This is a genomic window from Psychrobacter vallis, from assembly GCF_904846715.1.
Taxonomy (GTDB): Bacteria; Pseudomonadota; Gammaproteobacteria; order Pseudomonadales; family Moraxellaceae; genus Psychrobacter; species Psychrobacter vallis.
Window position 1 is genome coordinate 1 of sequence record NZ_CAJHBU010000022.1, and the last position, 57671, is coordinate 57671.

Below are 57671 nucleotides of genomic sequence, written 5' to 3' on the forward strand. Positions count from 1 at the left end.
CGCTAGTTGGTCAGTTTGAATAAAGTAGTAAACTACTTATCCAACCCGCCTTCCCTTCCGACTGGGACGCATTATACTCGGTTTTAAAGAGGGGTCAAGGAATGATTTTGCAGATTTATCAGTTTATTTCGGTTAATGAAAAATACTAACTACCTTTCAATGAGTTAGCTATTTTTTATGTTTGGATTTATTTTTAAACGTAGTGATTTATTGCGTATTTGGGTTTATTAACGTCGATTTTCTCTTCTATATAGTCGACTCTAAATAAAATAGAACTATTATATTCCAACGCTAAACTGGAATATAATTTTCTGGCTTGCTGTGCCTACGCCGACAGAGGCGGCAAAAAATTTATTCCAGTCCCTGTTACTCGTTTTTATACTGAACTCACTATAACTTACCTATTTTTTTAAAGAATTCCTTATAGGCTGCGACTTTTTTGTCTAACGCTAACGGATAAGCGCGTGAGGTAGACGGCAATCTATATAAGGTTAAATCGTTTACATCAGTGGTTTGATGACTGTCTGCATTTTGCCATTGATAAGGATATGCCATACTTTGATTGGTCTTAGGGTATTTAGATTTGGCTGGTGGTGTAACGAGCAAACTCATTAACACTTCTGTTGCTTTGCCGCCCGTGGTAAACAATGTCTGTACCTTTGGCACTTGCGGCAAAATATTATCTAAATCAACCGATGTCACTACGGTTAAGTTTTTATCAGAGGCGTTGCCCGTCTCCCGAATGGCTTGCTTGACAGTGGGACAAGAGGCGATGCCACGCTCAAACATAAAGTTGCGAATACGCTCAGGATCAAAACGCTCTTCATCCCTTACTCTAAAATAATCGTCATCGTCAAAAAACACGCGTCCATAAATACGCCACATATCATTGTAAAAGTTAGGATAGTGAAAGGACATCGCCCATTTATCAGCAGTCGGTGGAAACGTTCCCATCATCATCACGGTGGCATTTGGCGGTAACACTGGTGGGAAAGGATGCGTTTCTACTGCGGCGGCTCTCGTTTCGGACAATATCAACTGATTATCCGCTTGGTTCGCGTTGTTTTTGGCATTGGCTGGTTGTATGGTCATGATATTCTTCATCAGAAAAGGGGTTTTTTTGGTATCATAGCAGGCCTAAACACTGCTTTACTTGAATGACGCTATCTATAGTCAATATTGAATAAAATGGATACACAATATTATGGTGCGGGACTGGTGCAAATTTTGCTTGCTGTGCCTACGCCGACAGAGGCTACAAAAAAGTTATCCAAGTCCTGCTGACTCTTTTTTATATTGACCTGACTATGGCCAAATACAATTAAATTAAATAAGACCAATCTGGTTATAAATGCATTTGGCTTACTTTAGTATCAAAGCATTAAGCTTACTATTGATAGGCTAAACATAGCGTTAAAGTGCAGTAAGTGTTTGTATCTTTTATACTAATAGCAACCGCAATAACTGCGCAAGCATCAGCCCAAAAATCAAGAGAATTCTTATGAGTGACTTAAATAGCGGTCTAAAAATTACAGTAATCGATCATCCACTAGTCCGTCATAAACTCAGCCTAATGCGCGAAAAAGATTGTAGTACTTACAAATTTCGGACGCTGACCAAAGAGCTTGCGCGCTTGATGGCGTATGAAGCGAGCCGTGATTTCGAAATTGAAACCTTCCCAATGGAAGGCTGGTGTGGTGAAATCACTGGTGAGCAAATCATCGGTAAGACGGCGACGATTGTACCGATTTTACGTGCTGGTATTGGCATGTTGGATGGAGTACTCGATTTGATTCCTACCGCAAAAATCTCTGTCGTCGGTCTACAGCGTGATGAACAAACATTGCAACCAGTACCTTTCTTTGAAAAGTTCGTCAGTCACATGGACAAACGCCCAGCACTTATTATTGACCCAATGCTAGCGACTGGTGGCTCCATGGTAGCAACCATTGAGATGCTGAAAAAAAATGGCTGTACTAACATTAAAGCATTGGTTTTGGTTGCCGCACCAGAAGGCGTACGTTTGGTCAATGAAGCACATCCTGACGTGACTATTTATACCGCCGCGCTAGACAGTCATTTGGATGAGCATGGTTATATCATTCCAGGTCTTGGTGATGCGGGTGATAAAATCTTTGGCAAGCAATTATTAAATAAGTAGCTGTCAATCTAGGGCGTGTCCTCAATTCAATCGATAATCATCTAAATGAGGACACGCCCTAGCAGTATTTCAGGTGACATGGTCGATTTTAAATCAAACAGATACATTATATTTCAATGCTGAACTGGTATGAATATACAGCCTCAACGATAAGGACAGACAATGAACGTATTGATTACAGGTGCTAGTGCCGGTTTTGGTAAAGCACTGGCTGAACGTTTGGTCGCAAAAGGTCACCGTGTCATTGGCTGTGCGAGACGCATCGATAAACTTAATGCGTTGGCAGAGACTTTGGGTGAGAATTTTTTGCCGGTGGTTATGGATGTGAGTGACACCGACTCTATCCCGCAAATCATTGCCAATCTGCCTGATGGCTTTAAGCAAATCGATGTATTAGTCAATAATGCAGGACTGGCACTCGGTACAGAGCCTGCGCACAAGGCCAATCTTGATGACTGGATGCGCATGACGGATACCAACGTCAAAGGTCTAATGGCACTTACTCATGCCGTCTTGCCAGCGATGGTAGCACGCGACAGCGGTTATATCATAAATGTGGGTTCGATTGCGGGCAGCTGGCCATACTTTGGTGGTAACGTCTATGGCGCGACCAAAGCTTTTGTAAAACAGTTCAGCTTAAACTTGCGCGCGGATCTGATTGGTACACAAGTGCGCGTTACTAACCTTGAGCCAGGCGTTGTAGCAGGTACGGAGTTCTCCAACGTGCGTTATCATGGTGACGATGCCAAAGCCGCAAAAGTTTATGATGGCTTCAAAACCATGACGGGCGAAGATATTGGTGATATTTTGTTATGGCTTATCGAATCGCCTGCTCATGTCAACATCAATCGCTTGGAAGTGATGCCAGTGGCGCAAACCTATAATGGTTTGACGGTTGCTAAGAAAGATTCTTAGACTTTAATTTCATCTATAGTCAGTTAAAAATAAACGAGTGACGCAAAACGAGAGTTCTGCTGGTATAAATTGTCCTCGCTTGCTGTGCCGTTGCAGACAGATGCTTCGAACAATTCATCCCAGCAATCTCTTGATCTTTTTAAATCGAACAGACTATATCACTCTGTCTCATTAACGTAACTCATAAAACCGAAGCAATATAGCGTGATCTATGTTGCTTTTTTTTATGTCTTCAATTGTGAGCTCATTGACCAAACGCAAGTCCTGAAAATCTAAAATCAGTACTTCATTACGCAGGCGCTCGCTAGTGCGTTTATTGTGGCGTATTGGAAATCCCAATACTTGTTTGCCGACGATTTTTACATGATTCACAATAGTCGCTGAATGAGATATTTTTATGTTTTCAGCTATTTTCTGGGCATTAATGATCGCGGTGGCGGGATTGACGGTTGTGACTAAAATCTTGGTTTGCCGAATGCTTTTGGGTAAGTCTCCTGCAAAAAATACTGTCTGCTCCAATGGTAAATACTGAGCGTGACGCATTAATTCTTGCCGAAATAAGGTAGGCATATTCGTGTTAAAGCTGTCTTCTGTTTGCTGATAAAACGCCGTAAAATTACGATGAAGGTAACGTCCAAATACGGTGCTATTAACCCATTCTTGATATGTGTCATTTGTTAGTAGCTGCTGGGTAAAAGCAGGCGCATCTGGAATAAGGTCAGTCGTGAGCATCGCCTTTAAGAGTGTTTGCGGAGTGATAAACGTCTGCTGCTGCCAAACTTGTGGATACAAGCTGCTATCAAGTAATGGTAATGTCGATTGATTCATGCGCTGATATCCTTGTCAGTCATCAAATATCACAACCACTATTTGTACCATCAGCCAACTTCTATACTATGGTCATGTGACTGTTTTAATATAACAGTCTTTCACTCATAGTATAGATACTTTTGCCATGATATATTTTGCCCAAGATAGGTCGATTCTCAAGAAAACAGATACATGATATTCCAACGTGGAACTGGTATAAATTTTTATACTAACATCACTATAGATCGATAAACCAAAGCGATATCACCTTATGAAAACAAACCTCCTTTTTCTACCAAGGCATTATCAATTACAGACGCTAAATATGGCACTGGCTGATGGTACGCTATTGCCAGTATCTGTCATTGGCAACGGTAAACCCGTCATAATGCTACACGCCTATGGAATGGATGCACGTGAGTTTTTACCTTTTATTCTACCGTTAATAGATAAGTATGAGTTTTACTTACCGCATTTTCGAGGATTTGGCGCAGCAAAAGACATCAATCTTACCCAGTTTGATTTTGTACGTCAGTATGCCGATGATATTCACGCCGTGATTGAGGAAATTTGTATGACTCGTGACATAGAGTCTTTGCCCGTTGCCGCGATTTCGATGGGTGCACTAGTCATGTGGTCGTATTTTGAGCATTTTGGCATATCACGAGTCAGTCGCTATATGAACATAGATCAAAGCCCTGTGATTCATAATCAAGTGGATTGGCAAGGTGGGCTGTTTGGAAAACAGCAACAAGAGATGTTTGATATCTTTCATGAGGTAGTAGACATGACACTGCCGTATGCTAATCTCAATAGCTTTACGCACTTGCCTTTTGCTCTCAAACGTCGCGTGACGGATGTCGAACGTTTGTTTTCCTTATTATCCGTGAATCGTACGCGCTCCAAGGCCATCGTACAAATATTGACTCATCAACATGATCATAAATTGGTATTTTATGACCACAGCACGTGGCAACATAAAATGCGCTGCCTACAAGCCTATTTGGCATTGCCCTATGATTTTCGTCCCATCATCGCAGATGTGACCATTCCAGTGGTCAGTCTGATCGGTGGTCGCTCAGAATTATATGATCCCAAATGGCAGCAAAAAATCACGCAGATGCTTCCCAATGCTCGCGAAGTTGTATTGCCACGCTCAGGTCATGCGGTGCCGCTGGATGAGCCTATTAGGTTTTATAAGGTATTAAAGGATTTTTTGGAAGCTTAGTTTCTAAACTGAATAAAAAAGCGACTCCAAAAGTCGCTTTTTTATTTGCTCGATCTATTTACCAAAAACTTAGCACTAATCAGCCAACGTTTGAATCAATTCAAATCGTGGTATTTCTTTACCATCAACCGTGACCGTTTCAGCAAACATGCTTAAAGGTCGCACCCAAACGCCATATTCACCATAAAGACAACGATACACGACTAACGACTCTTCGGTCTCTGAATGGGTTGCCGTATGCAACACTTGATAAAGGCTGCCTTTATAATGGCGATAAATGCCTTGGGGAATGGATTTTTTTATCATATTCAACTCTAATTTTTCATATTTTCATATAGCAAATAAATAAGATCGGCGATACATGCCGACCTTATTTTTACTTTTTATATTGGACGCTATAGTCGATACTAAACAACATAAATAGACAATATCACGATGCGAGACTGGTACAAATTTTTCTTGCTTGCTGTGCCTGCGCAGACAGATGCTGCGAAAAATTTACTCCAGTCTCGCTAATCCTTTTCTATATTGACCTGACCATATATCAACCCACCGTCACTTTTGCATAAGCCTTTTTGCCTGCTTGAATGACGACTGTCTGACCTGACGTTAAACTAAAACCTGCATTGACTTCTTCGCCATCTACTTTTACCGCATTACGTTTTAGCATGTCTTTTGCCGCAGCACTGTTCTTAGTCAAACCTGCTTGGTTTAATATCTGTGTGATAAACAAGGACTCTTGACTATCCTCAAGCGTTAACGTCACTTCTGGTAAATCAACAGGCAACTCGCCGTCGGCTAACACATTACCTGCTGATTTGTGTGCATTGGCAGCGGCATCAGCATCATGAAAACGCTCAATGAGTTCTTCGGCAAGAATACGTTTGATCTCTTGTGGATTACGACCACTTTCCATCTCTGCCATTAAGACTTCGACTTCTTCCATGGGTTTAAAGCTCAACAACTCAAAATAACGACGAATTAAAGTATCTGGCATCGATAGAAGTTTTTGGTACATCGTGCCTGGTGCATCATGAATTGCGACGTAGTTATTTAAGGATTTAGACATTTTATTGACGCCGTCCAGCCCTTCTAAGATTGGCACGGTGATACAAACTTGCGACTCTTGGCCGTAACGACCTTGCAGTGTACGTCCCATTAATAAATTAAAAGTCTGATCAGTACCACCAAGCTCGACATCGGCTTTTAGCGCGATAGAATCATAGCCCTGCACCAATGGATAAAGAAACTCGTGGATAGAAATGGGCGTTTGCGACGCATAACGTTTAGAAAAATCATCACGCTCAAGCATACGCGAGACCGTCTGTTGGCTGGCAAGCTGAATCATATCAGCGGCTGACATATCGTTAAACCATTCGGAGTTAAACACCACGCGCGTTTTTTCTTTATCCAAGATTTTAAAGACTTGTTCAGCATAAGTGGTCGCATTGGCTTTGATTTGCTCATCAGTCAATGGCGGACGGGTAGAGTTTTTACCAGAAGGATCGCCAATCTTGGCAGTATAATCGCCGATTAAAAAATAAATCTCATGACCCAAATCTTGAAAATGCTTGAGCTTATTAATCAAAACTGTATGACCCAAGTGCAAGTCGGGAGCAGTCGGATCAAAACCTGCCTTGATACGTAGCGGACGATTGAGTTTAAGCTTGGTAATTAAATCATCTTCAGACAGGATTTCTTGCGTCCCGCGCTGGATAAGGGCAAGCTGTTCTTCTAGCGTGTAGGTTTGAGTGGTCATGATGATCTCTTTATCGTCTTTATTAAGGGGTAAAAGCATGTGGGCTATTTAAAATCGCGTAGCCGTCAAAAAATGTTAGAATTTGGCAGATATACTAGCGTTTTTTAAGGTAAATTGCCATGACCAACCCCGCATCAATGACTGATACTCCTGATAACACTCATACAGATTTAAGTTTAAATAATGAATTAGATAACCCGTCAGACGATTACTTAGATGCTTATTTAAATAATAATGACGACTTAAATTACGAAACCCTGACCGAGGCGCTCGAACAAACCGTGTTTGAAAACTTCGACGATGGCTTGTATATCGGTATGATGTCAGGGACGAGCTTGGACGGAATGGATGCGGTGCTTTGTCAGTTTAATGACAAGATTGATAGTAAAAACGAGACGCAGCAACCCATGCGCTTGCTTGCGACATACAGTCAAGACTTCCCAACACGGTTACGTGAGGTTTTATTGGCACTTTGCCAGCCCAATGGTGTGGATGAATTAACACCAGAAGCGGATGAACCCAGTAGTGAGTTGGACTGGTTCGGTTGGGCAAGTCGTGAGTATGCTGAGTTTGCCAGCGACGTGGTCAATACCTTATTGCAGCAAGCAAATACAGATGTCGAGGCGGTTTTAGCCATTGGCTGTCATGGGCAAACCGTCCGCCATCGTCCGCAGATGGGCTTTAGCTTACAGTTGGTCGATGCCAATATTATTGCTGAGCGTACTGGTATCAGTGTCGTCAGTGATTTCAGACGCCGTGATATGGCGGTCGGTGGGCAAGGTGCGCCATTAGTACCAGCATTTCATCAAGCACTATTTGCCACAGCTGATAACACGCGTGTGTTATTAAATTTGGGTGGTATTGCCAATATAACGGTCTTGCCAGCCATCGCTCATGAAGACTCGAATCATCAGCCAGCAAATGATATCGTTGGTTATGACACAGGCCCTGCCAATTTATTATTAGATGCGTGGACGGCATTGCACACCGATAAGGATTACGATGCTGGTGGTGCATGGGCAGAGTCAGGGCAAGTCGTCGAGCCACTACTAAATCAACTTCTAGAACATCCGTTTTTTGCTCGGCCTTATCCTAAAAGTACAGGCCGTGAAGATTTTAATCTAGCATGGTTACAGGATGAGCTACAAAAATTCGATCAAGCGTCTGTCTATGTGCGCTACTCATCAGCAGATGTGCAAGCCACTTTAACTGAGCTGACGGCTGTCAGTGCCAGTACACAAATCAAACCATTTTTAAGTAATGATACACAAGAATCTGATGCTGTCTATGTTTGCGGTGGCGGTGCGATGAATAATTATCTTATCAAGCGTTTGCAAGCGCATCTACCTCATTGCACCGTACAGACTACGGCGAGTTTGGGACTTGATCCCACTTGGGTGGAAGCGGTCGCATTTGCATGGCTAGCAAGACAAACCTTGATGGGTGAATCGGGTAACTTGCCAGCGGTGACGGGGGCAAGTAAAGGCGTGGTATTGGGGCAAGTGTGTTTTGCCTGATTGGTCAAATTTTAGTTTACATACGTGCACCTATGTGTTTTATAATGAATTTTGAAATACCCTCCTCTTAGGACTCGTAAGTACAGGATATATCGCATGAGCCAACACGACAGTTCATCCACCGCGCAAGCTGCAAACGATACTGCCGCTGCACCGAACCATAAAATGCGTCATAAGCCACCACACTACGAACGCACTGATGATATGCGAGTGGTAGTCACAGGTATGGGCGCCATTACCCCGCTTGGTCTAGACGTAGATAGCTCATGGGCAAGCCTACTTAATGGTGATAGCGGCATTGCCACCATTACCCACTTTGATGCTGCGAACTACCGTGCGCAAATTGCAGGCGTCGTCAAAGACTTCGATGCCAAGCAATATATGAGTGCCAAAGACGCACGCCGCTATGATGATTTTATTCATTATGGTATTGCGGCTTCTGCCATGGCGTTAAAAGACGCCGGATTTATCGATGAAGTAAGTGCTGCTGATGCCCCTGTAAAAGGGGTAGATCAAGAGCGTTTTGGCATTATCTTAGGGTCAGGTATTGGCGGTATTCAGACCATCGAAAGCAGTCGCGACATGCTACGTGAAAAAGGCGCTACCAAAGTATCTCCCTTTATCATTCCAGGCTCTATCGTCAATATGGCTGCTGGATTGGTCGCCATCAAGCACACGTTAAAAGGCCCGAATCTCGCCACATCAACGGCTTGTACCACCGCTACCCACGCTATGGGTTTGGCAGCTAGGTTAATTGCTTATGGTGATGCTGATGTCATGCTAGCTGGTGGCAGTGAAAAAGGCTCAAGTCCACTTGGTATGGCAGGTTTTGGTGCCATGCATGCGCTGTCGACTCGTAATGATGAACCAAGCAAAGCATCACGACCCTTTGATAAAGACCGTGACGGTTTTGTGCTTGGTGATGGTGCTGGCATGGTAGTTTTAGAGAGTCTCGCCCATGCCAAAGCGCGCGGTGCCACGATACTTGCTGAACTGGTCGGCTTTGGTATGAGCGATGATGCCAGTCACATTACCTCACCCCCAGAAGACGGTAACGGGGCAGCCAGAGCTATGCGCAATGCCTTGACTGATGCGGGTATCGATCCTTCCGCTGTTGGTTATGTCAACGCACACGGCACAAGCACACCAGCGGGTGATGTTGCTGAATCGATTGCCATTGAAACCGTGTTTGCACCAGTAAAAGACAGTATATTGGTGAGTTCAACCAAATCTATGACGGGCCATTTGCTGGGTGCTGCGGGTGGTGTTGAAGCCATATTTACCGTACTCGCCCTACAGCATCAACATGTGCCACCAACCATTAACTTGGACAATGTTGAGGACAACTGTAACCTCGATTATGTGGCCAACCAATCGCGTAAAGTTGACAATCTACAGTATGCCGCATCCAATAGCTTTGGCTTTGGCGGTACCAATGGCTCATTGATATTTGCGCGCTGGCCTATCAGCCATTAACCTATAAAAATTTGCAACGCAAGTCGTTGTAACGTTGGTGTCAGATTTGCTACGTTTGTCCACTTGCAGCCCCTTATCGTACTTGCGTATGATAAGGGGTAATTTTTGGAACATTTATGGACGATACCATGTCAAGCTACTCATTTTCTCATCAGTTTTACCAGCGCTGGACGTGTGCGCCCGAACCTATTCGCGCTGCCATCACCCAAGAGCTAAAAGACATCACCACCCTATTGCAAAATGACACGCCATTTGAAAGCTTTGTGTTTAACACTCATGATTTAGACGCTCATGTCGATGAACTTTATGAAAATCATGAAGCCGAACAAGCGATTGCTAAAGCCATCGCTGACAAACACGCGCAAGATCAAGCGGCGGCCGAAAAACAGCGTTTAGAAGAACAAAAAAGACAGGCAGTAGAGGATGATAAGCGCAAAGAAAAAGCTAAGTTAGAAGAAGCCAGACTTCATGCAGAAACAGAAGCTGCGCAGAAAAAACAAGAGCAAGAGGCACAGCCAGTCAGGGAGAAAAACAACGGCGATGAAGCAGGTGCCGCTATTGATAAGATAAATGCGGATAGCTCTACTATTATTAATAGTACCGCAAATAATAGTGCCGCAAAAGCCGATTCTGAAAGCACTTCTGTCGAAAGCAGCTCTGACAATAAAACCATTAGCGAACATGCCAATACTGTTGGCAATAGTAGTGTTGACAGTACTCACAATGATAAAAACATTAAAAATGATCACAGTATTACAGCGATCAATGCTAAAGCCAGTGCAGCGATCAGCTTGGCCGTAAAAGATGCAAAATTAAGTGCCACTCATCAAGAATTAATCCGTGAATTAGAAATGCAGATTGATGATTATCTAAGCGATCAGATGATGCTGATGTCTGAAAACTTAAAGTCTTGGTTACGTGCCGAGATGACTCAGCATTTAAACGAAAAAAATGCATCAGCAGCTAATGAAGAAGTCACTAAGAAAAATAGTCATTAGTCATTAGCGACTCTTTAATACTGTAGTCAAAATGCCCTAAAAACGCTACGGTACTGCTGCTATCAATTTTTCTTGCTTGCTGTGCCGTTGCTGCCAGAGGCTTCAAAAAATTGATAGCAGCAGGGCGTGATGTATCGATATTACTTTTCACTGACTATACAATTGGACTAAAAAATTGTTAAACCTTTAGACAATAAAAAATACATACTAAAAAGCCCCGTTCCTTAATGAACGGGGCTTTTTAGTTGGGCTTAAAAGAAAATCGGTTTGGCTTAGATCAGTTTGAATTAGATGGCTTTTGTACGTTCAGTTAGCCACTCAAATGCTGCGCCATCAACGCGATCTTTTAGCTCTGCATAAACTTGGCGATGATACTCATTGAGCCAGTCAATCTCTACTTGATCTAACAATGACGGTTCAATCAAACGCGTATCAATTGGGCAGTAAGTGATGGTTTCAAAATGTAAGAAATCACCAAACTCTGTCTCCGTAGGGCTGGCTACTCGCGTATTGACGACCAAGTTTTCGATACGAATGCCCCATTTTCCCTCACGGTATAGACCTGGCTCATTACTAGAAATCATGCCAGCTTTCATGGCGCGCTCTTTTGGAGTACTGGCACTATAAGCAATGACTTGTGGGCCTTCATGCACGTTCAAGAAATAGCCAACACCGTGACCAGTACCATGACCATAATCCATCTGGGCTTGCCACAGTGGCGCACGGCAAATCGCATCAATTAATGGCGACGCGATACCATCAGGGAAATGAGCACGCGCCAAGGCAATATGCGCTTTTAGTACCGTGGTAAAGTCACGTTTGTGCTCGCCATTTACGTGTCCGATTCCGACCACACGCGTGATGTCAGTCGTGCCATTTTGATACTGCGCGCCTGAATCAATCAGCAATAACCCGCCTTCACCTTCATTCACATCAAGGTAACTAAATTTTTCTGGCGTCGCACGGTAATGTGGCAATGCGCCATTTTCATTAAACCCTGCGATGGTTGGAAAACTTGGCGACACATAATGCGGTTGCTGGCTCCGTACTTCGATGAGCATGCTATCCACATCCAACTCACTCAAACGCTCACCATTATCAAGACGTTGCTCAAACGTGGCAAAAAACTCACATAAAGCCGCCCCGTCTTGACGCATGGCTTCACGAACATGGTCGATATCCGCCTCAGATTTCACAGATTTAAGCAACGTACTTGGCGCCATTTGTTCGATAAAGCCCACATCATCGACCATTTTTGATAGCGTACCCACTGCCACTTTACTTGGATCTAATAATAGCAAGTCTGCTGGTGTCAGCGCAGCCAATGCTTCTTGTACAGACTCGTAAGCAGCAAGCGTGATACCGCTGTCATGTAAGCTTTTGGCAACGTCAGCACCGACTTTATTACTATCGACAAACAAGGTCGCCCTGTCTGCACTAATCAGCATGTGCGCCAAAAATACTGGATTGTAATCAACATCAGCACCGCGCAAGTTAGTCAACCAAGCGATGTCATCTAAGCTCGACAGTAAATGATGCGTTGCTCCTGCTTCTGCCATACCGGCACGCACCGCTGCAAGTTTCGATGTGGCTGATTGCGAAAGAAACTGTTCATCATGGGGATATAATTTGGCAACTGGTAGCGCTGGACGATCCGTCCATATCTCTGTCAGTACATCACGCTCAGTGATTAAGGTAATATCAGTTGCATCAAACGCATTTAACAGTCGATCTTGCTCAGCGATAGACAGGACATTGCCATCGATGGCCACGCTATCACCTTCTTGTAAATGCTCAGCCAACCAATCAATATGGTTCGGCTGACCGGGGGCAAGCTTCTCCAAACTGATACCTGTACCCTCTAGCTGGTCAGCGGCATGTACCCAATAACGGCTGTCCGTCCACAGACCTGCAAAGTCCGCTGTCGCGACCAACGTACCCACTGAGCCCGTAAACCCTGACAACCAAAGTCTTGCCTGCCAATACTCTGGTAGGTATTCGGACAAATGCGGATCTGCAGACGGTACGATAATTGCCGTTAGGTCTTGTGCAGCCAGAGTCTGACGCAGTCTATCGATACGATCATGGATGGTTTGTTTGTTCATAAGAGGTTTCCTTATTTATTTTGGAAAATAGCACTAAAAAATAGAACGGTGAGGCGACTATGGATAGTCGTCTTATTTGAACATGACAAATTAGGATTGATATTATTGTAGTAGAACATCATTAGATGTTTGGGCAGAAATACAGCTTTCAATGATTTCAAAGAAAACTCTCACCAAGCAAAATAATAAAACGCGCTACCAGTCATGGTAACACGTCTTATCATTTGTCAGTGTCTTATGCCGTACACATACCTAACGACTGACCAAAAGCACTATTCATTAACTGACTTGATCCGCCTGTTCGCTTTTTTTCAGCATATTATTGATAGGTTTTGCTAATACCAATAGGATGACAGCGGTCACAACCAAAAAGATCGTCATGGTAGTAAACAGTGTCGGTAAGCCTTCGATTTTGTCGGCTGAGACATGACCACCAAAAAAAGCCGCGACCAAATTACCCATTGCAATAGAAGCAAAGAACAGCCCCATCATCTGGCCTTGCATGCCTGTTGGCGCAAGTTTCGTCATAGAAGACAGACCAACCGGACTGAGCGCTAATTCACCCAGCGTCAGCAATAATAGACTGCCTACCAACCATAAAGGTGAAGCCAAACCACCATCGCTGCCCAAAATGCTTTTTGAGGCAAAAATCATCAGCGTAAAGCCTGCGGCCGCGAGTAGCATACCAAGCGCAAACTTTGCCATACTGCTCGGTTCAAGACCTCGATTACCAAGCTTGACCCAAATGATACTCACAATAGGAGCCAATATTAAAATAAACAAAGGATTCAATGACTGGAACCAAATACTTGGTATCTCAAAACCTAAGACATTTAGATCGGTATAGCGATCGGCAAATAAGTTAAACGACGTGGGCTGCTGCTCAAAACTTGACCAAAATAGCGTCGAGCCAATGATAAGAATAAAGCAAATAAGCAAGCGCAATTTATCTGTCTTATCTAAGCGCGGTGAGATAAACATAATAGCAAAATATAGAATAACTACGGCGGCGATGATATAGGTCATATACTCCGCAACCATCTGCGGGTTGAACGAGACCATACCGCTTGATACCAACAGCACGAGTGCTGCCAGTAACGCCACAAATCCTGTGACCCAACGACCAACGTTTTTATAACGGTCATTGGCGTGCTCCCACTCGGCAGTGATACCTTTGGCTTGTGCATAACGCGTTAAATTCTTTTGTGCGGAAAAACGGTAGATCAATAGAGATACCAGCATACCCAAACCACCGACACCAAAGCCTGCGTGCCACATGCCCTTTTCTTTAAATATCCCAACGATAAGCGCGGCCAATAGTGCCCCAATATTGATACCCATATAAAACAAAGTAAAACCGCCATCACGGCGCACATCACCTCTAGGATACAAGGCACCAACCATGACTGAAATACAGGTTTTAAACAATCCTGAACCCAGTACAATACATATTAAACCAACAAAAAATAGCGTCATGCCAAACATAGCGGATAACGCAATACACAAGTGACCAAGAGCAATGATGATACTACCCCACCACAAGGCACGTTCTTGACCGAGCCAGTTATCTGCCAACCACCCACCCGGTACAGCGGCTAAATACAATGAACCCGCAAAAATACCGTAGATAGCCGAAGCGGTTACTTCGTCAAAGCCAAAACCGCCGCTACCAACTGTCGCAACCATAAAGAGTACTAATAGCGGACGAATACTATAATAAGAGAACCGTTCCCACATTTCAGTAAAAAACAGCGAACGTAATGGCTTGGGATGTCCCATAAAACCATTGTCTAGTGCTTCCAGCTCAGCCGCACTAGCCTCTGATTTTGCTTCTGTATTCATAACTTTATTCCTTTAAAGACCACTGTATTGATGACCAAACCCCTACTTATAGCGACGAGCGGTCGTATAGGCGCATTATTGTTTCACTTGGTTATAAGCAAGTAAAGAAAAAGTTTGGTAATGATTACACAAATACCCACAAAAAAACTCGCTCCCATCACTGGAAGCGAGTTTTTTGACATCATGGTCATAACACGATCATACTCAAGCTTTAAACAAAGCAGCAGGTTCTCGCTTTATGAAAAATTTAAGTGTTTAAACGACAAGCGCACTGTCATGAACAATAACTTCATCATAACGTTATTGAGCAACTGCTGTATCATCGGCAGCATCACCTGCATCTAAATCACCATCCGCTTGCTCAGCGGTTAAATCCGTATCAGCAACCGCAGCTTGGCTAACAGTACCAGAGGCCGTTGCTGTGCCAGCTAGGGCGGCAACCACGGCACTATTATCAGTATCAGCATCTGTGGCTGGGGTGACGGTCGCATCTGCAGCAATATCAGTCGCTACGGCAGCAGTATCTGCATCTGCGGGTGCTGCTTCAGAATCGGCTGGTGCCGTATCTTCGGCGGCAATGACTTCTGCTTCATCAGCCGCAGCCGATGCTTCGGTCGTCTCAGCAGTGATATGTTCGCCTGCTGGACGCAAAAATGCAGAAACACCAATAAGTAAGACAATACCTAAAAACAAGACAATGCCGCCTAGAGTAAACAACAGCTCTTTCTTTGGATTATTATTGACGATACCTTCTGACATACCTGATCCACCTTGCACAAAATATTTGAAATATTGGCCTATTATATCGCAATTTATACCGATTTGTTAAAACCCTTAAGTATTTAAAGGATTTATTATCGACAATTTTTACTAGGGCGTGTTGAACTGGTATATCGTTTTTATATTGAACTCACTATATCGGCTTTTATGATAGATACTCACAGCTTATTTTACCTGTTTACCCAAACGTGCTGATCTCACCGTACGCTTGCCAAAATAGCTCAAAATAAGCAACAACGCCATGACGAACAAGATAGGATAATTGCCAAAACGCATAAAAGGGGTATTACCAACCCGTGCCTGAATATCACCGCGTAATACCGTACGCTCAAACTGCGGTGCACGCTCGACGATGCGGCCTTTATGGTCAATGATAGCCGTTACACCCGTATTGGTGGCTCGCATAAACCAGCGGCCATTTTCGAGCGCGCGCATTTGCACCATTTGTAGATGTTGCAACGGACCTGCGGACGTGCCAAACCAAGCATCGTTAGAAATAGTCAGTAAAAAATCCGTACCAATCGCATTCTTCCGAGTGGTATCTGGATACGCCACTTCATAACAGATGGCAGCACCTAGATTGTGGCCTCGCACACGCAGCGGTGACTGCTCATCACTACCACGGCTATAACTCATGATGTCTTGGCTACCCGCTAGGTTTGGTAGAATGTCTAGCACCCCTTCGAAAGGAATATACTCACCAAACGGCACCAGACGTTGTTTTTTATACAGTCCTTCTGCTTGTGCGCCCAAGGCAATCACACTGTTGTAAAACGGTGGATATTTATCCGTACTGGCATTAAACGCTGCCTCATCCTTATAAGGAATACCCGTCACCCAAGTGGTGTCAGTTTCTTTGGCCATTTTGACCATTTCATTGATAAAACCAACCGCTTCCGTCTGGAACATCGGAATCGATGACTCAGGCCATAGGATGATGTCCCGTCCCCACTCTGTACTGGTTAAGGTTGCATAGATTTTTAGCGTTTCTATTTGATACTCAGTGAGCCACTTCAAATCTTGAGGAATATTACCTTGGATCAACGACACGGACAAATCAGGCGTGCCTTTGGGCTTCGTCCATTGCGGATTGATCAGCCATAACGCAGAGCTAATGACCAACAAAGCCAGCGCAGGAATCATATAACCGCTGCGGCGGCGTAACAGCTCAACCACACTGGCAGCCAATAACACGGCAACAAAGGAGACGGCAAAGACGCCAGCGACAGGTGCTAGTGAAGATAACCAATACTGCTCAGTGAAAGCGTAACCCACGAACAACCACGGAAAACCAGTAAATAGCCACGTTTTCATCCACTCTTGTAAAATCCAGAGAGCCGCAAACGATAATGGCTGCTTACCGACCACGCGATTAAAGAGTAAGGCCAAAAAGCCGTGGAACAACCCCATGCCCAGACCCATCAAGGCAATCATAATCAGGGCAAGCCATGCGGGCGTATTACCATAGACATGGATAGAGGTATATAACCAAAATGCGCCCACACACCACAGCCCTGTACCATAAGACTGACCAATAAGAAAGGCGCGTTTGCCACTCATCTCAGGCATCAGTAACGCATATAAAATAGCCGGTGATACCAATGCTAATGGCCAAAAATCATAAGGCGCAAGTGCAAACACAAAGACAGCGCCAGCCAGCAAAGCAATGAGTAAAGTCAGCGCCATAGGTAAACCCTTTGGCTTAGCGGGGTTTAGACGTTTTTGCAAATCAACAGTAGACAGACGCATAGCAGGTATCCAAGACTATATTTCCCAAAATGTTAAAGCTTCAGTATTCAGGCAAAAGCCAAGCCAAAGCGAACCGTATCATCTTTTATATCGTATTCAATCCCAATCCCGAAAATCAGAGTAGCAAAAAAATGCAAGTACTACACATGGTAGGCTAAACGAGTTTGACCCCGCTAAGCGTATTTTTTGGGTTTGGTATAAAAATAAAATTCGCCCATGATACCAGCCTAATCTTATCAATGGGTAAAATTGCGTAGCAAAATCCCAATGGCCAAAATAAAAAAAACACGACCGCAATCGTGTTTTTTAAATCTATTCATCAGCTGTAAAGATCTATTAATCAGTTAGAAAAATAGTATCGACGAATCAATGACTGCCTATCAATATTTTTTGATCTACATTCATTTTGGTGAGCTCTAAGTTTTGGATAAAACGCCCTTCAACATCAGTTATGGTGATTTTCCAATCATCTATCACGACGCTCTCACCTTCTAGATCACCTACATAGCCAAGCGACTGCATGACCAAACCGCCCATAGTATCGACATCGGTATCATCAAAATGGCTACCAAGTTCATCATTACAATCCTCAATCACTGTTGAGGCTTGGACGCGCCATGTGTTTGGTTTGTCGGGATCAGCAATGATATTATTTATATCGCTGTCTTCATCAAAATCATCATGTTCATCGACGATGTCACCGACGATTTCTTCGAGCAGGTCCTCCATCGTGACCACACCGCCAAAGTTACCAAATTCGTCGACGACAATCGCCATGTGTACTTGCGTCCGCTGCAATGAACGTAATAATGTATCAGAGCGTGCCGTCTCGCTAATGTATAGCGGCTGACGCACCAAATCTCTAAGACGTTTGCTATCAATTTTGTCCTCTTGGTCACGCACCATATGGACAAGGATAGGAATCAAATCTTTTGCCAGCAAGATACCGATGACGGCATCATCGTCCTGACTGTCAAATACAGGATAGCGCGAGTGGGTGGTCTCAAGAATGATATCCATCACTTCAGCAAGGCTGGTACTTTCGTGCAAGCCAATTACTTGCGGACGTGGTGTCATGATTTCGCGCACTTGGGTCGCTGGTAGATCGAGCACGCCTTCTAACATATCAACGGTATCAGGCTCTAAGAATTGGCGCGAGTCTTGTACCAAACGAATCAGTTCATCACGGGTTTCGGGAGCGGTCGATAGCCAGCGTTTTAAGCCGCGCATCGACCAACTACTCGGGCTAGGAGCGTCGTCAGACATGGTGGTATGGTTTAACCTCTTTAGTTAATAACAACTTAGTTAATGACAATGAAAATAATAAGCAAACAACACAGAAAACTTAGATGGGGACAAAAGCAGCAAATAAAACAGGTGTTTATGATTAAGTCATAAATAAACCCATATAAATCAGCTTCACTTTATCGCATGGGTCACCGACATTCAACGACAAATTCACTCAAATTGTACTGTCAGTGTGTTATAAATTTTGCTATGGTCAAAGCCTTTATCTATCAAAACGATTCTTATGTCGCTACGTTCTTTGTTTTCTCGCCTGTTTTCTTCTCATTCAAGCCATCATGCAGATAAAGGCTTGAACCGTCACGGCATAAAAAATAAAACACCTGCTGCAAACCGCCCACCGCCCAGATGGCGACGCTGTATTATCCAAGCCTTTATTGCAAAGGTGCTGATACTGTCTGCTGTTTGGTTACTGATGGCCATTTGCTATCACTTTGGGGTATTTAGCCCCATCACTTGGCTGACAATAATAGTGGTTGTAGGATTATTGTCTGCGCTGTTTGCGGTTCGCTATTTGCCTGAATTTTTTGCTAAATTGGACAATAAAGCGACTGATAAATCGACTGAAAATACAATTTCTCATATTGGCTCTAACAGTACTAATAATAACAACCTCTCTAACAGAAAACTCACCCATGTTAAATGGCTGACAGGCATGTATGCAGCGGTTTGGCTCACTGGGCTTGGTTGGTTTTTTGCTATCGAGCCACAGCAAGAGCGTAACTGGATGGCTGAGGTGAGTCAGCAGGTTGCGTATGAGCGTGATGCGACCAACCCTGATTTGATTACGCTGACCCATGTCCGTAATTTTGATTGGCACACAGACAAGGACGCCACCGAGCGCTGGGAAACGCGTACTGTCGATTTGTCCAAATTATCTGGGGTCGATGTCACCAACTCTTATTGGATGGGGCCCCTAATTGCTCACACCTTGGTCAGTTTTCGCTTTGAAGACGATAGACCACTTGCCTTTTCATTTGAAATTCGTAAAGAAGAGAACGAGTCGTTTTCTGCCCTTGCTGGGTTCTTTAGACGTTATGAGCTGAGCCTGATTGCCGCAGAAGAGCGCGATATTATCTACACCCGCAGTAATGCACGCGGTGAGCAGGTTTATCTGTTCCCCGTCAGCAATCTACAACAGCATGAGGTTAGATCACTGTTTGAATCATACTTGACCGCTGCCGATGACTTGAATACAGCGCCTGCGTGGTACAACACATTGCTCAGTAACTGTACCAATATCATCTTTTATATGGCGCGTATCGTCAGTGGTGATCGTTTGCCATGGGACTATCGGATTTGGGTATCGGGCTGGCTACCAAATTATCTATATGATGTCGGTATGCTCAATGCCAATCCAGAGCAGAATGGTCAGCAGTGGTCAATGGACACGTGGTACGAGCGCACGCATATCAACCCAAAAGTGAGAGAGTTTAACAATCAAATCGACGTAGCATCTGGTATGAATGGTCAGGCATTTTCTCAGCAAATTCGCCAAGATATTCCGATGCCAGCATTGGCTCACTCAAAAGCAGATGCCGAAGCACAGGCCGAATCCGCATCTCATGTAGCTGAATAATATTGTGTAAAAGGGTAAAGCGTATAAAAAGGTAAAAATTGAAACTATTTAAGGCTTTACCCAATTGACTACGCGCGTTTCCATCTCTTCATCACTCATGCCCGTCTCGCTCACGCAGCGTCCAGCCACGCCAACATTGGCAGCGCGCATTTGTTGCTGCGTCACCACGGCATCCCCAGTCAATAACAGATGCCAACTTGGTAAACTCTGTCCTTTATACAAACGCTTATAAGCACAATGCGCAGGCAGCCACATCATGTTTGGCAAATTGTTAATAGTCAGCTGAATACAATCTGGCACATGCTCTTGGCGCGTCGCATAATGCTGGCAGTATCCCGTCGCACAATCCATCAGCTGGCAAGTGACATCAGTATATTCGACCAGTTCTTCATCCACATCGCCATGCTCATCTTCGTCGATGTACTTAATTAAGCAGCAACTGCCGCAGCCATCGCATAACGCTTCCCACTCGCTATGATTTAATTCTGTTAACGCAAAGTGTGACCAAAATTGGGGGCGCAATGGATTGGCTGCGGTGGTCTCAGGGAACAACGTCACAGATTGCTCAGGCGTAACAGATGTATCATGGTCTGAGTACAAGTCTGAGTTGTCATCATTTTTGTTTAACAAATTTATAGTCATAAAGGTGCAGTAGCATTTTGATAAAGAGCGTTACAGTATTATAGCTGTTTTTGCTGAGCATGGGCGTTAAGGTAGTAAAAGTCAGAAACACGAACAATGATAAATATAGAAAACTAAAACTCACAACATAAAAAAGGACAATAATATGTCAATTAAGACTTTTGAATTAATCAGTACAACCGAGAACAATGTTGAGCTTATCAGCTATGTGGCACTGCCAGAAAACGCTTCGGATGACAATCCCGTGGCTGGTATTTTGGTCGCGCCAGAATGGTGGGGCGTGGTTGACCATCCCAAATCAGTCGTCGAGCGTTTGGCTGAAGCAGGTTATGCCGCCGTTGCGATGGATGTCTATGGCGAAGGCAAACTGACCACCGATGCGGCGATGGCAAACATGTGGATGGAGCAAGTACTTGCTGATCAAGATATGCTAATGGCGCGCTGCCGTTTGATTCTCAATGATTTTAGCGACCAATTGGCCGTCAATGGTGACAATCTAGCTGCCATCGGTTACTGCTTCGGCGGTAAAGTCGTACTAGACATGGCGCGCGAAGGCATGCCATTAAAAGCAGTCGCCACCTTCCATGGTAATCCAACGCCAAAACAGCCCGCTGACAAAAACTTCAAGGCCAAAGTGTTGGTTGCTCATGGCCGTGATGACTCAATGGTATCAATGGACGCGATTGAAGGCCTCAAAAAAGAGCTAGACGCAGCAGACGTCGACTATACGATTGATGTCTATGACAATGCCAAACACGGTTTCACCAATCCACATGCAGACGAGCGCGCCGCTGAAAATAATGCCGACCTTGGCTACAACGAAGCCGCTGCCAAACAGAGCTGGGAAAATATGCTGGAGTTTATGAAAGCCAACTTGTCATAAGCTGTAACCAAGCATGTGAAAAGATTGCTTTATAAAATTGAAGCAAACGAGAAGTCAATGAGAGGTCAGCTAAACATTTGAGCTGGCCTCTTTTTTATTGCTGCCAGTCATTCGCTGAATCAGTGAGAGTGACATAGCCTGTCTTGTACTTCTGCTTAAATCACGTCATTATCACTTTATTATGAGCTAGATTGAGTGAGAAGATGTTATATCTATTGATAACCCAATTGGGTTGGCTGGCTTTTACGGCTTTATTGATCGCGGTTGTCGCACTATATGCCAAGATAAATCGGCAGATCGGGCAATTGCGGCGTGATATAACCAAACTACAGGTCGAGCTTGAGCAACAACAAAACAATGGCCTATCTTCAGAGGAAACGTCACCTCCGTGGCCACCATCACTGCCATCTACGCCTTTAGCAAATCTCCCATCAAACCTCTCTGATACGGCATCAGTGGATGACCGCTCTTTAATCATTACGAAAACCAATGCTGAAACCACTGCCACTACAAAAAGCCTAGACGCGCCCATAGAGCCTGATGAGCGCTCTTTGCCTGTCGTCACGTCACTGATTCATTCCATCAAAAATTGGTTTTTCGGTGGCAATTTAGTCGTACGTGTCGGCGTATTGGTATTGCTGGTGGGTGTGGTGCTATTGCTACGTCTGTTGAGCGAATATATTGAGATTTCGATTGCTGCAAAGCTTATGGCCATCGGCATTGTAGGGTTGGGATTGGCAGGACTTGGCTTCAAGCTAACAGCAAAACGGTTTTCTTATGGGATTACCTTGCAAGGCACGGGTTTAGCCATTGCTTACTTAAGCACCTTTTTTGCTTATAGCGTTTACCAAATCATTCCGAGTATACCGAGCTTTATTAGTCTTGGCTTATTGTCTGCGATTACCATTGCTCTTGCTGTGCGTCAAAATGCGTTTCCCTTAGCACTATTGGCGTTGTCGGGTGGTTTTTTTGCCCCTATTTTGACCAGTGAAGATACGGGAAGTTTGGTCGTCCTGTTCAGTTATTATCTGCTGTTAAATGTCACGATTGCCATTATTGCTCATTATCGTCCTTGGAAAATATTAAATTTATTTGGGGCGACCGTGACATTTGGGCTGGCCTACTATTGGGGCATGAGTGAGGATTTGACGATTGTCATTGAGTCACAGCGCTGGTTATTAGTAACGTTGGTTGCCCTACATTTGCTCCTTTATCTATTTGTCGTCATTCGCTATGCGCAGCAAATCATTAGCTACAACACGTTCAATGAATCTGCATTTAACACCACTCATTCCACCAATGACCAAACAGATCCTCTAAAAACTCTGGACAATGAACAGACGACTTATCTGTTCCCTATTGATACGGGATTATTGTTTTCAGTACCGCTGCTGGCCTTTGGTTTATTTGCCGCCTTACTCGATGATGTTCCTAATGCTTTAACCGTGACCAGTGCAATTTTGGCCACTATTTATATTGTGTTGGGCTGGGTTTTTGTCCAGCGAAGCCAACGTTATGCCTTAATTACGGAAGGTATGCTGGCACTCGGCTTTGGGTTTTTAGCGTTGGTGATACCGCTGGCTTTAGACGCTGAATGGATTGTTTTTGGTTGGTCGGTGCAAGGACTGGCGTTGGTCTGGTTTGGTAGGCGCTCACTGCGCGCTTGGTCGGTATTGTTTGGACTACTTTTACAGCTCATCAGTATCGGTATGCTAGTGACGAACGCGGTATTTGATAACGAAAACTATCCTGTTTTAGCCTTTAGTATTTCAGCGATCAGCTACCTAGCAACCGTCTTTATCCTACGAGCTAGCAACGCCCCTGCTGTGTTAACGAACAAATTAAATGGCGACGTAGTACCCTCTGTCCTATACGCCTCAGAATTGCACAGTAGCTCAGATGCGCTGGACACTTATGCCAATGCACTGGGCATCAGCACCCAAGCTGCGCGACAATGGCTGACCTCAATCGATAGTCAAAGTATCGCATTTAAACTCGTTTGGCACAGTCCTAGAGTGATAAAACTCTTAACATTGACCGCGATGGCTTGGATGCTGCAAGTGCTGGTGCTTGATTTGCGTCATTGGTTTGATATCTGGCAGTCAAGGACAACACTGGTTGCGCTGGCGGCACTTATTAGCTTAAGTGCTTATTGGGTGGTTATCAATCGTTACCGCCCGTGGCTAGAGATCAGACAGCTCAGTCAGGGACTGTTATGGCTATTTTATCTGATGCTGGTACTACAATTACCACAAAAATTCGAGCTAAATTTAACATGGTCAACAGCGGAATGGTTTGTTTTCATAGGTTTGATAATCGGCTGGTTGATTGTCGGTCAGCTCTGGTTAAAGACACAGTCAGATAATAAAAATACGTCACGCTATGCTGTGGCAAGTTGGCTCGGCACGGGTATCTTGCTTATCGCTGCCGCTGCTCATTACGGACTTCCAGACTCTGATGGTGTCATGGCTGTCTTAATTCCAGCTGTTTTGATATTGGCAGGATTGTGGTTTAGCTATCGTTCTATTAATAATCCTTTTGGCAGTAATCGCAAGCAAAATACGCAAGTGACTGAAAAGCCAAATCAAGGTTTACTGCATTGGTTTGATTGGCAGCGTGCACTATTAAGTTGCGCCGCTATCTTTACTCCGATGGCTTTGTGTTGGGTCGTCATGACCAACTGGTCGTATAACGGTGTCATTTGGGGCCTGCCCTATTTTCCTCTACTAAACTTATATGATGTCACATCGTGGCTAACGCTATTGGTTGGTTTTGGCTTGTATTACATGAGCCAAAATCCACATGATGATAAACTAAGCCCATCAAATACTGACCTCAAATTCAAACGAATATTTACCACAGATAATTTACTGATTGTACTGGGACTGATCAGCTTTTGGTTGATCTCCAGTATGTTAGTCAGAACGCTACACGCGTTTATTGGTACACCGCTATGGGACAGCTCTCAAGGTGGCGCGTGGCAAAGTGAGCAAGTGCAGACTGGGCTGACGATTTTATGGACACTCTTAGCATTAGTCGCCACCATCATCGCCAGTCGCTACTGGCAACGCGCACTGTGGTTTATGGGGATTGGTCTGCTCGGCATTGTCGTGTTGAAACTGGTCTTGGTTGATTTGTCACAGACCGAGGCGATTTGGCGGGTCATTTCTTTCCTTGGTGCGGGTAGTTTAATATTATTGATTGGATATCTTGCCCCACTACCACCTGCACGCGAGGAAGTATCGGATCAGTATCAAGAGTAGTCGCACATCTGGTTAGATGAAATTGTGCCGTGAGCACGCAGGTTCTGTAGTAAACTGGCACTATTGACTAAAGATATGTTTAAAATCAAAGCATGATCTATCTTTAGCACTAAATTTTATGAATAAAAAGGTTACGAAAGCAGATGGATAAGAGAGTAAGTATTCAGTGGTTCCCCGGGCACATGAACAAAGCCCGCAACGAAATCAAAGAAATCATGCCACAAATGGATGTAGTCATCGAAGTGATCGATGCGCGCATTCCTCATAGTAGTGAGAACCCGATGGTCGCGGCTTTACGCGGCGAAAAACCTGTTATCAAAATCCTAAACAAAGCCGATCTTGCTGACCCTGAATTGACCCAAGCATGGATGGATCATCTCGAGCAGCAAAATGGTGTCAAAGCGATTGCTTGCGATACCGATAAAGCCAATGATGTAAAGCGTATCATCGCAATCTGTAAACAACTCGTCCCCAATAAAGTCGGAACTGGTCGCCAAATCAAAGCCATGATTATGGGTATTCCAAACGTCGGTAAATCAACATTGATTAACACGTTAGCTGGGCGCGCCGTAGCAAAAACAGGCGACGAGCCAGCCGTGACCAAGTCTCAGCAGCTTATTAAGCTCGACGACGATATCATGCTCTATGACACACCCGGCATGCTATGGCCAAAGGTTGAAAACGAAAACTCTGGCTATCGCTTAGCAGCAACAGGTGGTATCCGCGATACGGCTTTTGACTTCGCTGATGTTGCCAGTTATACCGCTGAGTATTTGATGCAAGCCTATCCTGAGCTGTTAAAAACTCGCTACAAAATTGAAGAGCTACCAAAGACCGACTGGGAGTTCTTTGAAGTGGCTGGGCGCAATCGCGGCTGCGTACGTTCGGGCAACCAAGTCGATACGTACCGGATGTCTGAGATCCTCGTTAATGAGCTGCGTAGCGCTAAGATTGGTCGTATTACGCTCGAGACGCCTGCTATGATTGAAGCGGAAGAAATCGTGGTCGCAGAACAGCGACTCGCCGCAGAAGAGAAGCGTAAAGCAAAAGAAGAAGAAAAACGTCTACGTAAAAAGCGTACACGGCAGAATCGGAAGTAAACGTGTGAATTTTGTTTAAGTAAGTTCAATAAGAATGACGTAGGGTGCGTTTCATGCACCGATAACGAAGTTATAATTGACTATCGGTGCGCACTAGAAATGGAAAATTTTATAAAAGCCAGACTAATAAAATCAGATTTATTAGAAATACTTCTACAATTTGAACGTTATAATCTCAAAGATATGACTAGCATTATCTTACTTAAACAAGCTTTAATATCTATTGCAAATCTCGTAGATTTTGAACGTACCATGCGAGTTATTTATAGTAAACACAGAAACCTGTCGTCTATGTTCAATGAAATGTATGTTGAGTACGAGTTTGCAAAATATATAAGAAATAAGTTTATTGGTCATATTAAGATAGACTTGCTGACTAAGGCTATTGAATGGAAACCAGAACTCAGATACCTACTTCATAAAACTAACGATCCAGAAGTTATGTTTCTATACAATATTTGGATATTAGAAACCACAATTAATAGTTTTGTTGATTCAAACGGAAAACATAGAGTATTTGATTCAGACACAGATTTAATTTATCCACCTGACTATCAGCGATTTATTAACTTTATTAATGAAACGATTAAATCTGCAATAGAGTACCTAAATATTTTGGATGCGATACTTTACATATCTATTGAAGAAGATGAAAAAACAGAAAGTATTGAGCATTGGTTACTTGCAGGTCAGACTAATTTTAAATTCATCAAAAAATGAGTAAATAATACCATTACTTAAATGTTCTAATTAAAGTACATTCCAAAATAAGCAAGTAGTTTACATAAAGTTTGCGACACCTAACTAAAATTATAATCATAAGTCGAAACACTTGAGCTGCTAGTGTCAAACCATACAAAGCCAACCTATTGAATAAGCGTATATAAGGTATAATTACATACCTTCAAAAAAACAAATAATAGAGCCTATGACCCAGCTAACTGCCAATTCTGAATCTTCTGACACAACTTTTAACCACACTACATCCTCCCTTAACTCTTTCGCCCCGCGTCTCCTCGATTGGTTTGCCGAAAATGGTCGCCATGATTTGCCATGGCAACAGCATCAGACCGACACTCCCAATCCTTATATCGTTTGGCTATCAGAAGTCATGCTCCAGCAAACACAAGTCACCACCGTGCTACCCTACTTTGCGCGTTTTATGGACACATTTCCGACCGTACAAGATTTAGCCGCTGCCGAGTGGGATGTGGTCGCCGAGCATTGGGCAGGGCTTGGCTACTATGCGCGCGCGCGTAATTTGCATAAAGGGGCTAAGCAGTTGGTCGAGGTTATCGATGAGACAGGAGATTTCCCACAGACTTTAGCAGGCTGGGAGGCGATTTCTGGCGTTGGGCCATCGACTGCTGGCGCGATTATGGCGATGGGATTACATCGTTATGGCGTCATCTGCGATGGTAACGTCAAACGTGTCTTGACGCGCTGGGCGGCCATCGATGGTGACATTACCAAATCTGCGACGACCAAAGAGCTATGGGCACTCGCTGAGCGTTTGACCCCAATAGAGAATTCAGGCTTATTTGCGCAAGCGATGATGGATATGGGCGCGACCTTATGTACGCGTAGCAAGCCTGCTTGTCTATTATGTCCATTAAAAGATGATTGCTTAGCACATGCTGAGGGACGCGAAACGGACTATCCAGTTAAGGCAAAAAAGCAGCCCAAACCTAGTAAGTTTAGTGACGCGTTGCTAATAGAAGGTGCAAGTGATGACATACTGTGGCTACAACGTCCTGATAACGGTATCTGGGGCGGACTGTGGAGTTTACCATTGCAGTTCATCGAAAAAATCACAGGAAAAGCGACTGTCATAGTACAAGATACTAGCCTTGATAAACCGCTAGATGTACGTAGTGATGAAAAAGTATACGAAGCAGAATTTACCACTGCTGAGCAGATTATCAATGAATGGCTGATAGAAAACAAATTGGTCGCAGCATCGACCAGTCGCACATTGCTAGATGACGATCCTATCAAGCATTCACTGACGCATTTTCACTGGTATCTGACACCGCGTAAACTAACGATTGACGCTAAGCAAATAAACGTGCTGAGTGAGAAATTAGCCGCAGCTGATATAGTCTTTAAATGGTTATCAGAACAAAAAGCGCAAGACAGTTTAGGACTGCCTCGCGCTATGATAAAAATTATTGAGCATTAAATTCAGAATCGATAATAAAACTTTAACTGTAAACTCTAAGCGCTATTTTTAAAGGTAGGGCTTAGAACTTTTTTATCATTGAGCGTTCTGAATTTTAAGACAGACCTTTAAGGCTGGCCTCTAGGACTTGGGCACACGCAAACGCATCAAGCCTTCTTGTTGTACCGTGGCAACCAGCTTGCCGTCCTGCCAAAACTGACCATGATTTAGACCTTTGGCGTTAGATGTGGTATCACTCCACATGTCATATAGCATCCATTTATTTAAATCAAAATCACGGTGGAAATGCATCGAATGATCGATACTGGCAGCTTGCAAACCGCTGGTCATAAAGCTGACACCGTGTGACATTAGCCCTGTGCCTACCAAATAGAAGTCCGACGAAAATGCCAATAAAGCTTGCTGAATAGCCGCAGGCTGATTGCCCAGCTCGCGGATACGTAACCAGTTAGCCTGCTTAGGTTTCATCGGCTCTGGATGGATAGGGTCACGCGGCTTAACAGGTTTTATTTCCACATGACGACGACGCATAAAGCGTGCTTTGAGCGCCTCTGGCACTTTGCCCACATACTCTTCTTTTAAATCCTGCTCGGCCAGCAAATCTTCAGGTGGCGGATAAACGGGCATGTCTTCTTGGTACTCCAAACCCTCTTCCATCGGTGAAAACGATGCAATCATCGAAAATATGACTTGCTCGACGGGCGGCTTACCACGCATTTCTTTGTATTGAATGGCGGTCACTTCGCGCGCAGACAGACTGCGGCCGTCACGCAAGCGGCGCACTTGATAAATAACTGGCTGATTGATGTCACCACCACGCAAAAAATACCCATGCAATGAATGACAAGGCTTGTCTTTATCCAGTGTATGCGCCGCCGCCATAATCGCTTGCGCCAGCACTTGCCCGCCAAAAATACGACTGCCAACATAGTCATGGCTCTTCCCTTCAAAGACATCAGGGGTCACTTCGATAAGCGCTACGGTAGTCAGCAGCTCATCAATCAGTTGCGAATAATCGGACATGACGATATGTTTCCTTATTTTTACAAAAAACGCCCAGCACCCAGCGATATCAATATAATTATGATATTGCGACAGCTCCTTTGCGTTTGAATTTAAAATAATATGAAATCACTTGCTAACCATACACAAGCGAGATTTTAGAACAGGAAATACAGTCATAGCAGTGCTATCACTCAGTATTTGTTACTTAGGCATTTGTTACAAATTAGCAAGGTAAACATCTTACCCAATATTGATGGCTTTGACTAGAGACTAACCGCTTACTTGTAAGTATCGCTCGGCTTATTTAACCGAAGCAATACAAAATAAAAAATCGATAAAAACCGTATTCAACATAAAAAACGAGATGTCTTCTGATACACCTCGTTTTTTATCATTCTCACAAACTTATGGCTTTACTGCTACCAGTACACGAATAGAATCTGGTACTAAAGATAAATTGCCTAACGCTTGCTCGCCTTGGGCTTTTAGCTGCTCTAAGCGTTCGATTTCTGCAGGACGCACGTTAGGATTGATGGTCTGTAGATGCTTTAGGCGTTTGATTTCACGTGACCACTGTTGGCTAAAGCGCTCACTCGCTTGCTCACCAATCTCCACCAACTGCTGGCGGGCGATGTCTTCGGCTTCATAATAGCGCTGCTCAATCACGTCGCCACGTGCTTTGATCACTTGGCGTGCACGGTTTTTATCCAAACGATCGATATGTGGCATAATCATATCGGCACTGATACGTGCGGATAAATCACTGCCCTGCTCACTGATAAAGACACGGATATTTTGCGTGGTTAAGGTCGCTGGTAAATTGAGCAATCTTGGCGCAATCGCTTCAACGCGGAAGTTCACTTCGAGTAGCACCATGCCTTGTGGCACAGCAGCGCTTTTTAGCATTGCAACCGTGGTATTACCAAAGGTGCTGGTACTCGCCAGCTCATAGATGGCGCGCATCAGAGGATGTTCATGCGTGATAAACTCGATATCTTCACGCTGCAACGCTTGCTCACGCTCAAATGTCAAAGTCATACCGTCTTCATCACCCAGCGGTAAGCCATCGATATAATCACTAATCTCGGTGCTATCAATCGGGGCAATAACCCACGAGCCATCACGTTGGATATTGTGATCGATATTGGCTGAGGCAAAAAAGCGCTCAATAAACTGTGGTAATAGATTGTGTCCATCAAAATCACGCATGGCATCGGCAATACGACCAGCGACACGCGGGCGGCACGAGTTATACTCTAACAAGCGATCGCGACCCGCTTGTAGCTGTGCTTCCAGCCCCAATCGCGTTTGTAGCGCTGCTGCGATGACGTCTTGTAACGTCGTACGATTATCGGCGGTATCGGCACCTTCAAGCATTGGTTTTAGTTCTTGAATAAACTGCTCTTGCACGCTTTGCGCCGTTGGTGAAATCTGATTGAACATATTCAAGGCATTGTTATACCATTGATAAAGACGCTCTTGCGCCGTGCCTTGGACATACGGCACATGCAACATAATTTGCTGCGTTTGTCCGATACGATCTAGGCGACCGATTCGCTGCTCTAGCGTATCCGGATTGGCGGGCAAATCCCATAGTATCAACTGGCTGGCAAACTGGAAGTTACGACCTTCTGAGCCAATCTCTGAACACAATAATATCTGCGCGCCTTCGCTATCGGCAAAGAACGCTGCCGCTTGGTCACGCTCAAGCAAGGTCATCTGTTCGGTAAAGATAGCGGTTTTAATACCTGCATGCAGACGCAATACCGCCTCTAAGCTCTCAACGGTCGCACCACTACGGGCAATCAACAAGACCTTTTTATGCTTAAGCTCGCCTCGCAAGATATCAATCAACCAAGACACGCGTGGGTCGTCTTCTAGCCAGCCGCCATCCGGCTGGTTCTCTTCGCCCCACAGCTGCTCGCGCAATTTGCCGTTGGTTTGATAGCTGTCTTTCCATGCCTCGGGTAATGGCAGTGGATACGGCTGACTGCTACGACCATAAAACCCTTTTACACTTTCACGCGTATTACGGAATAAAATACGACCAGTACCATGACGATCGAGCAACTCATTGAGCGCATAGGTACGCAATTTTTCATCGTCATTAATCGCTGCCAACTCGTCAATACTGATATCCAGTAGACTGCTTAACGCGGCAATTTGCCCATCGCTTACGGGCTTATCTTCTATTAACACGCCAGCGACGGCTGCTGTTTCAGCAAAGGCTTGTTGACCATCGATAAATTCATCCAAATCATCAAAGCGATCCGGATCTAACAGGCGCAAACGCGCAAAATGGCTTTGGGCACCAAGCTGCTCAGGGGTCGCGGTCAATAGCATGACGCCTGGTGTTTCTTCGGCAAAATCTGCAATCAAGTCGTACTTATCATTGCCGCCTTGCGCCTCATCCCAATGCAAATGGTGTGCCTCATCGACGACCAACAAATCAAACCCAGCTTCCATCGCTTGATCATACAAATCAGGATGGTCAAGCAACAGATCCATACCAGCGATAATACATTGCTCAGTAGCAAAGACGTTTTGCTCAGGGTCGTGCTCTTTAATCGCGGCGGTACGCACCAAATCAAACAAGGCAAAGTTTAGGTTAAAACGACGGCGCAGCTCAATCATCCACTGATATTGCAGACTGTCTGGCACGAGAATAAGCACACGCTCAGCCTTACCAGTCAATAACTGCTGATGAATAATCAAACCCGCTTCAATGGTCTTGCCCAAGCCCACTTCATCCGCCAGTAAGACACGCGGCGCGATGCGTTTGCCGACTTCATGCGCGATATAGAGCTGATGCTCAATAATATCGACACGTGCACCCATCAAACCTTTGAGCGGATGACCTGCCAGCGCTGACTGCATACGCAAAATATCTTGGCGCAGCTCATACCAATCGCCACGTTCAATGCGACCAGCTAGCAAACGCTCAAGCGGTTTTGCGAGCGTAATATTGGCCGCTAGCCGCGTCTCCATGATGCCTCTTTCGTGCTCATCGACCCCGTACTTGAGTACGCCCATGACTTCATCGACAGCATTGACCGTATAGCACTTGCCATCTTGGTCGTAGATGCTATCGCCTACTTTGAACACTACGCGTGATAGTGGCGCAGAGTTTTTGGCATAGACGCGTGTTTCTTCGCTTTGAGGAAATAAAATATGGACACATCGGTCATCGACATCGATGACCACACCTAAGCCCAGCTCGGACTCCGTATCAGATAAATAACGTTGACCAACGGCAAATTCGGTGCTGTGCAATGAAGCGATAGAGATAGTCATAGGGCGATGTCTTTTGTACTCAGATGATAAGAAGATAGATAGCTATGATGGCTATAATACGGCTAAAGTGACTCACGCAGCATTACATCAAAAGACGTGCGCGCGATGCTGTAATATAAAACAAGCCAGCCGTTAAACCGAACCATTATATAACGTTAGCGGCTAGATGAGTGCGTTAAGTTGAATTTTCAAGAGAGGGCTTACGATAGCCATTGATATTATAAGATATTTGGCAAATTCGTTTTTGACTAAGATTCGTTTTTGACTAAGAACTTTCACGTGCTACATTAAGACGCTCATCACTCTCGACATCAAAACAATAACTAAGGATGACTCATGCAAGCGGTTTTTTTAGATAAAGGCACTTTCTCTGATGGCATTGACTTGCCAGCACCGGCAGGAGTGAGCGATTACGTCACTTATAATGACACGCCAAAAGACACTAATTTCATAATTGAACGCTGCAAGGACGCAGACATTATCATTACCAATAAGGTTCAAATTGGCGCTGATGTGATTGCAAGCTTGCCCAAACTCAAGCTGATCCAATTGACTGCCACAGGAATGAATAACGTCGATCAAGACGCTTGTGACAAGCATGATGTTACACTTTATAATGTCGCTGGTTATGCGGTCAAAAGCGTCCCTGAACACACCTTTATGCTGATGCTGATGGCGATGCGCGCAAGTATTCATTATCATCAAAAAGTCGCTGATGGCACATGGCTGGCAAATGGTAATTTTTGTTTGCTTGATATCCCGCTGATAGATTTGGAAAATAAAACGTTGGGTATCATTGGCGTGGGTACAATTGGCAAACGTGTTACCGAAATTGCCCGCGCTTTTGGCATGACCGTATTATGGGCGGAGCATCAAGGACAAACGCCGCGTAACGATAACTATACAGCATTCGATGAGGTACTCGCTCGTGCTGATGTTATCACCCTACATTGCCCATTGGACGAAAACACCCAGCATCTCATCAACAAAGACACTTTGGCAAAAATGACAAAGCAGCCACTTATCGTCAATGTCGCGCGCGGCGGTATCGTCGATAGTCAAGCCTTAACTGATGCGATCAATAGTGAGCAAATCATCGGCTATGCCAGCGACGTATTTGAACAAGAACCCATCACAAATGACGATCCTTTACTGACTCTTGCCAATCATCCACGCGTCATATTTAGTCCGCACAATGCTTGGGGCAGTAAAAGCGCGCAGGAGACCTTATGGCAAATGCTCAGCAAGCAAGTGACTGAGTTTATTGATGAGCAACCATAAAAGTTAACGACACAAGCATTAGCGACTTGGTTATAGGCAAGTGAATATAAACGAGAGTCAGCAGCACTGGGATAAATTTTGCGAAGCCTCTGTCGCCATAGGCACAGCAAGCAAGGAAAATTTGTACCAGTTCTGCATAATAGTATTCTGTAGCTGTTTGGTTCGCTATCGACTATTTTATTAACTCAGTTACTGTTCAAATTAGTTACTATTTAACTCAGTTATTGTTATTTGGTACTAGCGACTAAATTGTAGCCAGTCATCTTTTATTTTACGGTATTTGAGCATCACGCGGTCGCTGAGATAATTGTTGGTCACGTACCAAGGATAGCGATCGCCTTGCTTGGGCAGTCTATCCTTTCCTCGCGTCACATACCCTGCCGATAGTGCGCCCATGACCGTATCTGGTTGCATGTGCGCCTCAGCGTGTTCCGTCTTTGCACGCGGTAATGCCACTTGATAGCGGTGCTTGTGCATATAATCCATTAGGCGCATGACATACTGACATGCCAAGTCGATTTTTAGCGTCCATGAGGCATTGGTGTAGCCAAACAGTGCCACCATATTTGGCACGCCTTCAATCATGGTCGCCTTGTAGGTCATACGAGTCCCGATATCGACGGCATGACCATCAATATATACGGCTGCACCGCCAAGCATTTGTATCTTTAGCCCAGTCGCAGTGACAATGATATCGGCATCGAGATGTTTGCCAGATTCGAGCATAATGCCTGTCTTAGTAAAATGGCGAATCTGATCCGTCACTATGTCAGCGCGTTCACCGTGTAAGGCTTGGAATAAATCACCATCTGGCACCGCACAAAGCCTTTCATCCCAAGGATTATAATCGGGCACAAAATGCGCCACGTCCACATCGCTGCCTTTTAATTCAGTTTTAACCCCTCGTTTTAATAGTGCTTTCATGGCCTTGGGCGCAAAGACAGCCGCTCGGTAAGTACTTTGTTGCACCAACACATTGCGGACGCGCAGTAGCTTATAGGCTTGCTCTTTTGATAAAGGAGAAAACTTACCAGATAGCCAGTCCAGCGCGTAATCATCGCCCGGTATACTGGCCACATACGTGGGCGAACGTTGCAATATGGTGACATGGCGCGCGCATTGCTCGCCAGTTTCGTCTACTAATGCAGGTAGCAACGTCATCGCGGTAGCACCACTACCGATAATGACTATTTTTTTGTCCTGATAATTCAGGTTTTGCCAATGCTGTGGATGGACAATGCGACCTTGGAACGCCTCTTCTTTGTCAAAATAAGGCCGATAGCCTTGCTCATAATCGTAATAGCCAGTTGCACCCACCACGAATTTGGCGGTTAAAGTAAATACTTCACCGTTACTATGATTTTTCACCATCGCCGTCCATTGCTGAGTCATACTTGACCAAGACAGCTGCTGCACTTCATGCTGATAGCGAATATGCTCGGTAATACCAAATTCACGGGCTGTATCAGCGATATAACGTTTGATATCACTTCCTTTTGCCAACATCCTGTGGTCTAACCATGGACGAAAACTATAGCCAAAGGTCAAGGCATCCGAGTCAGAGCGAATGCCCGGATAAGTAAATAAATCCCATGTTCCGCCCAAATCTGCTCGTTTTTCTAATATCGCAAATCGTTGAGCCGTTTTTTGCTTGTGCGACTTGCTCTCGCGTTGCTTTGCTTTACTGGGTTTTTTATGACCAAACAACCCCTTGTGCTGTTGCTTTTGCAATCGACAGGCCATGCCTATACCAGCAATTCCTGCACCGATAATCAGCACTTCATAATCCGCTGGCGTATTCAGGGAAGGTTGCTTAAATTTAAGGCGATTTTTAACCGCCTTTTTGAAAGTAATAATATCAAGCATACTTTTCATCCTTGTAGTGGCATACATCCTTGTGTTTGCATAAGTGTTTTTACAGAATACATTTTTTAACAAGACCTACTCTAAAATAAGCGCATTAAAAAGGGCTAGGACTTTCCCAATCCATCCATGCGCCAAGCGTGGGATGTTTAAGGCGCAGTTGCTGGGCATGTAAATTGAGCCTTGGGGCGATAGCCAATGCCTCGCCTTCCGCATAAATCGGATCCCCAATCATCACGTGACCGACATGTACCATGTGTACCCGTAGCTGATGACTACGTCCCGTCACTGGCTTTAACATGACGCGCGTGACTGTCTGACCGTTGATTTCTTCATGCGCCAGCACTTCGTATAAGGTTAATGCATGTTTTGGCCAGTCATGATCGACGATATGGCGTGGTTTAGTTGTCGGCTCGTAACGTACTGGCACGGATATCTCACCCGTTGCGCCCACGTTTTCCCACTTGCCAAAGACACGTGCTTGGTATCTTTTTTGGGGCAATCTCTCAATAAACTGCTTACTGATATGGGTTTGTGCCGCGGCGTTTTTTGCAAAAATCAGCAATCCCGACGTATCCATATCAAGGCGATGAATCAGCTTGACCGCTGGATTGGCGCGCTCAAGTCGAGCCAGCAAACTCACCTTCAATGTTTTACCATCGACACTCAACAGTCCTGCGGGCTTGTCGACTACCCAAATATCGTCGTCTTCATAGACGGTAATGTCTTGCGCAAATGCTCGAAAAAATTCAAACGGATAAGCATTTTCTTGGGCGTTGAGGATAAGGGTTTCTTCATCAGTAAAAGGCATAAAACGGACTACTTATATAGTGGGCTATTTATATGAGTGAACAATCCTATGAAAGTCTCACTCAATTATGAATGACAATTTGCAGTTATGAATGCAATTTGAGCCGATCAATGATTTGAAGCGATGATATAGTCATTTCAGTATAAAAATGAGTCAGCAGGACTGGAATGCTTATCTCTAAACGAGAAGTTTCGTAGCATCAAGCTGCGTAGGCACAGCAAGCCAGAAACATTTATACCAGTTCAGCGTTGGCATATAATATATCTGTTTTATGTAGAATCAACTATAGCCATCAATAAAACAAGTGACAGACAAAACATAACCTGTGTCGTTGTGTTTCGATTTATTGTGCTAATCGTAATTGTTAAACAATTTAACCGGACTGACTCTGCCAAGCGTGAGCAAACATGTTAATATAATGGCACATTTTTACCACTTCTAAACGATTCTTTAACCAGTCACTGGCCTATTATTAAACCAATATGAGCCTCGGTGACTGGTCATAGAAATAATAAAACAAGAGAGATAAAATTATGTCAGACCTTATTGTAAACACCACCGATGCAAATTTTGACCAAGACGTATTGCAATCAGACGTGCCTGTGTTGGTAGATTTTTGGGCAACTTGGTGCGGTCCTTGCAAAGCAATCGCCCCTATTTTAGAAGATCTAGCGACTGAGTACCAAGGCAAAGTTAAAATCGTCAAAGTCGATGTGGATAATAACCCACAAGCCGCCAGCCGTTTTGGTATTCGTAATATCCCAACGCTATTTGTATTCAAAGATGGCGAAAAAGTTGACTCAGTTATGGGTCTACAGCCAAAAGCTGAATTGGCCAAAGTACTAGACAAGCATCTATAAGTTGCGCTTTGCTTGCCTTCGTCAGTTTTATGCGAGCATTCTATAAAAGAAACACGATGATTAAAAAAGCCATTATCTAACGCAGATAGTGGCTTTTTTGCTTATTTTTTATGCAAAAAACGCAATTATATGAATTTTTTGGCAAAATTTATTGACAACGCCATTGTGAAGACCGTATAGTCTGCTGACAAGAGAAAACTAACGGTTTTCCTAAATGTCTTATCGCTATTCTCCTCGTGTTTATCTACAAAAACACAATCGTCGTTATAAATACCATTACTGAACGAAATGACTAAACAAAATTACTGATACTGAGTTCTTGACGCAGACTCTTATGTAGCTTTCTTTATCCTTATTTCTTATTACCTTGCATCGACTGATTGCAATTCGTACATAAGCTGACACGCAACATCCAAACTACATAATTCCTAGCTCTGTGCACGCATCCTCTATCGCCACACTATCGTTGTTTTAATCAATGTCGTGACTTGTGCTGCTAATGGCATCTCTCATCTGATCAATTGCTAATGACCTATCTATGAATCTAACTGAATTAAAGAAAAAATCAATCGCTGAGCTATTGGCCATCGCCAAAGAAATGGGTCTTGATAACATGGCGCGTAGCCGTAAACAAGACATCATCTTTGCCATTTTAAAAACCCATGCCCGTAACGGCGAAGCCATTTATGGTGACGGCGTCCTTGAGGTTCTTCCTGACGGTTTTGGTTTTTTGCGTTCATCAGAAGGCTCTTATTTGGCCGGTCCTGACGACATTTATGTCAGCCCTAGCCAAATTCGTCGCTTCAGCCTCAAAACTGGCGATAGTATTGCTGGTACGATTCGTCCACCCAAGGATTCTGAACGTTATTTTGCCTTATTAAAGGTTGGTGAGATCAACTTTGACACGCCAGATCGTTCGCGTCATAAGCTGATCTTTGAGAACTTAACGCCGCTATTTCCTACGGAACAGTTAAAGCTGGAGCTTGGGAACGGTACGACTGAAGATTTGACCGGTCGTATTATTGACCTCATCGCCCCGATTGGTAAAGGTCAGCGTTCTATCATCGTCGCACCGCCGAAAGCGGGTAAAACGATGCTGCTACAGACCATTGCTCAGTCGATTACTCGTAACAATCCCGAGTGTTATCTCATCGTGCTACTAATCGACGAGCGCCCAGAAGAAGTCACAGAGATGGTGCGTACTGTCCGCGGTGAAGTGGTTGCGTCTACCTTTGATGAGCCGCCACAGCGTCACGTACAAGTCGCCGAAATGGTTATCGAAAAAGCCAAACGTTTGGTCGAGCACAAACAAGATGTCGTCATCCTACTTGACTCTATTACTCGTCTTGCCCGTGCTTATAACACCGTTATTCCTTCTTCAGGCAAAGTGTTGACTGGTGGTTTGGATGCCAATGCTTTAGAACGTCCAAAACGTTTCTTTGGTGCGGCACGTAACGTTGAGGAAGGCGGTAGTTTGACCATTATTGCCAGTGCGCTGATTGATACGGGTAGTAAGATGGACAGCGTTATCTTTGAAGAATTTAAAGGCACAGGTAACCAAGAGATTACGCTTGAGCGCGATTTGGCAGAAAAACGTGTTTTCCCTGCGATGAATATCAAAAAATCTGGTACACGCCGCGAAGAGCGTTTGCTGGATGAAGACAAACTGCGTAAAATTTGGATTTTACGTAAATTGCTACAGCCAATGGATGGGGTTCAAGCCACTGAGTTCTTATTGGATCGCTTAAAAGAAGCGAAAACCAATGATGAGTTCTTTGAGCAAATGAAACGTAAATCACAGAACTAAGTCAAACCCGTTGCTTCTGAAGTGACTAACCAGATCTAATGAATTTACGATAAAACATAGATATTCGCAATCAAGATCGCCTGCTGGCGGTCTTTTTTTATAGCACCAAAAAAGTCATCATTAAAAGCGGTCAATTTTGTATAGTGAGTTCATGATAAAAATAAGCCAGCGGGAATGGTATGCTTATCTTTAAACGAGAAGTTTGGCAGCCTCTAGCAATAACGGCACAGCAAGCAAGAAAAATTTGTACCCGTCTCGCGTGATAATGTCGTGTATCAGTGCCATGGTTGAAGTATCAAACACGCCCTAGTATCGACTCTATGATTAATAAAAAATAACAGGAACACTTCAATATATCGACACAGTAGAGAAACATATTTTACAAGTTGTTTGCAAAGCTTAGCGCTTTTACTACGCCTAGAAACTATTAGATAGAGTACTATTGGACACAGAATACACATACCTTGCTATCAAACGTAGACGTAAGAATATCGTCTTTTAATTTTGATAAACCAATTTGATAATTTAACAGGTGATACTATGAAATTTGCTAAAACTATTGCAATGACTGCCCTTACTAGCTCTGCCCTTATTATGGGCGGCTGCTCAACTGGTGGATACAATAGCGGTGTAAGCAATACTGCCAAAGGCGCAGCAGCTGGCGCGGCGGCTGGCGCTCTTATCAGAAGTAAAGGCGACAGTAAAGACATCGCTCGTGGTGCATTAGCTGGTGCGGCTGTTGGTGGCGCTGGTGGTTATATCTTGGATAATAACTAAGTAACTATCTAGTCTTTGCAGATATTTAAATAGAGCAATCTTAAAATACCAAAAAGCTTGCAATTCACGTTGCAGGCTTTTTTAATGGCTTATATATGGTCAATTTAAAAAGATTACCGTTCTACTGGTGTGAATTTTATGAAGCCTCTGTCACGCTTGCGAACAGCCAGCGAGGAAAATTTATACCAGTAGAATATCATTAACGGATGTACCGTTTTTACGCTGGACTGACTATAATGCGCCACTAAAAGTATCACAAGATTGTATATTGCCACTTTCCAATCCGCGAGTGAACCATTGAACACGTTGCTGACTGGTTCCATGGGTAAAGTTATCAGGCACTACCGCCCCGCCACTTGCTTGTGCTAAACGATCATCACCGATTTGACTGGCGGCATTAATGGCTTCGTCGATATCCCCAGCTTCCAAGAACTGTACTCGCGCTTGATTGCGCTGCGCCCACACGCCTGCAAAACAATCTGCCTGTAACTCTTGTAACACAGATAATTTATTGGCTTCTGCACGCGTGACTTGACGACTGGCCTCACTCACTTGCTGACTGATACCCAATAATGTCTGCACATGATGACCGACTTCATGCGAGATAACATAAGCTTGAGCAAAATCACCCGCCTTACCTTGGTTATCTTGACCACCAGAGCCTTGTTCATCACCTACAATACCCAGATTCTGACGCATCTCCACAAAAAACGACGTGTCCAAATAAATAGTCTGATCGCCTGGGCAGTAGAATGGGCCTGTCGCAGAGCTAGCACTACCACAAGCTGAACTGACTTGACCATTAAAGAGAATTAATGACGGCTCTTTGTAAGTGCTGCCTGCTTCGTTGAATATTTGATGCCATACTTCTTCGGTATCGGCTAACACCACTTTCACAAATTGTGTGTCTCTATCGGTACTGGTTGCAGGTTCAGTAGATGTGCTATCCCCACCACCGGTGACTGCTTGACCCGTTTGCAGGGCGGTCATTGGATTTACGCCAAATACCAACCACAAAATACCTGCTATGATAATACCGCCGATACCACCGCCGATCATCTTGCCGCCGCCCTTACTGGTACGCACGTTAGAACTGCCTCGTCTGCCTTGCCATTTCATAATTTTATTCCTCAAACATACGATATATACTGAGACTCGTATTGACAGTTATTCATATAATATAATTGTTAGCGCAATATCACCCGATTAGCTCGTTTCATCACTATTGCACCCATACAAGTACTGTAGAAGATTGGCAATATCATAGAAACCAAACCTTAGAGCAGCCCTCTAGAGTAAGTGATGTCGTTGATTATACTTATATTAATTCATGTTTTTGTATGAGAAATTATATTAGATAGCAAAGCTAAAATAATTTTTTCATTTATATTGTTACTTAATTGTACAGACTATTTCTATTTAAATAAAAAACATATAGAATGCGTGGAAGCTGAGGAGCTGTGACTAAGATGAGTTGAATTCTGAGAAATCTCGGATTTCAACCTTTGTCGCTGCTACTGCTCATTTCATTTTCCCGGAGAAAACCTTATGAACTTAAAATTACTTGCTCTAGCTGGTATCATGACTGCAACTATGGGCCTAACTGCCTGTGACAGCAACAAAGAAAACGCTGCTGAAGATTTATCTGACGCGCAAGAAGAAGTGACTGATGCTTCACAAGAGCTAGACCAAGCTGCTACTGAAGGCGAAGTTACTGCTGACGCTGATGCTGCTGTTGCCGGTGCTGAAGCTGAAATTGCTGCTGCTCAAGCTGCCACTGCTACTGACGAAATGGACGCTGAAGTTCCTGTAGACGGTACTACTACTAGCGTAGACGCAGCTAGCGAAACTCCTGCTACTGATCCTGCTGCTGTTAACGCCGCTGATGAAGTTGTAGTTGTTGAAGAACCAGCTCAGTAATTTTATTGCTTAGTCAATAAATACACTGTAGTAAAAAAAGAGAGCTTTTGCTCTCTTTTTTTATGTTTGTCATTTACGATTTTAAATCAACTTATCCTAATCGCTAACACCATTTTCACGTTCTCAATTAAAAAGAAAAACGTGTGTCTGTATGACATTGATTAGGTCTAATCAGTTTGACACAGCTAACCATATTTTTTGAAATTAGTATTAATTCCACAAGACTATAGTAGAAATGATTTAGGCATTAATACATTTAGGCGTTGATAATACTGACACGCAAATTTATCTTAGACATCAAATAAACGCTCATCAACCTTTTGACGGAATTTTTGCCCAGTTTTGAAAGTCACCACACGACGTGCAGAAACTGCAACAGGCTCTCCTGTCTTGGGGTTGCGACCTGGACGGCTATTTTTGTCTTTTAGCTCAAAGTTACCAAAGCCTGAGAGCTTAATTTCTTTGCCATCGATCAAACTTTCTGACAACTCATCAAAAAAGTTCTCTACCAGACAACGACCTTCTTGGCGTGTTAGGTTAAGATGACTCATCAAATGCTCAATCATGTCAGATTTGGTTAAAGTGTTCACAGTACGACTCCTATGCTATGTCGTGATGTCTCATATTATGGTTTAGCGGTATGAGGGTGACTGTTGATTATTATAAAGGTTTTTTATCCTCTTTTTAACAAAGACTGCATTAAAATCCTTTATTAATAATTACTTAGCATACTCTACCGATAACAATTTCTATAAAAAGCAATGCCCTGTAAGCCAGATAAAAAGACTACAGAGCATTATGTGTTGTCAATACTAAATTTTAGCTGTCACGCAATTGCACGCCGTGCTGGTCGACCAGTGCTCGCACAACGTTATCTGTTGCAGTTTTTACCGCTTCGTCAGACAACGTTTGCGTACTGTCTTGCCATATTAATGCAAAGGCTAACGAACGCTGACCTGAGGGTACTTTGTCACCTTGATAAACATCAAACAGCCATAAATTGGTCAACAGTTTCCCAGCAGCAGCACGTATTGTCGATGTCAGTGTCTGTAAACTGATGTCGCTATCTACCAAAATAGCAATATCGCGACGTACTTGTGGAAATTTGCTTGGCGTTGCAATCGCGTGCTGCTCACGTGCAAGTGTGAGTAATGGCGCCAGTGACAGTTGAGCAACCCAAGTGGCTGGTAAGTCTAATTGTTTGGCAGTGTTAGGATGTAATTGTCCCAGCCAACCGACATATTCATCATCAATATACAATTTGGCGCTTTGCCCAGGGTGCAAAAAGGTCAGCTCACTACGCTCATAGCGGATGCGCGTGCTATCGATTTTTGCAGGTAGTAACTGCTCAATATCATGCTTTAAGTCATAAAAATCTAACGCACGGTTTTGATAGGCTTGTTCGTCCCATACATCACCAACTGCCACCAAAGCGATGCTTGGCGTTTGCACCAACTCGCTAATACTTTGTCCGACAAAGCTAAGGCCCGTCTCAAAAAAACGTACGCGCGACTGTTGGCGATTAAGATTGTATTGCACACAAGGCAATAAACTAGATAACAAAGTGCGACGCATCACTGCTAAATCGCTAGAAATAGGATTTGCCAGTGCCAATACTTCTCCTAGCGCATCATCATCCAGCAAGGCTTCTATTTTGGCATCACTAAAACTGAAGCTGATCGCTTCCATATAGCCATTATCTACCAGTGCTAGCTTCATCTCATGCGTCAAATCTGCTGTGTCGTCATAATCCATGCTCACTTGCAGGTGTGGCAAGACGCTTGGGATATTGTCGTAGCCATAGATGCGAGCAATTTCTTCGATCAAATCTTCCTTGATACTCATATCAAAACGATAAGATGGCGGCTTGCAAACAAGTGCCTCGCTTTGTTGCTCTACCTCAAAGCCCAATTGAGTTAAGATACGCACCATCTCTGCTGGGTCAATTTCAATCCCGATGACATCACGTACTTTAGCGATTGGCAACGTGATTGGCGCACGTTTTGGCAAATGCTCAAGGTTTTCGACTGCTATTATCTGACCAGCTTGACCACCCATGATGCTAGTGATTAAATTACAAGCTCGTGCCAATGCTAGTTTGGGCAACTCAAAATCGACCCCACGCTCGAAACGCTGTGAGGCATCAGTGTGTAATCCAAAACGGCGTGCACGTGCAGCAATAGCAAGTTGGTCAAAAAAGGCGCTTTCTAACAAGATGTTTGTGGTACTGTCAGTAACACTACTGCGCTGACCACCCATAATGCCTGCAAGGGCAAGCGCACCTTCATCATCAGCGATAACCAACTCGTCGCCAGTCAGCGTAATAGTTTGCTCATTAAGCAAGGTAATGGTTTCAGCTGGCTGTGCCAAACGTACCACGATATCGCCTTTGATATTATCAGCATCAAACGCATGCAATGGTTGACCTAACTCCATCAGCACATAATTGGTCACATCGACTAAGAAGTTATGCGAGCGCAGGCCCGACTGAACTAGCGCATCTTGCATCCATTTTGGGGTATCGATGCTACGATCGATATTGCTGATAGATTGTAATAAATAACGTGGGCATGCCTCGACTGCATCCACTCTCACAGTTGGCATTTCGCCATTATCAATTACTGCTGCATTGTCAGCAATGTCTGGCATTTGCACAGGTATGTCGTTAATGACTGATATTTCACGAGCAATACCACGGACGCTGAAACAATCGCCACGGTTTGGGGTGATAGAAATATCGAGTATCTGATTGTCTAAGCCTAAGTATTCACGGATATCCATGCCGATTGGTGCATCAGCTGGCAGCTCAAGCAGACCATCAATGCTATCGGTTAAATCAATTTCTGACGCACCGCAAAGCATACCGTTAGAGTCAACACCGCGCAGCTTACTTTTCTTAATTTTGAAACCTGTCTCTTTATTACTGGCATCATCACTTGGCAATACAGCGCCAACGGTGGCTACTGGCACTTTCATGCCGACCGTCACATTAGGCGCACCGCAAACAATTTGTAACAGCTCAGCATCGCCGATATTTACTTGCGTGACTCGTAACTTATCCGCATCTGGATGCTGCTCGACACTGATGACTTCACCAACGACCACACCACTAAATTCACGGGCAACCGCATAACGGTCATCAATCTCAAGCCCTGCCATGGTTAATTGTTCGGCCAGTTGCTCACTGGTATTCGTGGGGTTTACCCATTGACGTAGCCACTGTTCGCTAATTTTCATAAATATCTCGGATCAGAATTTTATAATAAAGATTTTGGAGTAAAGGTAGGCGAATTAACTTTTTATCTAAACAAGGAAAACTCTAGCCAAACTGCTTCAAAAATCGTACGTCGTTTTGGAAAAACAAGCGCAAGTCATCAATACCATAATATAGCATCGCAAAGCGCTCGATACCCATCCCAAAGGCAAAGCCTGTATATTTGTCGGCATCGATACCGCAGTTGGTCAGCACTTGTGGATGCACCATGCCGCAGCCCATGACTTCAAGCCACTTACCATTATCATCTAAGATATCGACTTCTGCAGAAGGCTCAGTAAATGGGAAAAATGACGGACGAAAACGCACGGTCAGTTCTTTGGCAAAAAACGCTTCTAAAAACTCACTGATCAAACCTTTTAACTCAGCGAACGTACTCGACTCAGTTACCATAAGCCCTTCTAGCTGATGAAACATCGGCGAATGGGTTTGATCTGAATCATTGCGATAAACACGACCGGGGCAAATAATGCGAATCGGCGGCTCATTCTTTTCCATGGTGCGAATTTGCACTGGGCTGGTATGTGTACGCAGTAAATAATGCGCATCAAAATAGAATGTATCGTGCATCGCACGTGCAGGATGGTGCGACGGGATATTGAGCGCCTCAAAGTTGTAGTAATCGCTCTCAACTTCAGGACCCGTTGCCACGTTAAATCCTGCTTGAATAAAATACTGCTGCATACGCTGGGTAATCATCGTGACTGGATGCAAGTGACCTTTTTGACCACCACGAGCAGGCAAAGTGATATCAATGCTCTCACTTGCAAGCTTGGCATTTAACTCGGCGATTTCTAGCTGCTGCTGCTGCGCCGTCAATGCCTCTTGAATACGGCTACGGACTTGATGTAACCAGCCGCCGTAAGTTTTTTTATCATCGGCATCTAGTTTTCCCATTTGCTTTGACCAGCCAGTTAGTAGGCTCTTTTTACCGGTCAATTGCACACGCAAATCTTGCAACGCACGCACATCGGTCACTTGTAGAACCAAGGCTTCAGCGGCACTGGCCAACTCATTTAGCTGAGCTTCAGTAAGCTCGCTTAGCTCTGTGGACAAGGTCGGTAGCGCCGACAAATCGGTGGTAGCGGCAGGGGTAGTCATAAGATGCATTCTTCCTGATTTAAACGGACTATTAATAATAGTGATTGGTAATTGTAGGGGTTTGTCCAAATATTGCAAACTATTTACCCAATCATTTTAAACTAAAGGCGTGTGATATGAATGGCTTGAATATTTAGACGATGATAGGCATGCTTGGATATCGATAAAGCTTTAATCTCGATCACGCTTAAAATAATTTAATATAAAAAAAGCCACCGACCAGCGGTAGCTTTTATTAATATCGTACTATTAATTAATATTATTCCTATCCATGTAGATAACTGCTTATCAATAACGACTTAAAAAGCAGCGTACCTAATTAGGAAGGTTAATATTTATGCTAGTTCCGCTTTAGCTTTTTCGACCAATGCTGTGAAAGTCGCTGCATCATGCATAGCGATGTCAGCAAGTACGCGACGATCGATTGCGATGTTAGCTTTTTTCATGCCATTGATAAAGCGGCTATAGCTTAAGCCGTTTAAGCGTGCACCAGCATTGATACGTGCAATCCAAAGACGACGGAAAGTACGTTTTTTGTTGCGACGGTCACGATAAGCATATTGACCAGCTTTGGTCACTGCCTGTACCGCTACGCGGTAAACACGTGAACGGGCACCGTAGTAGCCTTTTGCGCGTTTTAGGATTTTTTTGTGACGACGATTCGCCTGTACACCACGTTTTACACGGGCCATAAATTACTCCAAGATTTCTTTAATTACTGTTAAACGAATCACGATGTCATTGAATAATAGACATCGTTATCAGATTGCAAAGTCAGATATTTTTAATTCAGTCGCTGTTCATTAAACAACGCTTAATTAAAGGTAAATGACGATAGCCTACTAGATGTATGGGCACATACGACGAACTGCTGCTTCGTCAGACTTGTCCACCATCTTTAGACCGCGCAACTGGCGAATACGCTTAGCTGATTTCTTGGTCAAGATATGGCTTTTGAATGCTTGCTTACGCTTAAAGCCGTTCGCTGTTTTTTTGAAGCGTTTAGCTGCACCGCTTCTGGTTTTCATCTTAACTTTCATGATGATTTGCCTCTTTGTCTTTGATAGAACCTGGTCGTCAAATAGTCAATAACGGATAGTGGCTGTAAAAACAAGCACTAAACCTCTATCTGCCTCGAGGTGGGAGGCGGTATTTTAGCAGATAATGCGCTGTTTTGCCAAGGAAACTTTTCTCCTAGCCAAGTAAACAACGACTATAATCATAATCTAGCAGTAAAAGCTGTCTTATGGACTTTGCCATCAAAATTGTCATCAAGTTGCGGATTCTCTCTCAAATAGATTGAATGTCAGCTTGAGCTATGTTTAAGTATAATATGGGCGATGAGACAAGCCATGCGATCAGAACAACCTATTATTTTTACCTATAAAGAAGACGGATAAATGATGACTTTACCTACTTGGCTGACTGCCGTAAATTTTAATGCTGATGGCTTAATTCCGGCTATCGCGCAAGATCATAAGTCTGGGCGTATTTTAATGATGGCTTGGATGAACGCTGAAGCCTTACAACTGACCGCACAAACGCAGACAGCGGTTTATTTTTCGCGTTCACGCGCCAAATTATGGCATAAAGGTGAGTCATCAGGGCATACGCAGACCGTACACGATATTCGCTTGGACTGTGATGCAGATGTGATCGTTCTTAGCGTCACTCAGGCAGGTGGTATCGCCTGTCACACAGGGCGAGAGTCTTGTTTTTATCAGCGTTTAGATTTGTCTGGACAAACACCTGAGTGGCAGACGGTTGACAAGGTATTAAAAGACCCTGCTGATATTTATAGCTCAGACAAGTCAAACCATACTCACCTCCAAGCCGACGATGCGGTGGCGAATAATACGGCTGACACCGAGTCTGACACCACTCAAATTCAAACCAACACTTATTCTATGTTACAGCAGCTTGACCAAGTCTTAGCGGAACGAAAGCAAGCCGATGCTGACAGCTCTTACGTAGCCAGTTTATACGCAAAAGGTTTGAATAAAATTTTAGAAAAAGTTGGCGAGGAAAGCGTTGAGAGTATCATCGCTGCCAAAGATTTTGCCAATTGTGATGAAAGTAGAGACAAAACTCAATACGATGAGGCACGTCATGAGCTCATCTATGAAGTGGCCGATGTCTGGTTTCATACATTAGTTGGTCTAGCGTGGTTCGACATAGAGTCGGATGCCGTGTTGAACGAGCTGGGACGACGCTTTGGTCTCTCAGGTATCGATGAAAAAGCGGCTAGATAACCTAGGCTATTCAATAGTCGATACCAAGTAAAATAGATACACGACGTTATGATGCGAGACAGGAATAATTTTTTTTGCTTGCCGTGCCTTCGCAGACAGAGGCTACGAAAAATTTATCCCAGTCTCATTGACTCTCTTTTATATTGCCTTGACTATAAGTTAAGCAACTACCCTGTTTGATTATTGTTGTTTTCACCTTTTTGTCATAACTGCAGGTTATAATATAGCTCTGTTTTACCTCATATTATATGTCGATGTTTTTTGTTTAATATAGTCGCTCCAATTTAAAGAGTTATGTCAATCGTACGTTACTGTGACCGATTACTATAAACGACTCTTTTTTCTTTTGAATCGACTATAGGTAAGTTTTCTGACAAACTCAAAACATTCATATAAAGACTGAAAACCAAGTTACAAGGATACCATTATGGGCAGTTTTTCTATTACGCATTGGCTGATATTACTAGTGGTTGTCGTTGTCGTATTTGGCACCTCAAAACTTAGAAACGCTGGCAAGGACTTGGGCGGCGCTGTCAAAGGTTTCAAAGAAGCCGTCAAAGACGAAAATACAGATCATGCTAAAAAACAGGTTGTCCTTGACCACGATGGCAATGCACGAACGACAAATACAAGTCACTCAGCAAGCACCAAAGTTAGTGATATCGATATCAGCGCCACCCCTGTTGACGATAAGCACAACGTATAATACCTGCGGCACCTAGCCCTGCCACACTTAGCACTTAGATAGTGACATTCAACCATTATGTTTGATATTGGGTTCTCTGAATTACTTCTCTTTGGCGTCATTGCCTTAATTGTCTTGGGCCCAGAAAAACTGCCCCAAGCAGCGCGTACGGCTGGGCAATGGTATGCCAAAATACGCCGCACCGTCTCTACTTTGCAGTCTGAAATAGAGGCTGAGCTTGACTTGGCTGAGACACGGCAACTGATGCAAAAAGAGCTTGCCAAAATTCGTCAGACTGAGGCGGATATGAGGCGTGAGATGGCAGAGATACGCGGCAATATGAAAGAGTTTAAGCATTCGCAAAATCAGCACTTAAAGGCCACCCATACCACTCTCAATGATGATAAACATAGCGAGAGTGACATTGCTAAAGATAAAGATGAAGATACTGCTCAGGATAAACAATCACAAAATCATGAGCCGTTATCAATACAAGGTACTGAACAAGGTGATGACGAGGATGTAAAAAACGCTTCTCGTAATGATACTCGTCAAACCGTTCAACCCCTCACCACCCGACCGTGGGAAAATATGTGGTTCCGTCTTGGCGCTTATGATAAAGCCCGTCGTCTGCCCGCACCGCCGTATTTACCTAATTATAAGGCTGATGCTCTATTAAACAGTCATTTAGGTAAAGAGTTTGCTGTAAATGAACAGGTGACTGATTCATGATGTTATTCAAACGCAAAAAAAGCCGCCAAGAAAAAATCACCGATTCAGATAGTACTGATTCAGATCTCAAAGCCGCGACAGCGACCACTCCTAACGATGACTCTACCGATGTGTTAAGCACATTGGTTGACATGCCTATTACTGAGCATCTGATTGAACTGCGTCGGCACCTGATTAAGATATGTGTGGCCGTACTGGTGATATTTTTAGGTTTGGCGGGATTTTCACGCGAGCTATATAATTTCTTATCAGACCCCTTAGTTGCGCAGTTGCCCGCCAATTCGACGATGATTGCAACGGATATCACCTCAAACTTTATGGCACCGATACGTCTTACCGTGTTTGTCGCTGCATTTTTGGCAATGCCTTATATCCTTTTTCAAATATGGTCATTTGTCGCGCCCGGCTTATATAAAAAAGAGAAAAAAATTGCGATTCCAGTGCTATTGTCGTCTATATTTTTGTTTTATGCGGGGGTAGCGTTTTCTTATTTTATTGTGCTTAAAGGCGTGTTAAAGTTCTTTATCATGTTTGCCCCGCAAAACGTACTACCGATGACAGATATCGACAGTTATCTAAGCTTTGCTTTAAAATTGTTTATGGTATTTGGGTTAACGTTTGAGATTCCAGTGATCACCTTGCTATTGATATTGACTGGCATTGTCTCCATTCAGAGCCTAGAGGAAAAACGTCGTTATATTATTGTTGGCTGTTTTGCCGTGGCCGCAGTCGTCACGCCTCCCGATGGCGTATCAATGCTCATGTTGGCGATTCCGATGTGGTTGTTGTTTGAGCTCGGTTTATTTTTGGCAAAAATCTTAATTAAAGAAGAGCCCAATTCTCCCCTGGTTGAAGAGAAAGAATAAAACGCTTATTGTGACGCTTGAGCATCGCTATCATCCGCCAGCCAGCCATTGTTTATTCAGTGGCTTTTTTTACCTCAGTTGTTTTTACTCAATTTTCGTACTTTAGGTAGCTTTATTATGTCCGCATCTATGCCAACTTATATGAGCGATCCCACTGATGAGCAGCTGAACGCGCTGAATATGGCGATGGATCATCAGTCATTTAAAGTGGTCGCTTATGCAGGTGCTGGCAAAACGACAACGCTCAAACTCATCGGTGAACGCCTACGCGGACGGGGTTTGTATCTGGCTTTTAACAAAGCCATTGCCAATGATGCGCGGCAGAAATTTCCGCCGCATGTAGAGTGTCGCACCTTTCATTCGCTTGCTTATCGTCATGTTGATCGTGATATTACCGCAAAGCTGTCCTTGCCACGTTTTTCACCTAAACGTCTTGGTGATGATTTAGGATTGCAACCGGTACAAGTACGTCGGCAAATGGAGGGGGTGAATAAATATATTACGCTCACGCCAGCTCGATTATCACGTTTTGTCAGTGATGCAGTCAGCAACTTTTGTAGTACTCATGCCAGCTATCCTGCGCCAAGACACATATTGTTTCCAAGCTGGCTTGATGCGTCGGACGCAGAGCAGCTACGTGAAATGCTCTACCCTGCCGTTGAGAAGCGCTGGCTACAGTCGATTGATGCCCGTCATCCTGCTGGTATTGGTCATGATATTTATCTGAAGCTTTGGGCACTGTCTAAACCCAGTATTCCTGCAGATTTCATTTTATTTGACGAAGCGCAAGATGCCGATCCATTGATGATGGGAATTTTGACGCAGCAGCCAAGGCAGGTCATTTATGTGGGTGACGCGCATCAGCAGATTTATGAATGGCGCGGCGCGGTCAATGCGATGAAAAAATTGCCATTGCCGCAAACCTTATTGACGCAGTCTTTTCGTTTTGGTGAACCCATTGCGGAAGTGGCCAATACGCTATTGAAAGCATTACAAGAGGATGTACCCTTAAAAGGCAATCCTAATAAACAATCCTCTACTGACAAAGGCATGGTACACAGTAAAAAAGACGCCATTTTGTGCCGTACCAATGCCGCTGCCATGACGCAGCTGTTGACAGGACTGAAGCTTGGGCACCGCGTGGCACTACAAGCCGATACCGATCGTATGCTCAAATTCTGTCAGGCAGCAGAAAACTTAAAGAATGGCAAATCAGCTTACGGCGTGCCTGAGCTAGCGTATTTTTATAATTGGGGCGATGTACAAGAGTACGCTGAAACCAATGAGGGCAGTGATCTAAAGACCTTGGTTAAACTGGTTGACGATCATGGGACCAATGTATTAAGCCAAGCGGTCAATAGCCTAACCAGTATCGAAAATGCCGATTATGTTATCTCCACGGCACATAAGGCAAAAGGGCTCGAATGGGGGAAGGTACAGCTCGATGATGACTTCTATTATGATATCACTACCAACGCAGTCAAGATAAGCCCAGAAGAGTTGCGCTTGCTCTACGTTGCCTGTACACGCGCGCAAAGCAACTTAGACATTCACCATATAAAAGATTTAATATCAGGCTTGCAGACGGGGAAAAAGGTCATTTTTGGAAATTCTTAATTTTCTCATTTTGTTAGCATGAGCACATGCGCGTTGTTACCCTCTAACACCCTTTTACCACTTCAATTTCTTATGAAGATTACTGCGCCATGAATAATAATCAGCCACTTCAAGTACGCCAAAACACCATACACCAATTATTTGCTAACCCTGTCCGCCTCCTCGCTCCTATGGAAGGTTTAACCGATCCATTGATGCGCCAAATCTTAACGCAAATTGCCACAGACTTGGGTCGTCCTTATGATTGGTCGGTCAGCGAGTTTATTCGTGTGACTCAGCATGTCTTGCCCGCGCATGTATTCTACAGGTACGTCCCCGAGCTGCATCATGATGCCAAGACTACTTCTGGTACACCGATTCATGTGCAGCTTTTGGGTAGTGACGCACAGCTGATGGCAGAAAACGCCGCTTATGCGTGTGAGCTTGGCGCGCCCGCCATTGATATCAATTTTGGTTGTCCTGCTAAGACGGTGAATAGCCATCGTGGCGGCTCAGTCTTACTGGATGAGCCTGAGGTCATGTATGACATTATCAGTGCCGTACGTCGAGCCGTTCCCGACCATATTCCAGTTTCAGCAAAAATTCGCTTGGGTTATACCGACACCAGCAAGATGGATGATATTCGTGGCGCGATTGCTGATAGTGGTGCTGATTGGCTGACCATTCATGCACGCACCAAAACCCAAGGCTATAAGCCGCCAGCCTACTGGGATAAGATTCAGAATTTTAATTCGCTCGATATTCCAGTGATTGCCAATGGTGAGATTTGGAACACAGAGCAAGCACAAAATTGTATGGCACAGGCAGGTACGCAGCATTTGATGTTAGGTCGCGGCGCAGTCACGCGTCCCGATCTGGTGGCAAGAGTCGATAATGACAATAATAAAAACCTAGAAAACCTAACTACCTTATTATGGACAGATTTGATTGCTCATCAGATTAGATTTTTAGAAGGCGCAGCTAAAAGCGATGTGGTATTAATCGGTCGCTATAAGCAATGGCTAGGCATGCTAACCAAAGGCTATAGTGAGGCTCAGACACTGTGGGAAGGTATCAAACGAGAGAAAAATAAAGCAGTCATTATTAGTGCACTGCAAGCCAGTGTCCGATAATAATCAACTGCTTATCTTTTAATAAGATGACATTTATAATGTATTTGACGTTAAACGCTCACGCGAATCGCTAAATAAAATAGCATCAAACTACAAGCCATCGATAACACCCAAAGAATAGAGCGAAACGTCGCCAAGTTGGTGATGTAAGCCACGCAATAGCCGATCCGAATCAATACATACAGCCAAGCCAACGTGTTGATAATCAGTTGCGGAACAAAGAACAACATCGCCACCAAGACGGCTGCCAAAAATATTGGCAACGTCTCGTAACTGTTTTGTTGAGCAGCATTAGCACGTGCTGCCATCCCTGTCGTATGTTGAAAAAAGTCGCGAGGATGCGCATTATTTCTGATTTTAAAGCCGCCAGATACTTTTGCAACGATTGATACCGCCCATGGCAGTAAGCTTGCCACTACCATTGCCCAAATTGCTGACGCAGCTGTATCAGAGACCAATCCAAAGATTGCATTCATTAGTATCTGTGCCCCTACCCTGCAATAACTTCAAAATCATGAGTGATATTTACACCACCTTGTACCAGCATCCGACTGGCCGAGCAGTATTTTTCTGCTGATAAATGAATGGCCTTTTCAACTTGCTTATCTTTAATATCTTGACCCGTCACAATGAAGTGCATATGGATATCAGTGTATACCGCTGGTACGGTTTCAGCACGCTGTGCGGTTAGCTCACAACGTACATCTGTCACTTCTTGACGAGATTTTTGTAGAATCGACACCACATCATAACTGGCACAGCCACCAAGCCCTAACAAAATCAGTTCCATTGGGCTGGCACCCTCTCCTTTATCGGCATCGATTTGTACGTTATGTCCTGACGGTGATACGCCCATGAATGCTTTATTTTCTTGCCATGTAACGCTTGCTTTTGATTCTGACATCTTAGCTTATCCTTATATCAATGGGCACGTTGCCTATTTTTATTGTCTGAAATATATGCAGTTCGCCTAGTGTAGCATAAGCAAAAGCGAGATTTTATAACGTCCGTGTCTGATATTGTCGTCATCATGATAGCAATGAACATTAATATCCTTATTTCTCAATAATTTGCTTTTCATAAATAATATTTCATAGATGGTTTGATAAGTAGTTATCCAAATTACGTGCTAACGCCAATCTCTCTCTATCGTAATATTTTAAAAAAAACTTACAAAAGTCTAATTATAACTTACTGATTTTAAACCGTAAAACTCGTGAAACATTTTATAGCAAAATACTGTTACACATTTTGCTTGTTTCTTGGTTTAATAAGGGTAATTAATCTTATTTTTACCTGATATCGATAATAATCACCTTATAATAATTATGATTGCTGTCACGATGTCCTGTTTAAATAAGCAATATTTTAAACAAATTGAAAAGGTTTAGTCATGATAGATGCAGACGGCTTTCGCGCCAATGTCGGCATCATCTTGGCAAATACACAAGGGCAAGTACTGTGGGCAAAACGTATTGGTCACAACGCTTGGCAGTTTCCGCAAGGTGGTATCGACCGCGGGGAGACGCCGATGGATGCGATGTATCGCGAGCTCTGGGAAGAGGTCGGCCTACATCCGCGTCACGTAGACCTATTGGCAGTGACGCAAGATTGGTTGCGCTATCGTCTGCCAAAACGCTATGTGCGGCATGGACAGCACCCTTTGTGTATTGGGCAAAAACAAAAATGGTTTTTGCTACGCTTAGATGAGCCGAATACTCAACATATTCGCTTCGATGAAGGGAAACCTGAATTTGACCATTGGCAATGGGTCAGCTACTGGTATCCACTCGGACAAGTGATTCACTTTAAACGAGGCGTTTATCGTCGTGCCTTACAAGAATTGGTACGCGAACTCCCCCTAAAGCAAGAGCTAATTATTCCTGAACAAGACAATCATTTGCTGATGTAATAAGCGTCTTGATTGATAATGTCACAAATAATACCCACGTTAATTGTTAGAGATTTTAGCAATTAACGTGGGTATTTTTATGGATGTTTTTTCTCGCTTGTTGTGCTTATACAGTGAAGAGATACGACATTTATCCTAGCAACGTTGTGTTCGTTGTATAGCGACTCAAATATAGTTTGAACAGTCATCGAACTCTCGGCTCATAATTTCAGCAGTCACATGAGCGCTTTTATTACTATTTTTGCTCAATGTTAAAATACTTTGAGTACGTGTCCCATAAGTGGGAACACTGTTGTCGCTATGACCAAAAGCAACAGGTTCGATATAAACAGAAGACAGTGTTTGCTCAATCTCAAACGCCATACCCGTGTCAGGTAGTTTGTCTGCTGGCGCTTTTGTGTGATCGGATAATACGTTAAAAGCAGCTTGTTGCCAGTATTCAGGCGAGTTATTCTCAGCAATCAGTGGCAGCACTTCTTGCCGTAACCTGCCACGCAACCGTTCGGTTTTAAACCAACTGTCCTCAGGCTGGCCATTAGAGATCACATGCAGCCCTGCATATAATGGCGTGGGCGCATGACCACGATTATTCACGATAACCGCTTGTGTCGCATCGCCAACGATAAGGTTGAAACCTGCATAGGCTTGCAAATCAATGTTCCGCGCAAAATCCATCGGACTCAGAGTACTGGTCAAAAAATGCGTTACCAGCTCACCGCGCGAACGTTCATCCGAACCTGCCTGCACACCATCGCGAAAATTCAATACCGCAGCCCAACGTCCGTTTTGCTCATTAATATTCAAACGCTGCTCTTGGTAAATACCCAACCAAGTGCCACCGCTTTGACTGTCACGTCCGGCATAGATGGGGCAATCAGGCCACTGATGCAACTCTTCTGTTGGACGATTTAAAAACTCATCACGATTAGAGAGTAATACCAAAGGCAGCTCATCAAATAACTGCCAAGCAATGGCAACGATACACATAGCATTCCTTTTATAATCGTTTGTTGGGCGCGAGATTTTTGGTAAAAATAAAAATCATCACTTAAAACTGATTTTCTGAGCAAGTATCATTTATCGATCACCACTCAATACTTTATTGGTAGGGTAACTGATTTGAGACGTTGAGCGTATCACCTGTGACTGTTTACTTGGTAAGTCAAATTCCCACGCTACCATGCCTTGATTATCATTCCAATTGCGCTCCGTGACAGGCGGCGTGTGGGTGACTGCAACTTTCAGACTGTCATCGCGGCTGATGGGTTCACTACCCAATACTTGCAAGCGCACAGGACGGTTATGCTGATTGGTAAATTGATAGGCGTTGGTCGTTGTGAGGGTTTGTGTACGGCTCAGCACGCCTTTCTCACCTTGCTTGTCTTCATTAATTAGCTCTTTGACCATCATGCTTGGATCACGACCGAAGCCAATCCCCTGCTCTTTTAACATCTGATAATTGTAGCGTGACTGTCCAACGTAGTTATCATCACGGTACAGCTGTAATGAACCATCTACCCAATCTGACGTTAAAAACGGTGCAGACGCATACCAATAAGCAGCTGTCTCAACACTCGGCGTACTTCGAACCCAGAGCTTGCTGCTGCCAGACTGCTCGCCAATAACCGTACGTACTCGTCTACCACCACTGGGAATCGTCACTAGCTGCGGTAATCGATACTCAATGATGCCGTTTTTGTTTTGGCTACTGACCGTAAAGTTCGGTAGCGGTGATCCAGCAGCACCATCACTATAGCCCTCTCTTGCAGACACTAATACAACAGGCGTGTTATCCGACATCGGTGGTACATACTGAACATTTTGGTTTTCTTCATAGAGTGACAGGCGCGGCACATGAGGCAGTCGCCCTGTCGCACTTTGGTTAGGGTTAGCGGTACTGAGGGTCACAGGGACGTTGGTCCAGTTCTCGCCCGTTTGTTGGGCGATGATCGCCGATGCAGTGATATTTAGCTGCTCACTATTGGTGTTTAGGCGTGCTTGATAGGTAGGCTCCCAACCTGCGCCTTGCACCTGATAATGTAATTTAAGGGTACTTGGCGAACGGCTGGCTGTGCGTACACTCACCTGTGTCACATTATTAGAAGTTGATGTTACGCTACCTGCCATGAGCTGATTCAATGCGTCTTGTGCGCGTGCTTGACGCTGCCCGATCTCCAAAATCCTTTGGTTAAGACTGGTCGCTTGCGT

At 44.0% G+C, this 57671-nt stretch carries 49 protein-coding genes (1 of these 49 running past the window's edge); 25 read left to right on the plus strand and 24 right to left on the minus strand.

The features are described 5' to 3' along the window. Positions 1-390: 390 nt before the first annotated feature. Positions 391-1092, minus strand: a complete 702-nt coding sequence (locus JMY02_RS11820; RefSeq protein WP_201598549.1) for a DNA glycosylase — start codon at positions 1090-1092, stop codon at positions 391-393. Positions 1093-1501: 409 nt separating this feature from the next. Here JMY02_RS11820 and upp point away from each other — a divergent pair, with 409 nt between their 5' ends. Both upp and JMY02_RS11830 read left to right on the plus strand, forming a co-directional pair. Further along, the gene (upp, locus tag JMY02_RS11825; protein WP_201598550.1) at positions 1502-2161 is read left to right on the plus strand and encodes a uracil phosphoribosyltransferase; all 660 of its coding nucleotides are present in this window, start codon (positions 1502-1504) and stop codon (positions 2159-2161) included. 162 nt (positions 2162-2323) lie between these two features. Further along, positions 2324-3076 (plus strand): SDR family NAD(P)-dependent oxidoreductase, encoded by a 753-nt coding sequence (locus tag JMY02_RS11830; RefSeq protein ID WP_201598555.1) that lies wholly within the window; start codon positions 2324-2326, stop codon positions 3074-3076. 171 nt (positions 3077-3247) lie between these two features. Here the strand turns inward: JMY02_RS11830 and JMY02_RS11835 are convergent, their stop codons facing one another. Next, the gene (locus JMY02_RS11835) at positions 3248-3904 is read right to left on the minus strand and encodes a hypothetical protein (protein WP_201598557.1); all 657 of its coding nucleotides are present in this window, start codon (positions 3902-3904) and stop codon (positions 3248-3250) included. A 253-nt stretch (positions 3905-4157) separates the two neighbouring features. On the opposite strand from JMY02_RS11835, the gene JMY02_RS11840 reads away from it, so the two are divergent. Further along, complete coding sequence (locus JMY02_RS11840) at positions 4158-5114, plus strand: alpha/beta fold hydrolase (protein WP_201598559.1); 957 nt, start codon at positions 4158-4160, stop codon at positions 5112-5114. A 75-nt stretch (positions 5115-5189) separates the two neighbouring features. Here JMY02_RS11840 and JMY02_RS11845 read toward each other — a convergent pair whose 3' ends face one another. Next, positions 5190-5420 carry a DUF1653 domain-containing protein gene (locus tag JMY02_RS11845; RefSeq protein ID WP_201598561.1) on the minus strand — a complete coding sequence of 77 codons (231 nt, stop codon included), beginning with the start codon at positions 5418-5420 and terminating at the stop codon, positions 5190-5192. A 238-nt stretch (positions 5421-5658) separates the two neighbouring features. After that, on the minus strand, positions 5659-6873 hold the full coding sequence (gene tyrS / locus JMY02_RS11850; protein WP_201598563.1) for a tyrosine--tRNA ligase: 1215 nt from the start codon (positions 6871-6873) through the stop codon (positions 5659-5661). A 119-nt stretch (positions 6874-6992) separates the two neighbouring features. Between tyrS and JMY02_RS11855 the strand changes: the two genes are divergently transcribed. From JMY02_RS11855 to JMY02_RS11865, 3 genes are all read left to right on the plus strand, one after another. Continuing rightward, positions 6993-8390 (plus strand): anhydro-N-acetylmuramic acid kinase, encoded by a 1398-nt coding sequence (locus tag JMY02_RS11855; protein ID WP_201598564.1) that lies wholly within the window; start codon positions 6993-6995, stop codon positions 8388-8390. Between the two features lie 165 nt (positions 8391-8555). Continuing rightward, positions 8556-9866 carry a beta-ketoacyl-ACP synthase II gene (gene fabF, locus JMY02_RS11860; protein WP_227678507.1) on the plus strand — a complete coding sequence of 437 codons (1311 nt, stop codon included), beginning with the start codon at positions 8556-8558 and terminating at the stop codon, positions 9864-9866. Between the two features lie 116 nt (positions 9867-9982). Next, positions 9983-10864: a cell envelope integrity protein TolA gene (locus JMY02_RS11865; RefSeq protein WP_201598576.1), complete on the plus strand. Its 882-nt coding sequence runs from the start codon at positions 9983-9985 to the stop codon at positions 10862-10864. A 287-nt stretch (positions 10865-11151) separates the two neighbouring features. On the opposite strand, the gene JMY02_RS11870 is transcribed toward JMY02_RS11865, so the two are convergent. The 4 genes from JMY02_RS11870 to lnt all read right to left on the minus strand — a co-directional run bounded on the left by JMY02_RS11870 (position 11152) and on the right by lnt (position 17340). Further along, entirely contained in the window at positions 11152-12969 is a 1818-nt protein-coding gene (locus tag JMY02_RS11870; protein WP_201598578.1) for an aminopeptidase P family protein, read from the minus strand. 279 nt (positions 12970-13248) lie between these two features. Beyond that, positions 13249-14811 (minus strand): peptide MFS transporter, encoded by a 1563-nt coding sequence (locus JMY02_RS11875; protein WP_201598580.1) that lies wholly within the window; start codon positions 14809-14811, stop codon positions 13249-13251. Positions 14812-15111: 300 nt separating this feature from the next. Then, positions 15112-15570: a hypothetical protein gene (locus tag JMY02_RS11880; RefSeq protein ID WP_201598582.1), complete on the minus strand. Its 459-nt coding sequence runs from the start codon at positions 15568-15570 to the stop codon at positions 15112-15114. A 186-nt stretch (positions 15571-15756) separates the two neighbouring features. Continuing rightward, positions 15757-17340, minus strand: a complete 1584-nt coding sequence (gene lnt / locus JMY02_RS11885) for an apolipoprotein N-acyltransferase (RefSeq protein ID WP_201598583.1) — start codon at positions 17338-17340, stop codon at positions 15757-15759. Between the two features lie 29 nt (positions 17341-17369). Here lnt and JMY02_RS13730 point away from each other — a divergent pair, with 29 nt between their 5' ends. Beyond that, on the plus strand, positions 17370-17498 hold the full coding sequence (locus JMY02_RS13730; protein WP_265087973.1) for a hypothetical protein: 129 nt from the start codon (positions 17370-17372) through the stop codon (positions 17496-17498). A gap of 208 nt (positions 17499-17706) precedes the next feature. Here the strand turns inward: JMY02_RS13730 and JMY02_RS11890 are convergent, their stop codons facing one another. Next, a complete protein-coding gene (locus JMY02_RS11890; RefSeq protein ID WP_201598586.1) occupies positions 17707-18606 on the minus strand; it encodes a CBS domain-containing protein in 900 nt (299 codons plus the stop codon). Positions 18607-18871: 265 nt separating this feature from the next. Here JMY02_RS11890 and JMY02_RS11895 point away from each other — a divergent pair, with 265 nt between their 5' ends. Then, positions 18872-20224 (plus strand): Lnb N-terminal periplasmic domain-containing protein, encoded by a 1353-nt coding sequence (locus JMY02_RS11895; RefSeq protein WP_201598588.1) that lies wholly within the window; start codon positions 18872-18874, stop codon positions 20222-20224. 48 nt (positions 20225-20272) lie between these two features. On the opposite strand, the gene JMY02_RS11900 is transcribed toward JMY02_RS11895, so the two are convergent. Continuing rightward, positions 20273-20776 (minus strand): YcgN family cysteine cluster protein, encoded by a 504-nt coding sequence (locus tag JMY02_RS11900; protein WP_406947763.1) that lies wholly within the window; start codon positions 20774-20776, stop codon positions 20273-20275. A gap of 235 nt (positions 20777-21011) precedes the next feature. Between JMY02_RS11900 and JMY02_RS11905 the strand changes: the two genes are divergently transcribed. The 5 genes from JMY02_RS11905 (at position 21012) to mutY (ending at position 28294) form a co-directional block, all read left to right on the plus strand. Next, positions 21012-21749: a dienelactone hydrolase family protein gene (locus tag JMY02_RS11905; RefSeq protein ID WP_201598592.1), complete on the plus strand. Its 738-nt coding sequence runs from the start codon at positions 21012-21014 to the stop codon at positions 21747-21749. A gap of 203 nt (positions 21750-21952) precedes the next feature. Next, complete coding sequence (locus JMY02_RS11910) at positions 21953-25012, plus strand: DUF2339 domain-containing protein (RefSeq protein ID WP_201598637.1); 3060 nt, start codon at positions 21953-21955, stop codon at positions 25010-25012. A 143-nt stretch (positions 25013-25155) separates the two neighbouring features. After that, complete coding sequence (ylqF, locus tag JMY02_RS11915; protein WP_201598594.1) at positions 25156-26112, plus strand: ribosome biogenesis GTPase YlqF; 957 nt, start codon at positions 25156-25158, stop codon at positions 26110-26112. Between the two features lie 99 nt (positions 26113-26211). Further along, positions 26212-26832, plus strand: a complete 621-nt coding sequence (locus tag JMY02_RS11920; RefSeq protein WP_201598595.1) for a hypothetical protein — start codon at positions 26212-26214, stop codon at positions 26830-26832. Between the two features lie 208 nt (positions 26833-27040). Further along, positions 27041-28294 (plus strand): A/G-specific adenine glycosylase, encoded by a 1254-nt coding sequence (mutY, locus tag JMY02_RS11925; protein ID WP_201598596.1) that lies wholly within the window; start codon positions 27041-27043, stop codon positions 28292-28294. A 120-nt stretch (positions 28295-28414) separates the two neighbouring features. Here the strand turns inward: mutY and JMY02_RS11930 are convergent, their stop codons facing one another. Continuing rightward, the gene (locus JMY02_RS11930; protein WP_201598597.1) at positions 28415-29317 is read right to left on the minus strand and encodes an acyl-CoA thioesterase; all 903 of its coding nucleotides are present in this window, start codon (positions 29315-29317) and stop codon (positions 28415-28417) included. Positions 29318-29704: 387 nt separating this feature from the next. Further along, on the minus strand, positions 29705-32593 hold the full coding sequence (gene rapA / locus JMY02_RS11935; protein ID WP_201598598.1) for an RNA polymerase-associated protein RapA: 2889 nt from the start codon (positions 32591-32593) through the stop codon (positions 29705-29707). 336 nt (positions 32594-32929) lie between these two features. Between rapA and JMY02_RS11940 the strand changes: the two genes are divergently transcribed. Continuing rightward, positions 32930-33874 carry a D-2-hydroxyacid dehydrogenase gene (locus JMY02_RS11940; RefSeq protein ID WP_201598599.1) on the plus strand — a complete coding sequence of 315 codons (945 nt, stop codon included), beginning with the start codon at positions 32930-32932 and terminating at the stop codon, positions 33872-33874. 237 nt (positions 33875-34111) lie between these two features. Here the strand turns inward: JMY02_RS11940 and JMY02_RS11945 are convergent, their stop codons facing one another. Further along, on the minus strand, positions 34112-35740 hold the full coding sequence (locus tag JMY02_RS11945) for a flavin-containing monooxygenase (RefSeq protein WP_201598600.1): 1629 nt from the start codon (positions 35738-35740) through the stop codon (positions 34112-34114). A gap of 94 nt (positions 35741-35834) precedes the next feature. Continuing rightward, positions 35835-36548 carry an RluA family pseudouridine synthase gene (locus JMY02_RS11950; protein ID WP_201598601.1) on the minus strand — a complete coding sequence of 238 codons (714 nt, stop codon included), beginning with the start codon at positions 36546-36548 and terminating at the stop codon, positions 35835-35837. Between the two features lie 533 nt (positions 36549-37081). Between JMY02_RS11950 and trxA the strand changes: the two genes are divergently transcribed. From trxA to JMY02_RS11965, 3 genes are all read left to right on the plus strand, one after another. Then, positions 37082-37408 carry a thioredoxin gene (trxA, locus tag JMY02_RS11955; protein ID WP_021812773.1) on the plus strand — a complete coding sequence of 109 codons (327 nt, stop codon included), beginning with the start codon at positions 37082-37084 and terminating at the stop codon, positions 37406-37408. A gap of 538 nt (positions 37409-37946) precedes the next feature. Then, positions 37947-39215, plus strand: a complete 1269-nt coding sequence (rho, locus tag JMY02_RS11960) for a transcription termination factor Rho (protein WP_131657414.1) — start codon at positions 37947-37949, stop codon at positions 39213-39215. A 540-nt stretch (positions 39216-39755) separates the two neighbouring features. Further along, positions 39756-39992: a glycine zipper 2TM domain-containing protein gene (locus JMY02_RS11965; protein ID WP_201598604.1), complete on the plus strand. Its 237-nt coding sequence runs from the start codon at positions 39756-39758 to the stop codon at positions 39990-39992. 231 nt (positions 39993-40223) lie between these two features. Here JMY02_RS11965 and ypfJ read toward each other — a convergent pair whose 3' ends face one another. Beyond that, positions 40224-41111 (minus strand): KPN_02809 family neutral zinc metallopeptidase, encoded by an 888-nt coding sequence (gene ypfJ / locus JMY02_RS11970; RefSeq protein ID WP_201598606.1) that lies wholly within the window; start codon positions 41109-41111, stop codon positions 40224-40226. Between the two features lie 429 nt (positions 41112-41540). Between ypfJ and JMY02_RS11975 the strand changes: the two genes are divergently transcribed. Next, complete coding sequence (locus JMY02_RS11975; RefSeq protein ID WP_201598608.1) at positions 41541-41912, plus strand: hypothetical protein; 372 nt, start codon at positions 41541-41543, stop codon at positions 41910-41912. Between the two features lie 290 nt (positions 41913-42202). Here the strand turns inward: JMY02_RS11975 and JMY02_RS11980 are convergent, their stop codons facing one another. From JMY02_RS11980 to rpmI, 5 genes are all read right to left on the minus strand, one after another. Further along, positions 42203-42502, minus strand: coding sequence for an integration host factor subunit alpha (locus tag JMY02_RS11980; protein ID WP_201598610.1), 300 nt, complete (start codon positions 42500-42502; stop codon positions 42203-42205). A gap of 229 nt (positions 42503-42731) precedes the next feature. Continuing rightward, entirely contained in the window at positions 42732-45149 is a 2418-nt protein-coding gene (gene pheT / locus JMY02_RS11985) for a phenylalanine--tRNA ligase subunit beta (RefSeq protein ID WP_201598612.1), read from the minus strand. 82 nt (positions 45150-45231) lie between these two features. After that, complete coding sequence (gene pheS, locus JMY02_RS11990) at positions 45232-46287, minus strand: phenylalanine--tRNA ligase subunit alpha (protein WP_201598614.1); 1056 nt, start codon at positions 46285-46287, stop codon at positions 45232-45234. Between the two features lie 335 nt (positions 46288-46622). Continuing rightward, complete coding sequence (rplT, locus tag JMY02_RS11995; RefSeq protein WP_011281252.1) at positions 46623-46979, minus strand: 50S ribosomal protein L20; 357 nt, start codon at positions 46977-46979, stop codon at positions 46623-46625. Positions 46980-47129: 150 nt separating this feature from the next. Beyond that, entirely contained in the window at positions 47130-47327 is a 198-nt protein-coding gene (gene rpmI, locus JMY02_RS12000) for a 50S ribosomal protein L35 (protein ID WP_011281253.1), read from the minus strand. A gap of 363 nt (positions 47328-47690) precedes the next feature. Between rpmI and hisIE the strand changes: the two genes are divergently transcribed. The 6 genes from hisIE (at position 47691) to JMY02_RS12030 (ending at position 53551) form a co-directional block, all read left to right on the plus strand. Further along, positions 47691-48539: a bifunctional phosphoribosyl-AMP cyclohydrolase/phosphoribosyl-ATP diphosphatase HisIE gene (gene hisIE / locus JMY02_RS12005; RefSeq protein WP_201598641.1), complete on the plus strand. Its 849-nt coding sequence runs from the start codon at positions 47691-47693 to the stop codon at positions 48537-48539. Between the two features lie 427 nt (positions 48540-48966). After that, on the plus strand, positions 48967-49245 hold the full coding sequence (tatA, locus tag JMY02_RS12010; RefSeq protein WP_201598615.1) for a Sec-independent protein translocase subunit TatA: 279 nt from the start codon (positions 48967-48969) through the stop codon (positions 49243-49245). Between the two features lie 57 nt (positions 49246-49302). Then, positions 49303-49956, plus strand: a complete 654-nt coding sequence (gene tatB, locus JMY02_RS12015; protein ID WP_201598616.1) for a Sec-independent protein translocase protein TatB — start codon at positions 49303-49305, stop codon at positions 49954-49956. After that, entirely contained in the window at positions 49953-50822 is an 870-nt protein-coding gene (gene tatC / locus JMY02_RS12020; protein WP_201598621.1) for a twin-arginine translocase subunit TatC, read from the plus strand. Before tatB ends, tatC begins: the two co-directional genes overlap by 4 nt. A 117-nt stretch (positions 50823-50939) precedes the next feature. Further along, entirely contained in the window at positions 50940-52439 is a 1500-nt protein-coding gene (locus JMY02_RS12025) for a UvrD-helicase domain-containing protein (RefSeq protein WP_201598623.1), read from the plus strand. Between the two features lie 89 nt (positions 52440-52528). Continuing rightward, on the plus strand, positions 52529-53551 hold the full coding sequence (locus JMY02_RS12030) for a tRNA dihydrouridine synthase (RefSeq protein ID WP_201598625.1): 1023 nt from the start codon (positions 52529-52531) through the stop codon (positions 53549-53551). A gap of 50 nt (positions 53552-53601) precedes the next feature. Here JMY02_RS12030 and JMY02_RS12035 read toward each other — a convergent pair whose 3' ends face one another. Both JMY02_RS12035 and JMY02_RS12040 read right to left on the minus strand, forming a co-directional pair. Continuing rightward, a complete protein-coding gene (locus JMY02_RS12035; RefSeq protein WP_201598627.1) occupies positions 53602-54027 on the minus strand; it encodes an MAPEG family protein in 426 nt (141 codons plus the stop codon). Between the two features lie 14 nt (positions 54028-54041). Then, positions 54042-54455, minus strand: coding sequence for an OsmC family protein (locus JMY02_RS12040; protein ID WP_201598629.1), 414 nt, complete (start codon positions 54453-54455; stop codon positions 54042-54044). Positions 54456-54944: 489 nt separating this feature from the next. Here JMY02_RS12040 and JMY02_RS12045 point away from each other — a divergent pair, with 489 nt between their 5' ends. Then, the gene (locus JMY02_RS12045; protein ID WP_201598631.1) at positions 54945-55463 is read left to right on the plus strand and encodes an RNA pyrophosphohydrolase; all 519 of its coding nucleotides are present in this window, start codon (positions 54945-54947) and stop codon (positions 55461-55463) included. A 165-nt stretch (positions 55464-55628) separates the two neighbouring features. Here JMY02_RS12045 and JMY02_RS12050 read toward each other — a convergent pair whose 3' ends face one another. Continuing rightward, the gene (locus JMY02_RS12050) at positions 55629-56450 is read right to left on the minus strand and encodes an NRDE family protein (RefSeq protein WP_201598633.1); all 822 of its coding nucleotides are present in this window, start codon (positions 56448-56450) and stop codon (positions 55629-55631) included. Between the two features lie 90 nt (positions 56451-56540). After that, on the minus strand, positions 56541-57671 hold the 3' portion of the coding sequence (locus tag JMY02_RS12055; protein ID WP_227678506.1) for a DUF4139 domain-containing protein. It continues 495 nt past the right edge of the window; 1131 of the gene's 1626 nt are visible here — the last part of the coding sequence; its start codon lies beyond the right edge, outside the window — the gene reads right to left on this strand; its stop codon occupies positions 56541-56543.

Excerpts from the sequence above, each read along its gene's own strand:
- JMY02_RS11820 (WP_201598549.1), bottom strand. The coding sequence starts at position 1,092 with ATGACCATACAACCAGCCAATGCCAAAAACAACGCGAACCAAGCGGAT.
- upp (WP_201598550.1), top strand. The coding sequence starts at position 1,502 with ATGAGTGACTTAAATAGCGGTCTAAAAATTACAGTAATCGATCATCCA.
- JMY02_RS11830 (WP_201598555.1), top strand. The coding sequence starts at position 2,324 with ATGAACGTATTGATTACAGGTGCTAGTGCCGGTTTTGGTAAAGCACTG.
- JMY02_RS11835 (WP_201598557.1), bottom strand. The coding sequence starts at position 3,904 with ATGAATCAATCGACATTACCATTACTTGATAGCAGCTTGTATCCACAA.
- JMY02_RS11840 (WP_201598559.1), top strand. The coding sequence starts at position 4,158 with ATGAAAACAAACCTCCTTTTTCTACCAAGGCATTATCAATTACAGACG.
- JMY02_RS11845 (WP_201598561.1), bottom strand. The coding sequence starts at position 5,420 with ATGATAAAAAAATCCATTCCCCAAGGCATTTATCGCCATTATAAAGGC.
- tyrS (WP_201598563.1), bottom strand. The coding sequence starts at position 6,873 with ATGACCACTCAAACCTACACGCTAGAAGAACAGCTTGCCCTTATCCAG.
- JMY02_RS11855 (WP_201598564.1), top strand. The coding sequence starts at position 6,993 with ATGACCAACCCCGCATCAATGACTGATACTCCTGATAACACTCATACA.
- fabF (WP_227678507.1), top strand. The coding sequence starts at position 8,556 with ATGCGTCATAAGCCACCACACTACGAACGCACTGATGATATGCGAGTG.
- JMY02_RS11865 (WP_201598576.1), top strand. The coding sequence starts at position 9,983 with ATGGACGATACCATGTCAAGCTACTCATTTTCTCATCAGTTTTACCAG.
- JMY02_RS11870 (WP_201598578.1), bottom strand. The coding sequence starts at position 12,969 with ATGAACAAACAAACCATCCATGATCGTATCGATAGACTGCGTCAGACT.
- JMY02_RS11875 (WP_201598580.1), bottom strand. The coding sequence starts at position 14,811 with ATGAATACAGAAGCAAAATCAGAGGCTAGTGCGGCTGAGCTGGAAGCA.
- JMY02_RS11880 (WP_201598582.1), bottom strand. The coding sequence starts at position 15,570 with ATGTCAGAAGGTATCGTCAATAATAATCCAAAGAAAGAGCTGTTGTTT.
- lnt (WP_201598583.1), bottom strand. The coding sequence starts at position 17,340 with ATGCGTCTGTCTACTGTTGATTTGCAAAAACGTCTAAACCCCGCTAAG.
- JMY02_RS13730 (WP_265087973.1), top strand. The coding sequence starts at position 17,370 with ATGTTAAAGCTTCAGTATTCAGGCAAAAGCCAAGCCAAAGCGAACCGT.
- JMY02_RS11890 (WP_201598586.1), bottom strand. The coding sequence starts at position 18,606 with ATGTCTGACGACGCTCCTAGCCCGAGTAGTTGGTCGATGCGCGGCTTA.
- JMY02_RS11895 (WP_201598588.1), top strand. The coding sequence starts at position 18,872 with ATGTCGCTACGTTCTTTGTTTTCTCGCCTGTTTTCTTCTCATTCAAGC.
- JMY02_RS11905 (WP_201598592.1), top strand. The coding sequence starts at position 21,012 with ATGTCAATTAAGACTTTTGAATTAATCAGTACAACCGAGAACAATGTT.
- JMY02_RS11910 (WP_201598637.1), top strand. The coding sequence starts at position 21,953 with ATGTTATATCTATTGATAACCCAATTGGGTTGGCTGGCTTTTACGGCT.
- ylqF (WP_201598594.1), top strand. The coding sequence starts at position 25,156 with ATGGATAAGAGAGTAAGTATTCAGTGGTTCCCCGGGCACATGAACAAA.
- JMY02_RS11920 (WP_201598595.1), top strand. The coding sequence starts at position 26,212 with ATGGAAAATTTTATAAAAGCCAGACTAATAAAATCAGATTTATTAGAA.
- mutY (WP_201598596.1), top strand. The coding sequence starts at position 27,041 with ATGACCCAGCTAACTGCCAATTCTGAATCTTCTGACACAACTTTTAAC.
- JMY02_RS11930 (WP_201598597.1), bottom strand. The coding sequence starts at position 29,317 with ATGTCCGATTATTCGCAACTGATTGATGAGCTGCTGACTACCGTAGCG.
- rapA (WP_201598598.1), bottom strand. The coding sequence starts at position 32,593 with ATGACTATCTCTATCGCTTCATTGCACAGCACCGAATTTGCCGTTGGT.
- JMY02_RS11940 (WP_201598599.1), top strand. The coding sequence starts at position 32,930 with ATGCAAGCGGTTTTTTTAGATAAAGGCACTTTCTCTGATGGCATTGAC.
- JMY02_RS11945 (WP_201598600.1), bottom strand. The coding sequence starts at position 35,740 with ATGCTTGATATTATTACTTTCAAAAAGGCGGTTAAAAATCGCCTTAAA.
- JMY02_RS11950 (WP_201598601.1), bottom strand. The coding sequence starts at position 36,548 with ATGCCTTTTACTGATGAAGAAACCCTTATCCTCAACGCCCAAGAAAAT.
- trxA (WP_021812773.1), top strand. The coding sequence starts at position 37,082 with ATGTCAGACCTTATTGTAAACACCACCGATGCAAATTTTGACCAAGAC.
- rho (WP_131657414.1), top strand. The coding sequence starts at position 37,947 with ATGAATCTAACTGAATTAAAGAAAAAATCAATCGCTGAGCTATTGGCC.
- JMY02_RS11965 (WP_201598604.1), top strand. The coding sequence starts at position 39,756 with ATGAAATTTGCTAAAACTATTGCAATGACTGCCCTTACTAGCTCTGCC.
- ypfJ (WP_201598606.1), bottom strand. The coding sequence starts at position 41,111 with ATGAAATGGCAAGGCAGACGAGGCAGTTCTAACGTGCGTACCAGTAAG.
- JMY02_RS11975 (WP_201598608.1), top strand. The coding sequence starts at position 41,541 with ATGAACTTAAAATTACTTGCTCTAGCTGGTATCATGACTGCAACTATG.
- pheT (WP_201598612.1), bottom strand. The coding sequence starts at position 45,149 with ATGAAAATTAGCGAACAGTGGCTACGTCAATGGGTAAACCCCACGAAT.
- pheS (WP_201598614.1), bottom strand. The coding sequence starts at position 46,287 with ATGACTACCCCTGCCGCTACCACCGATTTGTCGGCGCTACCGACCTTG.
- rplT (WP_011281252.1), bottom strand. The coding sequence starts at position 46,979 with ATGGCCCGTGTAAAACGTGGTGTACAGGCGAATCGTCGTCACAAAAAA.
- rpmI (WP_011281253.1), bottom strand. The coding sequence starts at position 47,327 with ATGAAAGTTAAGATGAAAACCAGAAGCGGTGCAGCTAAACGCTTCAAA.
- hisIE (WP_201598641.1), top strand. The coding sequence starts at position 47,691 with ATGACTTTACCTACTTGGCTGACTGCCGTAAATTTTAATGCTGATGGC.
- tatA (WP_201598615.1), top strand. The coding sequence starts at position 48,967 with ATGGGCAGTTTTTCTATTACGCATTGGCTGATATTACTAGTGGTTGTC.
- tatB (WP_201598616.1), top strand. The coding sequence starts at position 49,303 with ATGTTTGATATTGGGTTCTCTGAATTACTTCTCTTTGGCGTCATTGCC.
- tatC (WP_201598621.1), top strand. The coding sequence starts at position 49,953 with ATGATGTTATTCAAACGCAAAAAAAGCCGCCAAGAAAAAATCACCGAT.
- JMY02_RS12025 (WP_201598623.1), top strand. The coding sequence starts at position 50,940 with ATGTCCGCATCTATGCCAACTTATATGAGCGATCCCACTGATGAGCAG.
- JMY02_RS12030 (WP_201598625.1), top strand. The coding sequence starts at position 52,529 with ATGAATAATAATCAGCCACTTCAAGTACGCCAAAACACCATACACCAA.
- JMY02_RS12035 (WP_201598627.1), bottom strand. The coding sequence starts at position 54,027 with ATGAATGCAATCTTTGGATTGGTCTCTGATACAGCTGCGTCAGCAATT.
- JMY02_RS12040 (WP_201598629.1), bottom strand. The coding sequence starts at position 54,455 with ATGTCAGAATCAAAAGCAAGCGTTACATGGCAAGAAAATAAAGCATTC.
- JMY02_RS12045 (WP_201598631.1), top strand. The coding sequence starts at position 54,945 with ATGATAGATGCAGACGGCTTTCGCGCCAATGTCGGCATCATCTTGGCA.
- JMY02_RS12050 (WP_201598633.1), bottom strand. The coding sequence starts at position 56,450 with ATGTGTATCGTTGCCATTGCTTGGCAGTTATTTGATGAGCTGCCTTTG.